We start from the raw sequence: 57,671 nt of genomic DNA on the forward strand, positions 1-57,671 counted from the left end.
AGCCAGCCGCCACCATCTACTACCAAATGAGTAACCCACCGCTCCCATGGGGGCATTCCGGGCCGGGAAGGGCGCTGCCTAAGATCGCTCCATGACCTGGCCGATGGAGGCCGGGAACCGACAGGAGAGCATCCCCATGATCTACGCCGCACCCGGAACCCCAGGCGCCGTCGTCACCCTCAAACCGCGCTACGGCAACTACATCGGCGGCGAGTTCGTCGCGCCGGTGCTGGGCCAGTACTTCAGCAACACCTCGCCGGTGAATGGCGAAATCATCGCCGAATTCCCGCGCTCCACCGCCGAGGACATAGAACTCGCCCTGGATGCCGCCCATGCCGTCGCCGATAGCTGGGGGCGCACATCGGTGCAGGACCGCGCGCTGATCCTGCTGAAGATCGCCGACCGCATCGAACAGAACCTCGAGCAACTCGCCGTCGCCGAAACCTGGGACAACGGCAAGGCCGTGCGCGAGACCCTGAACGCCGACGTGCCGCTGGCCGCCGACCACTTCCGCTACTACGCCGGCTGCATCCGCGCGCAGGAAGGCGGCGCCGCCGAGATCAACGAGAACACCGTTGCCTACCACATCCACGAGCCGCTGGGCGTGGTCGGGCAGATCATCCCGTGGAACTTCCCGCTGCTGATGGCCGCGTGGAAACTCGCGCCGGCCCTGGCCGCCGGTAACTGTGTGGTGATCAAGCCGGCCGAGCAGACTCCGCTGTCGATCATGCTGCTGGCCGAAATCATCGGTGACCTGCTGCCACCGGGCGTGCTGAACATCGTCCAGGGCTTCGGCAAGGAAGCGGGCCAGGCGCTGGCCACCAGCAAGCGCATCGCCAAGATCGCCTTCACCGGCTCCACCCCGGTCGGCTCGCACATCCTCCACTGCGCGGCGGAGAACATCATCCCGTCCACCGTGGAACTGGGTGGCAAGAGCCCGAACATCTTCTTCGAGGACATCATGCAGGCCGAGCCGGCCTTCATCGAGAAGGCCGCCGAGGGCCTGGTGCTGGCCTTCTTCAACCAGGGCGAAGTGTGCACCTGCCCGTCGCGGGCGCTGGTGCAGGAGTCGATCTTCGAGCAGTTCATGGTCGAGGTGATGAAGAAGATCAAGGCGATCAAGCGCGGCAACCCGCTGGATACCGAGACCATGGTCGGCGCGCAGGCTTCGCAGCAGCAGTACGAGAAGATCCTCTCCTACCTCGACATTGCCCAGGGCGAAGGCGCCGAGCTGCTCACCGGCGGCTCCAGCGAGCGCCTGGAAGGTGACCTGGCCAGCGGTTATTACATCCAGCCGACTCTGCTCAAGGGCCACAACGGCATGCGCGTGTTCCAGGAGGAAATCTTCGGGCCGGTGGTGGGCGTCACCACCTTCAAGGACGAAGCCGAAGCCCTGGCGATTGCCAATGACACCGAGTTCGGCCTGGGCGCCGGCGTATGGACCCGCGACATCAACCGCGCCTGGCGCATGGGCCGGGGCATCCAGTCCGGCCGCGTGTGGACCAACTGCTACCACCTGTACCCGGCCCACGCCGCCTTCGGTGGCTACAAGAAGTCCGGCGTCGGCCGCGAGACCCACAAGATGATGCTCGACCACTACCAGCAGACCAAGAACCTGCTGGTGAGCTACGACATCAACCCGCTGGGCTTCTTCTAACCCTCAGCAGCAAACCGGCGAGCCTTCCCCCATCAGGTTCGCCGGACCTTTCCGGTGTACCCCGCCTGGCACTCCACCAGGCATCCCTTGTGTCGACGCGCCCGGTTCGGGCGGCCGTCCGCTTCCGTACCCATTCCACGGGTGACGGCCTTCGTCGAACGCGGCTCCGGCCGCGTTTTCTTTTTTCCGGATGAGTCGTTGTTCGCGAGCAAGCTCGCTCCTACAGGTTGAGTTCGCAGCCCTTCTGTAGGAGCGAGCTTGCTCGCGAACCCGCCCATCCTGCAAAGCATCCGCAGCGTCCCGCCCGCGCAACACCTGCCGCCGATGAGCGCAACACCTGTAGCGCCCGCAACACCCGCATCGCATCCGGAAGGAAACGCCAGAAGCCCCGAACGGCGGGCCCTCCAGCCAGATTCGAGAAGCCTGGCACAGCGGTTGCTCTGAGCCTTGCAAGCCGCGGCGAACGATCCGCGGCACCAACAAGAATCGGAGAACCTCCATGAGATCGATTGGCCTGCACGTGCCTTCCGTTCGCCTGCAACCCGCCTTGCGCCATTCCCTGCTGACCGCCTCGCTGCTGATGGCCGGTCTGTCCCTGAATCTCCACGCTGCTGAAGTCCCGGCCAACGTCGATGGCCAGCGCATCGCCGCCGCCAACAGCGAGCCGGGCAACTGGATGACCACCGGCCGAACCTACGACGAGCAGCGCTTCAGCCCGCTCAAGCAGATCGACCAGAGCAACGTCGGCAATCTGGGCCTGGCCTGGAGCCACAAGCTGGACATCGACCGTGGCGTAGAAGCCACGCCCATCGTGGTCGATGGCGTGATGTACACCACCGGGCCGTTCTCCATCGTCTACGCACTGGACGCCCGCAGTGGCGAGCTGCTGTGGAAGTACGACCCGCAGTCCGACCGCAGTCGCGCCGGCGAAGCCTGCTGCGACGCGGTGAACCGTGGCGTGGCGGTGTGGAAGGGCAAGGTCTACGTCGGCGTGCTCGACGGCCGCCTGGAGGCCATCGACGCCAAGACCGGCAAGCGCGTGTGGAGCGTCGATACCCGCACCGACCCGTCGCGCAGCATCACTATCACCGGCGCGCCGCGCATCGTGAAGGGCAAGGTGATCATCGGCAACGGCGGCGCCGAGTTCGGCGTGCGCGGCTACATCACCGCCTACGATGCCGAGACCGGCAAGCAGGATTGGCGCTTCTTTACCGTGCCCGGCGACCCCAAGGAAATGCCCAAGGGCAAGGGCATGGAAATCGCCGCCAAGACCTGGTTCGGCGACAACTACGCCAAGCAGGGCGGTGGCGGCACTGTGTGGGACTCGATGTCCTACGACCCGGAGTTGAACCTGCTGTACATCGGCGTCGGCAACGGCTCCTCGTGGAACCCGCGCATCCGCAGCGAAGGCAAGGGCGATAACCTGTTCCTCTCGTCCATCGTTGCGATCAACCCTGACAACGGCGAGTACGTCTGGCACTACCAGACCACGCCGGGCGACGCCTGGGACTACACCGCCACCCAGCACATCATGCTGGTGGACCTGGAGATCGACGGCAAGCAGCGCAAGGTGTTGATGCAGGCGCCGAAGAACGGCTTCTTCTACGTCATCGACCGCGCCACCGGCGAGCTGCTCTCGGCGAAGAACTTCATCCCGATCAACTGGGCCACCGGCATCGACATGAAGACCGGTCGGCCGATCCGCAACGAGGAGGTCGCCGAATACTGGAAGGACCCGCAGAAAAAGGCACGTCTGATCCAGCCGGCCTTCTGGGGTGCCCACGACTGGCAACCGATGTCGTACAACCCCAACACCGGCCTGGTCTACATCCCGGCGCACATCATGTCGGCGATGTACCAGGACGTCGACGGCGCGCCGCCGCGTTCCAAGTTCAAGAGCATCTACCAGCTCGATGTGAACACCGGGATGATGCCCGAGGACCCGGAGGGCCTGCGCAAGATCGCCGACACCTGGACCGGCAAGCTGATCGCCTGGGACCCGGTGAAGCAGGAAAAACGCTGGGAAGTGCCCTACAGCACCATCTTCAACGGCGGCACCCTGAGTACCGCCGGCAACCTGGTGTTCGAAGGCACCGCCGACGGCCGCGTGGTGGCCTATGCCGCCGAGACCGGCAAGAAGCTCTGGGAATCCCCGGCCAACACCGGCGTGATGGCCGCGCCCATCACCTATGAGGTGGACGGCGAGCAATACGTGACCTTCATGGCCGGCTGGGGCGGTGCCTTCTCCACCTTCGCCGGCGCTCTGTCGCTGCGCGCCGGGGTGAAGCCCAACGCCCAGGTGCTGACCTACAAGCTCGGCGGCACCGCCAAGCTGCCGGACATCAACTACAAGTGGGCCGACCGCAAGCCCGAGCCGCCGGCACTGACCGGCACCCCCTTGCAGATCGACCAGGGCCGCGAGCTGTTCAACTCCAGTTGCTCGCAGTGCCACGGCATCAACGCCATCAGCGGTGGCGTGGTGCCGGACCTGCGCACCCTCAGCGCGGAAAACCACCAGCGCTTCCTCGGCATCGTCTATGGCGGCCGCATCCCCGACGGCATGCCCTCGTTCCAGGGCCATCTCGACCTGCAACAGGCCGAGGCGGTGCACCAGTACCTGATCAAGCGCGCCTACGACCTCAAGGAACAACTGGCCGGCGCGCAGAAGACCGCCGCCAAGTGACCGCCCACCAGGAGACTGATTCATGACTGACGTAACGACCTACCAGCACTACATCGACAACCGCTTCGTCGCCGGCGAGCCGCTGATCGAGGTGCACAACCCGGCCAATGGTGAACTGCTGGCACGCATCCCCGAGGCCAGCGCCGCCCAGGTGGACAGCGCCATCGACGCCGCCCGCAGGGCGCAGAAGGGCTGGGCGGCCAAGCCTGCCATCGAGCGCGCCGGCTATCTGCGCCGGATCGCCGAGAAGGTGCGCGCCAACGCGCCGCGCCTGGCGAAGATCATCACCGCCGAGCAGGGCAAGGTGCCGGCACTGGCGGAAGTGGAAGTGAACTTCACCGCTGACTACCTCGACTACATGGCCGAGTGGGCGCGCCGCCTGGAGGGCGAAGTGCTGACCAGCGACCGCGCTGGCGAGCACATCTTCCTGCTGCGCAAGCCGCTGGGCGTGGTGGCGGGCATCCTGCCGTGGAACTTCCCGTTCTTCCTCATCGCGCGGAAGATGGCGCCGGCTCTGCTGACCGGCAACACCATCGTCATCAAGCCCAGCGAAGAAACCCCGATCAACTGCTTCGAGTTCGCTCGCCTGGTGGCGGAGACCGACCTGCCCACCGGCGTGTTCAACGTCGTCGGCGGCACCGGTGCCAGCGCCGGCAGTGCGCTGACCAGCCACGCAGGCGTCGACCTGATCAGCTTTACCGGCAGCGTCGCCACCGGCTCGCGGATCATGGCCGCGGCCGCGCCGAACATCACCAAGCTGAACCTGGAGCTGGGTGGCAAGGCGCCGGCCATCGTCCTCGCCGACGCCGACCTGGAACTGGCGGTGAACGCCATCAAGGCCTCGCGGGTGATCAACACCGGGCAGGTGTGCAACTGCGCCGAGCGCGTCTATGTGCAGCGCCAGGTAGCCGACCAGTTCATCGAGAAGATTGCCGCCGCCATGGCCGCCACTCGCTTCGGTGACCCGAATGTGCAGGCCGACCTGGACATGGGCCCGCTGGTCAATCGGATCGGACTGGACAAGGTCGCGCAGATGGTCCGCACGGCAACCGGGCAGGGCGCTCAGGTCATTACAGGCGGCGCAGTGGCCGACCTCGGCAGGGGCTTCCACTACCAGCCCACCGTGCTCGCTGGCTGCACGGGCGACATGGAGATCATGCGCAAGGAAGTCTTCGGCCCGGTGCTGCCGATCCAGGTGGTGGACGACCTCGACGAAGCCATCGCCCTGGCCAATGACAGCGACTACGGCCTGACCTCATCGATCTACACCCGCAACCTCAGCGCCGCGCTCAAGGCCAGCCGCGAGCTGGACTTCGGCGAGACCTACATCAACCGCGAGAACTTCGAGGCGATGCAGGGCTTCCATGCCGGCACGCGCAAGTCCGGCATCGGTGGCGCGGACGGCAAGCATGGGCTGTATGAGTACACGCACACGCATGTGGTTTATGCGCAGGAGTGAGCTGCCGGCCAGGCCGTGCATGGGCTTAGACCCTCTCCCTAACCCTCTCCCTGAAGGGAGAGGGGACTGGACCAGTGTGGAGCGCGACCACGGTTTTTCCCGATCCGAACGTGCCAGGAAAGCACGGTTGGGACGCTTCACTCGAATACTCCCTCTCCCTTCAGGGAGAGGGGACTGGGCCGGTGTGGGGCGGCCACGGTTTTCCTGATCCGAGCGTGCCAGGAAAGCACGATTGGGACGCTTCACTCGAATACTCCCTCTCCCTTCAGGGAGAGGGCTGGGGAGAGGGGGCGAAGGTGTGCACGGAGTTTCCAGCGGATGGGAAAACTGTGCCCGTAAACGTTCCATTGTTTGACTGGGTGGGCCGTCCTTGCCAGGTGCGGTCCGCTCCTTTTTCCCTGCGCCTGCAGATGGCCGTTGCGTAGGAGCGGACTCTGTCCGCGATGGCCCCCAACGCGAGGCGGACCTATCGCGGTCGGAGTCCGCTCCTGGAACACGGGTTAGCTACCTGATCAGCGGACGCAGGGAAAAGGGAAGGAATCAATACAGCGCATTGGGCTGCACGATGCCGTGCTTCTTCATCTTCCGATACAGGGTCGACCGGGCAATGCCGAACTGCTGCGCCACCGCACTGATATTCCACTGCCGCTCGCGTAGTACCGCCAGAAGGTGGCGAGCTTCGTCGTCGTCCAGGCGGGCGGCGAGGGCGGTCGCGGTTACTGCCTGCGGCGCTTCGGCAGTGCAGACGGGAGCCGCCTGATGCAATTCCATCGGCAGGCAGTCCAGATCGATGCGGCCGTCTTCGGCGAGGGCGGCAGCGTAGCGCAGACAGTTCAGCAACTGGCGGATGTTGCCCGGCCAGGGATGGCCGCGCAGCCGCTCGCGCACCGCGCTGTCGAGGTGCAGGTCGCCGCCCAGGCCCGCCAGCAGGCTGTCGATCAGCGCCTCGCGGTCCGTGCGTTCGCGCAGCGCCGGCAGTTGCAGGGTCATGCCGGCGAGGCGGTAGAACAGGTCCTCGCGAAAGCCCTTGGCGCGGATCATCTCGGTCAGGTTCTGGTGGGTGGCCGAGACCACCTGCACGTCCAGCGGCACCGGTGCTTCGGCACCCAGCGGGAGGATTTCTCGCTCGGCCAGCACACGCAGCAGGCGCGTCTGCAGGTGCGCGGGCATGTCGCCGATCTCGTCGAGGAACAAGGTGCCGCCATTGGCCAGTTCCAGCTTGCCCTTCATGCCTTTCTTGCTGGCGCCGGTGAAGCTGCCGCCGCGATAACCGAAGAGTTCGCTCTCGATCAGGCTCTCCGGGATCGCCGCGCAGTTCAGCGCGACGAAGGGCCCGGCATGGCGCGCGCTGGCCTGGTGGATGGCGCGGGCGAAGGCTTCCTTACCGGTGCCGGTCTCGCCGGTGACCAGGATGGAGATGCCCTTGTCGAGCACCTTGCGCAGCTTGCGCACACCGTCCTGCAGGCGCGGGTCGGCGCCGGCGAGGCGAGTGAGATCGGGATGCTCCGGGCTGTGCCGCCCGCTGCGCGGCGGAGCCTGGCGGCGCGGCGGGCTGGCCGGCGTACGCAGGCCCACATCCACCAACGCGTGATCGGCCAATGTGCGCAGACGAATACCGCGCGCGCCGCCCTTGCTCAGCTCAAGCAACTGGTCGACGTCCGCCTCCAGCAACTGCTCGATGCGGCTGCCCAGCAGTTCGCCCCGGCAGGCAGCGAAGGCGGCATGGTTGGCGCCGATCACCCGGCCCTGTTCATCGAGGGCAATGAGCTGTTCGTTGGCCAGGTCCGACACCTCGTCGCGAGCCTTCACGGAGAGGGTCAGGCGGTCGCGGTAGCGTTGGCGGAAGCTGGCGTTCTCGATCAGCCGGGCATACAGGATGACCAGCTGCAAGGTCAGGTACTGCGCGTCCTTGGGCCCGTCGTTGTACAGGCAGGTGGCGTTCAGGCAGCCGCGCAGGCGGTGCTGGGCATCGAAGATCGGCGCCACCGAGCAGCTCAGGCGGAAATTGCTCACCAGGAAGTGCTCCTGGCGGTGAATGGTCAGCGCCTCGCCAGCGGCCAGGGCGGTGCCGATGCCGTTGGTGCCGGCGATGGATTCGTCCCAGCGCGCGCCGACGATCAGCCCGGCCTGGGTGTAGCGGTCGCGCTCGCTGGGCAGGCGCGCATCGAGGGTGATGCCGCGTTCATCGCTGAGCAGCACCGCGAAGCCCGCCGGCAGCACGCGCCGGGCAAGGCCGGTGACGCCCTGGCTGGCAATCGCCAGGTAGTCCTGGTGCAGGCCCTGGTGCTCGCGGATTTCTCCGGCGGTGAGGATGTGTTTTTCCGCCCGCGCCCGCGGGTCGAGACGGTGCTCCATCACGCTGCGGTACCAGGAGCGCGCGATGGCACCCTCGGGCTGGATGTCACGTTCACCGAAGTGATCGGCGATGAAGGCGGCAAGGTCGTTCGGGCAGTTTTCCAGGGATTGCGGGTGCATGGTCACTCCCGGCGGCCGTCAGCTTCGCTGCGGCGCGTTGTTGTTTTTAGAAACCAGTGCGTCGTAGGACCGGTCCTAGGAATGGCTAGTCTAGACCGGTGGGTCACGGGCGACGAGTGCCCGAGCAAGGCCTGTGCCGAAACACGCCGCGCGGGGCGCCAAGCCCCACGCCAGAAGGCTCGCCGCCGGAAGGCGCGGGTGCAACCGGGCAACGGCTGTCGCAGCGATGGGACAGTTGTAGCGGTGGGGCGCGACAGCTGTCGCGGGCCCACTACCAAATCAGGGGGGAATCTCCTTCGAAAGTATCATTCGGAGTGCCTGACCCTGGTGTTTAACTCGACCTGCCGGTCCTGCCGGCGCCTTCCAACAAGAATGAGGACAGACCCATGTGGACCAAGCCTAGCTTCACCGACCTGCGCCTTGGCTTCGAAGTGACCCTGTACTTCGCCAACCGCTGATCCACTGCGCCCCGGTCCGCCGGGGCCCCTGCCCACGGGGCACTATCATGCACATCCGAATTCTCGGGTCGGCCGCCGGTGGCGGCTTTCCCCAGTGGAACTGCAATTGCCGCAACTGCCGTGGTGTACGCGACGGCAGCGTGATCGCGCAGCCACGCACGCAATCCTCCATCGCCCTGTCCGACGACGGCGAAAACTGGATTCTCTGCAACGCCTCACCTGACATCCGTGCCCAGCTGGCGTCCTTCCCGGCGCTGCAGCCGGCGCGGCGCCTGCGCGATTCGGCGATCGCCGCCATCGTCCTGCTGGACAGCCAGATCGATCACACTACCGGCCTGCTCAGCCTGCGCGAGGGGTGCCCGCACGAGGTCTGGTGCACCGAGATGGTCCACCAGGACCTTTCCACCGGCTTTCCGCTGTTCCCCATGCTGTCGCACTGGAACGGTGGGCTGAAGCACAGGCTCATCGAACTGGACGCCGAGCCCTTCATCATCCCGGCCTGCCCGGGTCTTCGGTTCACCGCCATCGCCCTGCGCAGCAGCGCACCGCCGTATTCACCGCACCGCGGCAACCCGCATCCGGGAGACAACATCGGCCTGTTCATCGAGGACCTGGAGAGCGGCGGCAAGCTGTTCTACGCCCCCGGCCTCGGCCAGGTGGATGACGTCTTGCTGGACTGGATGCGCCGCGCCGACTGCCTGCTGGTGGACGGCACGCTCTGGCGTGACGACGAGATGCGCGTCTGCGAGGTGGGCGACAAGCTCGGCAGCGAGATGGGCCACCTGGCCCAGAGTGGCCCCGGCGGCATGATCGAGGTGCTCGACGGCATCGATGGGCCGCGCAAGGTGCTCATCCACATCAACAACACCAATCCCATCCTCGACATCGCCTCGCCCGAACGCGCCGAACTCGACGCGCGCGGCATCGAGGTGGCGTTCGACGGCATGGGCATATTCCTTTAAGAGCTCTCTTTCCAGAAGGAGCCTCGCAATGACCCGCGAAGCCATGAGCCCCGCCGAATTCGAACAGGCACTGCGCGCCAAGGGTGCCTGCTACCACATCTTCCATCCCTATCATGTCGCCATGTACGAAGGCCGCGCGAGCCGCGAGCAGATTCAGGGCTGGGTGGCCAACCGCTTCTACTACCAGCTGAACATTCCGCTGAAAGACGCGGCAATTCTCGCCAACTGCCCGGACCGCGAGGTGCGCCGCGAATGGTTGCAGCGCATCCTCGACCACGATGGAGCTCCGGGCGAGGAGGGCGGCATCGAGGCCTGGCTGCGGTTGGCCGAGTCCGTGGGGCTGGACCGCGAGCAGGTACTGTCCCAGGAGTTGGTCCTGCCCGGCGTGCGGTTCGCCGTGGACGCGTACGTCAACTTTGCCCGCCGCGCCAGCTGGCAGGAAGCGGCCAGCAGTTCGCTGACCGAACTGTTCGCCCCGCAGATTCACCAGTCACGCCTGGACAGCTGGCCGCAGCATTACCCATGGATCGAAGCCAGCGGCTACGACTATTTCCGCAAGCGCCTGTCCCAGGCGCGCCGCGATGTCGAGCACGGCCTGCGCATCACTCTGGAGCACTACCGCACCCGCGAGGCCCAGGAGCGCATGCTGGAAATCCTGCAATTCAAGCTCGATGTGCTCTGGAGCATGCTCGACGCGATGAGCATGGCCTATGAACTGGAGCGCCCGCCGTACCATACGGTGACGGCCGAGCGCGTCTGGCACAGGGGGTTGCTGTGATGAGTCTGCCTTCGCTGGACAGCGTACCGGCGCTGCGCCGGGGGTTCCGTCTGCAGTTCGAACCGGCCCAGGGTTGCCATGTACTGCTCTATCCTGAAGGGATGGTGAAACTCAACGACAGCGCCGGGGCGATCCTCGGCCGCGTCGATGGCCTGCGCGATGTCGCTGGCATCATCGACGGCCTGCGTGCCGATTTCCCCGGTGTGCCGGGCATCGACGAAGACATCCTGGCATTCCTCGAGGTGGCCCATGCTCAATTCTGGATCGAGCTGCGCTGAGGCGCCGGTGGGCCCGCCGCTCTGGTTGCTGGCGGAGCTGACCTACCGTTGTCCGCTGCAGTGCCCGTACTGCTCCAACCCGCTGGATTTCGCCAAGGGCGGCGAGGAGCTTTCCACCTCGCAGTGGATCGAGGTGTTCCGCCAGGCCCGCGAGATGGGCGCCGCACAGTTGGGCTTCTCCGGCGGTGAGCCGCTGGTGCGCCAGGACCTCGCCGAGCTGATCGCCGCCGCGCGGGGGCTGGGCTTCTACACCAACCTGATCACCTCCGGCATCGGCCTCAGCGAGAAGCGCCTGAAGGAGTTTGCCGACGCAGGTCTGGACCACATCCAGATCAGCTTCCAGGCCGCCGACGAGGAGGTGAACAACCTGCTCGCCGGCTCGCGCAAGGCCTTCGCCCAGAAGCTCGTCATGGCCCGCGCGGTGAAGGCCCACGGCTACCCGATGGTGCTGAACTTCGTCACCCACCGGCACAACATCGACAGCATCGATCGCATCATCGAGCTGTGCATCGAGCTGGAGGCGGATTTCGTCGAACTTGCCACCTGCCAGTTCTATGGCTGGGCCGAGCTGAACCGTGCCGGCCTGCTGCCGACCCGCGAGCAGTTGCAGCGCGCCGAACGCATCACCGCCGAGTATCGCGAGCGCCTGGCCGCCGAAGGCAACCCGTGCAAGCTGATCTTCGTCGTGCCCGATTACTACGAGGAACGCCCCAAGGCCTGCATGGGCGGCTGGGGTAGCGTGTTCCTCGACGTCACCCCGGACGGCACTGCACTGCCGTGCCACAGCGCGCGGCAACTGCCGGTGAAGTTCCCCAACGTGCGCGAGCACAGCCTGCAACACATCTGGTACGAGTCCTTCGGCTTCAACCGCTTCCGTGGCGACGCCTGGATGCCCGAGCCGTGCCGCTCGTGCGATGAGAAGGCGCGCGATTTCGGCGGTTGTCGCTGCCAGGCCTTCATGCTCACCGGCGATGCCGAGGCGACCGACCCGGTGTGCGCCAAGTCGGCCCACCACGGGATCATCCTCGACGCCCGCCGCGAAGCGGAAACGGCGGCGGCACCGCTCAGCGCACTGACCCTGCGCAACGAACGGGCCTCGCAACTGATCTGCAAGGCCTGAGCATGCAGTGCAGCGACTGGAGCGCCGAGCGCGCGGTAGCCGCCGCGGGGGATTTTGCCGAGCTGCACGTGGCCCACGGCGGGCTGCTCTGGGCGGCATTCGACCCTGCCAGCGCGCGTTGTCGGTTGTTCCTTCGGCGTGAGGGCCAGAGCGTCGAGCTGACACCGCCCGGCGCGTCGGTACGCAGTCGTGTCTACGAATACGGCGGCGGCTCCTGCTGCACCACCGCCGATGGCGTGGCCTGGGTGGAAGAGGATGACCAGCAGGTGCACTGGTTGCGCCTGGGTGGCGCGCCCCGACCTATCACCCATCGCGATGACTGCCGCTATGGCGACCTGCACTTCGTCCCCGCGTGGAATGCGCTGCTGGCGGTGGAGGAGGAGAACGGCAGCGGCGCGGTGGTCCACCGTATCGTTCGCCTGGACGCCGATGGGCGGCGCCGGGTGATTGCCTCAGGTGCGGATTTCTATGCCTCGCCGGTGGCCGATGGCAGTGGCGAGCGCATCGTCTGGGTGGAGTGGGATCGCCCACATCAACCGTGGACGCGCACGCGCCTGTGCGAGTCCTTTGCCGGAGAAGAACGTTGCCTGGCCGGCCAGGCTTGCCACGAATCCATCCAGCAGCCGCGGTTTGCCGAGGATGGTCGGCTGCATTGGCTGAGCGACCGTGGTGGCTACTGGCAACCGTGTCGCGAAGGTCATGGCGCTGTGCAGGTAGCGGCGGCGGACCACGCCGGCGCACCCTGGCAGTTGGGTGGGCGGACCTTCCTGCCGTTGCCGGGCGGCAAGTTGCTGGCGACTCGCAATGTCGAGGGCTACGGCCTGCTGGTGCTTTACGACGAGCGTGGCAGGGAGCAGCGCCTCGCACCGGAGTACAGCCGCTTCCGCTCGCTGGCCGCGGATGAGCGCCACTTCTATTGCATCGCCGCCGCGCCGGACCGGCTGCCAGCGCTGCTGGCGATTCGCCGGGTGGACGGTTCAGTCCAGGTACTGGGCGGAGGCGAGCGACCATTGCCCGAGACTGAGTTGTCCCGCGGCGAGGCTTTCCGTTACCCGGTGGGCGTGGACGAGTGCGGGCACGGATTCTTCTATCCGCCCCACGCTACCGACCAGGCTGCGCCACTGGTGGTATTCCTGCATGGCGGCCCGACGTCGGCCAGCTATCCGGTGTTCGACGGGCGCATCCAGTTCTGGACTCGTCGTGGCTTTGCCGTCGCCGATATCAACTATCGGGGCAGCAGCGGGTACGGCCGCGCTTACCGCGAGCGCCTGCGCCTGGGCTGGGGCCAGATCGAAGTGGAGGACATCGGCGCAGCCCTGGACTATCTCGCCAGGGCTGGGCGCATCGATCGCCAGCGGGTGTTCGTGCGTGGCGCCAGTGCTGGCGGCTACAGCGCCCTGATGGCCCTGGCACGGCTGCCTGGCTTGCGCGGCGGCGCCAGCCTCTATGGGGTCAGCGACCCGCAGGCGCTTGCACGGGTCACCCACAAGTTCGAGGCGGATTACCTGGACTGGCTGATCGGCGACCCGCAACAGGACGCCGAGCGTTACCGGGAACGCACCCCCGTGCTGCTGGCCGAGCACATCCGCGTGCCGATGATCTTCTTCCAGGGCGAGCTGGATGCCGTGGTGGTGCCGGCGCAGACCGACGCCATGGTCGACAGCCTGCGCCAGCGTGGCGTGCCGGTGGAGGTGCACCGATACGCCGGGGAGCGCCATGGGTTTCGACAGGCCGCCAATCTGGCTCATGCGCTGGAAGCCGAATGGCGCTTTTATCAGGCGCTTCTGGCGGGCTGATGTCTGGGTGAGACCTGGCGAAGCCAGCTGTCAGAACCGTCTGCCAAGGTCGCATTGCAATACCTGACGGATACAGTAGGCTGCCGGAAATATCCCATAACAATAACGACAGAGCCCCCGATGTCCCACGAGCTCAGCCAGCTGCGCAAATTCGTCTCGCCAGAGATCATTTTCGGTGCCGGATGCCGGCACAATGTCGCCAATTACGTGAAAACCTTCGGCGCCCGCAAGGTCCTGGTCGTGTCGGACCCCGGTGTAGTCGCTGCCGGCTGGGTTGCCGATATCGAAGCCAGCCTGGCCGCCCAGGACATTCCCTTCTGCCGCTATACCGATGTGTCGCCCAACCCGCGCGTGGAAGAAGTCATGCGCGGCGCCGATGTCTACCGCAGCGAGGGCTGCAATGTGATAGTCGCAGTCGGCGGCGGTAGCCCGATGGATTGCGCCAAGGGCATCGGCATCGTTGCCGCCCATGGCCGCAACATTCTCGAATTCGAAGGCGTGGACACCCTGCGCGTGCCCAGCCCGCCGTTGATCCTGATTCCCACCACCGCCGGTACTTCGGCGGACGTCTCGCAGTTCGTGATCATCTCCAACCAGGACGAGCGGATGAAGTTCTCCATCGTCAGCAAGGCAGTGGTGCCCGATGTGTCGCTGATCGACCCGGAAACCACCCTGACCATGGACCCGTTCCTCTCCGCCTGCACCGGCATCGACGCCCTGGTGCACGCCATCGAAGCCTTCGTTTCCACCGGCCACGGCCCGCTTACCGACCCTCACGCGCTGGAAGCCATGCGGCTGATCAACGGCAACCTGGTGCAGATGATCGCCAATCCGGCGGACATCGCCCTGCGCGAGAAGATCATGCTGGGCAGCATGCAGGCGGGGCTGGCGTTCTCCAACGCGATCCTCGGCGCGGTGCACGCCATGTCCCACAGCCTGGGCGGTTACCTCGACCTGCCACACGGACTGTGCAATGCGGTGCTGGTCGAGCACGTAGTGGCCTTCAACTACAGCGCCGCGCCGGAACGCTTCAAGGTGATCGCCGAGACCTTCGGCATCGACTGCCGCGGCATGAGCCATGCGCAGATCCGCCAGCGCCTGGTGGAACACCTGATCGCCCTGAAGAACGCCGTGGGCTTCCATGAAAGCCTCGGCTTGCATGGCGTGGGCAGTTCCGACATTCCCTTCCTGTCGCGCCACGCCATGCAGGACCCATGCATCCTCACCAACCCTCGCGAGTCCAGCCAGCGGGATGTCGAGGTGGTGTATGGCGAGGCCCTCTGACGAGCAGCAACAACAGGCCCTCGCCGGGTTGCTCGGGCTGGGCAGCCACTCCGCGCGCAAGAGCCATTACCCCGAGTTGGTGGCCCGGCTGGACGAGCTGGAAGCCGAGCGCAATCGCTACAAATGGCTGTTCGAACACGCCGTCCACGGCATCTTCCAGGCCAGCCTGAGCCAGGGCCTGCGCGCCGCCAACCCGGCGCTGGCGCGGATGCTCGGCTATGACGATCCGCAGCAGGTGCTGTGGAACCTGCAGGACATGGCCAGCCAGCTGTTCGTCGGCGGCGAGGCCGAGATGCGCCGCATTCGAGGGTTGCTGCAGGAAGGCGGCGGTCTGTTCGGCTACGAGACGCGGCTGCGGCGTCGCGATGGCAGCCACGTCATCGTGCTGATGAACCTGCTGATGAAGCCGGGCGAAGATAGCCTGGACAAGGAAGGCCTGGTTGAAGGCTTCGTTGCCGACATCACCGAGCGCGTCCAGGCCCAGCAGCGCCTGCAGAGCCTCAATGAACAACTGGAACAACGCGTCGCCGAGCGCACCCGCGAACTGGAGGGCCTCAACCAGCAGCTGCGCGAGGCGCGCGATGCGGCCGAAGCTGCCAATAACAGCAAGGACAAGTACCTCGCGGCCGCCAGCCACGACCTGCTGCAACCGCTGAACGCGGCGCGGCTGCTGGTTTCCACCCTGCGCGAGCGCAAGTTGCCGGGCACCGAGCAGGTGCTCGTCGAGCGTACACACCAGGCTTTGGAAGGCGCCGAGGACCTGCTCACGGACCTGCTGGAAATTGCCCGCCTGGACCAGAGCGCGATCCGCCCGGACCTGGACGTACACCCGCTCGACGAACTGCTCGGTCCGCTGGTTTCAGAGTTCGACGAAGTGGCCCGCGCGGCCGGGCTGGGCCTGCGCAAGCGGATTCCCGCGCTGGCCGTGCGGACCGATCACCGCCTGCTGTCGCGAATCCTGCGCAACTTCCTCAGCAACGCCTGCCGCTACACCGAGCGCGGCAGCGTGATGCTCGCGGCGCGCCGGCGCGGGGAGAGCGTGCGCCTGGAGGTCTGGGACACCGGGCGGGGGATTCCGGCGGACCAGCTGGAAGCCATTTTCCTCGAATTCAACCAGCTGGATGCCGGCCGCGCAGCGGATCGCCGGGGTGTCGGGCTGGGGCTGGCGATCGTCGATCGCATCGCCGGCATTCTCGGTTGCCGGGTACAGGTCCGTTCTGTGCCGGGGCGCGGTTCGGTGTTCGCCATCGAAGTGCCGCTGGTGCGCGAACTGCCGCAACCCGGGTTGGTCGACAGCGGCCCGCGCCCGGTGACCGGCGACCCGCTGCCGGGTCGGCGCCTGCTGGTGATCGACAACGAGGAGGCGATCCTCGCCAGCATGGCGGCGCTACTCGGGCAATGGGGCTGCGAAGTGCTGGTGGCGACCAGCTATGAGGAAGCGCTGAAGGCGCTGGATGGCAAGGCGCCGGAAGTGATCCTGGCCGACTACCACCTCGACCACGGCCAAACCGGTTGCGAGGCGGTACGGGGGCTGCGGGAGTATTTCCGGCGTGAGTTGCCGGCCGTGATGATCACAGCCGATCGCAGCGACGATTGCCGTCGCGCGCTACAGCGGCTGGGCATGCCGCTGCTGAACAAGCCGGTTAAGCCAGGCAAGTTGCGGGCCGTGTTGAGCCTGCTGCTCAGTCACTGACCCGCCCGATCAGGCGTTCTTGCGGCCGAGCATGCCGTTGACCTTGTCGCGCAAGGCATCAATGGAGAAGGGCTTGGCGATCATCGACATGCGCGTGGCCAGCTCGCTGCCGTCGATCTGGACGATTTCGGCGAAGCCGGTGGCGAACAGGATCGGCAGCTCCGGCCGGGCTTCTCGCGCGGCGGCGGCCAGCTCCTCGCCATTCATGCCCGGCAGGCCGACGTCAGTGAGCAGCAGGTCGATGGCGGTGTCACCCTGCAGGATCGGCAGCGCCTCTTCGGCATCCTCGGCCTGCATCACCTGGTAGCCGATTTCTTCCAGCACTTCCACGGTGAGCATGCGCACCAGGTCGTTGTCTTCGACCACCAGCACGCAGAGCTGCTGGTTGGCGGTTTCGGCAGGCATTGCGGGGATCTCGGGAATATCGACCACTGTGGAGCCTCTCGGGAAATAGAGTGTGACGCAGGTGCCCTGGCCGGGCTCGCTGCGCAGGCGGATGTGCCCGCCGGATTGTTTGATGAAGCCGTAGACCATCGACAGGCCGAGCCCGCTGTTGGCGCCGATGCCCTTGGTGGTGAAGAAGGGATCGAAGACGTGGGACAGCGTCTGCTCGCTCATGCCCACGCCATCATCCTCGACCATCAGGACCAGGTAATCGCCGGCCGGCAGGTCGCTGTCGCCGCCGGCGATTGCCTGCTGGCGCAGGCTGATCCCCAGGTTGCCGCCGCCCAGCATGGCGTCGCGGGCGTTGTCGACCAGGTGGAGCATCGACTTGTGCAGTTGATCGCGATCAGTGACGACGGTTTCGGTGCACTCGGTGGTCAGCGTCAGCCGGACACCACTACCGGCGCGCTGGCTCAGTTCCGCCTGCCAATCCTGCAGCTGCACATCGAGTGCCACGGGATGCAGCGCCAGTGCCTGGCGGCGGGCGAAGGCCAGCAGGTTATGGGTCAGTTCGGCGGCGCGTTCGGTGGCCTGGGTGGCGGCATGCAGGATGTGGTTCAGCTCCGGCTGGGCGTTGGCCGGCGCGCGGCGGGTGATCAGGTCGAGGCTGAAGCGGATGCTCGCCAGCAGGTTGTTGAAGTCGTGGGCGATGCCGCCGGTGAGCTGGCCGACGGCTTCCATGCGCTGGGCATTGGCGAGGGCGGATTGCGCCTGTTCCAGCAGCTCGGCGGCGCGGCGCTGTTCGGTGACATTGCGGCCGCAGCCGTAGATCAGGCCGTTGTCTTCGCTGGCATGCCAGGAAATCCATCGGTAGCTGCCGTCGGCGTGGCGCATGCGGTTCTCGAAGTGCTGCAGGCGCTCGCCGCGGGCAAGGGTGGCGCGGGTGGCGACGCTGGGTGCGAGGTCGTCCGGGTGAACGAGCTCTTCGCTATTGCGGCCTGTGAGCTGGTCCTCGCTCCAGCCCAGGAGGCTGCTCCAGGCGGGGTTCACGCTGCGCAGCTTGCCCTGGTGATCGAGCACGCACAGCAGGTCCTGGCTCATGGCCCAGACGCGGTCGCGTTCCTGGGTGCGCTGGCGCACTTCTTCCTGTACGGCTTCCTTGAGCCGACGTTCCTCGGCGCGGTGGGTGGCGGCGGCCAGTGCATGGCCGAGCAGGGCGGCCAGTTCGTTGAAGAAGGCTGCGTAACTCTCGTCCAGGCGCCGACGGGGGCTGATGCCAAAGACCACGAGGCTGTCGCTGTGTCCATGCAGTGGGGTGGCGTAGGTGCTGTCGAGCACTTCCGGCCAGGGCTCGAAGGCGCGCATGTACTGGCTGCCCAGGGGCGACTGGTGCGCTTGCTGGAGGCCATTGAAGAGGTGCAGAGGGTCGTCGTCCTGGCTCAGTCGTGGCGGAGCGAAGCGGTCGCTGGGGTCGGTGCCGCAGGCGCCGAGCAGGGTGCCGCCCTGGTACAGCAGGCAGAAGGGCACGTCGTGGTTGGCTTCGGCCAGCAGGGCAAGTGCATCGATGCAGATCTGTGCACTGTCATCGGCCTGGCCGAGGCGTTCCGCCAGTCGGGTGAGCAGGCGCTGGCGGCGCTGGCCGATGACGTTGTTGGTGGTTTCCACGGCGGTGTTGAACAGTCCGACGGGTTTGCCGTCCTGGCCGAAGATCGGGCTGACGTTGTAGGTGAAATAGGCTTCCTCGACGTAGCCGTAGCGCACCATGGGCAGCAGGCGGTCTTCCTCGTGGGCGGCCACGCCGGTCTGCAGGATGCCGTTGTACATCGGGTCGAGGATGGACCAGATGTCCGACCAGGCCACGCGCGCCGGTTGGCCCAGGCAGGCGGGATGCTTGTCGCCGGGGATGGCGCTCCAGGCGTCGTTGTACAACAGGACGAATTCGGGCCCCCAGTAGATGCACACGGGCAGGCGCGAGTTGAGGCCGACTTCGAGGATGCCGCGCAGGGTGGCGGGCCACTGCTCCATCGGGCCGAGCGGGGTGGTCGCCCAGTCGTGCTGGCGTATCAGCGGCGCCATGGCGCTACTGCTGTTGAGGAAGTCGCCGGCAAGCGGCGTGGGCGACGTGGGGGTTTCCCCCGGAGAGCTTGGCATCGAGCGGACCCTGCGTCTGATCCTTCGTACAGTGTTGTTCAACAATTCCCTATCAGGCGTTGGAAACGCCCGACGGAGGAAAATTCCACTTTTTTACGCGGTCGGTTGCGAGCTCTGCAGAAAATAGATCGAACGTCCCACAAGAACGCGTGTCAATTCGCCAGTTCATAGATAGCCTACAACGCATCAAGTTATTATTTCTGCTGTTTTAAGAACGTTCTTACAATAACTTCAAATACTTACCTGGCTTCTGCCGCAAGCTTCGCCGAAGCGGCAGGCTCTACCCAGGAAGCGCCGCCAACAGGGAATTCGTCCGTATGAACCAGAAACCCGTCGCCGACGAAAGTGCCTTCCGCCGCATCCTTGCGCGCAACATGGCGCTGCCGCTGGGCATCTGCCTGCTGGGCGCGGTGCTGTTCATCGGGCTGATCCTGTACATGCTCGACGTGCTGGGCTGGGTCGAGCACACCGACCGGGTGATCTCCAGCGCCAACGAGATGCAGCGCCTGAGCGTCGACCAGGAAAGCGGCTTGCGCGGCTTCCTGATCACCGGCGACCCGCGCTTCCTCGAACCGCTGGAGCAAGCGCGGCCACGCATCAACGCCGGGCTCAAGGGCCTGACGGAACTGGTCGCCGACAATCCGCCGCAAGTGGAGCGGGTTGCGCGCCTGACCTCGATGCAGGATGAATGGATGACCTTCGCCCAGGAGATGATCCAGCAGCGCCGCCAGGGCCTGGACACCTCCGACGCAATCAAGGCAGGGCGCGGCAAGAGCATGATGGATGCGATTCGTGGCCAATACGGCTCGCTGATCAACACCGAGCAGCAACTGCGTCATGACCGCAACCAGTTCGCCTCCAGCCTGTCCACCGGCGTGGTCGTGCTCTACCTGCTGTTCAGCATCGTGGTGGGGACGCTGCTGGCGTATTTCGGTCGCCGGCAACTGCTCAGCCTGTCCGAGTCCTATGCCGAATCCCTGCGCCGCCAGGTGCTGCACAACGAGCAGTTGCAGCGCCAGGCCTGGCTGCGCGATGGCCAGAGCCGGCTGGGCGAGCAGTTGATCGGCCAGCAGTCGCTACCGACCCTGGGGCGGAGCCTGATGGATTTTCTCGGCGAGTTCATCGCCTCGCCGGTGGCCGCACTCTATGTGCGCGACGACCATGGCGGACTGCGACTGACCGGCACCTTCGGTTTCGCCGCCGACACGCTGGGCGAGAACTACTTCGCCCCGGATGAAAGCCTGATCGCTCAGGCCGCTCGCCAGCGCAAGCTGCGCATGGTCGATGGCCTGCCGCCGGACTATCTGAAGGTCAACTCGGCGCTGGGCAATGGCCTGCCGGTGAGCGTGGCGCTGCTGCCTTTGCTTCACGATGGTGGTGTCGTCGGCGTGCTGGAACTGGGCTTCCTGCGTCAACTGGACGAGCGCGACCAGGCCTTCCTGCAGAACGTCGCCGAGCCCCTCGGCAGCGCCATCGCCTCCGCCCAGCACCGCCAGCGCCTGCAGGACCTGCTGGCGGAAACCCAGCAGCTCAACGAGGAACTGCAGGTACAGCAGGAAGAGCTGAAGACCGCCAACGAGGAGCTGGAGGAACAGTCGCGGGTTCTCAAGGAATCCCAGGCGCACCTCGAGGCGCAACAGGCGGAACTGGAACAGACCAACGAGCGCCTGGCCGAGCAGACCCAGGAGCTGGCCGCCCAGCGTGACGATCTGGATGCCAAGAACACCGAGCTGAACCAGGCGCGCCTGGACCTGCAGGGCCGCGCCGACGAGCTGCAGCGTGCCAGTCGCTACAAGTCCGAGTTCCTCGCCAACATGTCCCACGAGCTGCGCACGCCACTCAACAGCTCGCTGATCCTCGCGCGCCTGCTGGCCGACAACGAGCAGGGCAATCTCGATGACGAGCAGGTGAAGTTCGCCGAGTCGATCTATGGCGCCGGCAATGACCTGCTCAACCTGATCAACGACATCCTCGATATCTCCAAGGTCGAGGCCGGCAAGCTGGAAGTGCGTCCGGAGAACGCCAGCGTGCGGCGCCTGGTGGAAGCGGTGGAAGGGCTGTTCCGCCCGCAGGCCGATGACAAGGGCCTGCGCTTCGTCGCCGAAGTGGCCGAGGACGCTCCGGCGCTACTGTTCAGCGACCGTCAGCGGGTCGAGCAGATTCTCAAGAACCTGCTCTCCAATGCCTTCAAGTTCACCGACGCCGGTGAAGTGTCCCTGCGCGTCAGCGCTGCACCCGAGGGTTTGCGCTTCGACGTACGCGACAGCGGCATCGGCATTGCCGAAGATCAGTTGCAACGCATCTTCGAGGCCTTCCAGCAGGCCGATGGCGCCACCACCCGCCGCTACGGCGGCACTGGCCTGGGCCTGTCGATCTCCCGCGACCTGGCGCACCTGCTGGGCGGCAGCATCATCGTCAGCAGCGAGCCGGGCAAGGGCAGTGTGTTCAGCCTGCTGTTGCCGCTGAGTTATGAGGCGCCGATCGAGGCTCAAGCGGCCAGTGCGCCCGCGCCGATTGTCGCGCTGGCTCCGGTTCCGGCTGCGCCGCCGGTGGTGCGTGCGCCGGTCGCTGCGGCCTTCGCCGACGATCGCGAGCAGCTCAATGTCGGCCAGCGTTGCGTGCTGGTGGTGGAAGACGAGCCGAAGTTCGCCCGTATCCTCTACGACCTGGCGCGCGAGCTGGGCTACCGCTGCCTGGTCGCCATGGGCGCCGAGGAAGGTCTGCGCCTGGCCGATGAGCATGGCCCCGATGCCATCCTGCTGGACATGCACCTGCCCGATGAGTCCGGCCTGGCCGTGCTGCAACGCCTGAAGGCCAACCCGCGTACCCGCCATGTGCCGGTACACGTGGTCTCCGTGGAGGACCGCAGCGAAGCGGCCCTGCACCTGGGTGCCATCGGTTACGCCCTGAAGCCCACCACCCGCGAGCAACTGCGCGAGGTGTTCGGCAAGCTGGAGGCCAAGCTGACCCAGGAGGTCAAGCGCATCCTGCTGGTGGAAGACGACCCTCTGCAGCGCGATAGCGTCTCGCGGCTCATCGGCGACGACGACATCGAAATCACCGCGGTGGAGCAGGGCGAGCAGGCCCTGGAACTGCTGCGCCGGAATATCTACGACTGCATGATCATCGACCTCAAGCTGCCGGACATGCAGGGCAATGAATTGCTGCGGCGCATGGGCGAGGAAGATATCTGCTCCTTCCCGCCGGTGATCGTCTACACCGGTCGCAATCTGACCCGCGACGAGGAAGCCGAGCTGCTCAAGTACTCGCGCTCGATCATCATCAAGGGCGCGCGCTCGCCTGAGCGCCTGCTGGACGAGGTAACGCTGTTCCTGCACAAGGTCGAGTCGCAGCTTTCCAGCGAGCGCCAGCGCATGTTGCGCACCTCGCGCAACCGCGATCGCGCCTTCGAGGAGCGGCGCATCCTGCTGGTGGACGATGATGTGCGCAACATCTTCGCCCTCACCAGCGCTCTGGAGCACAAGGGAGCCCGGGTGGAAGTGGCGCGCAACGGCCGCGAAGCCATCGAGAAGCTTGCCGAGGTCGGCGACATCGACCTGGTGCTGATGGACGTGATGATGCCGGAGATGGACGGCTATGAAGCCACGCGCCTGATCCGCCAGGACGCGCGCTGGAAGAAGCTGCCGATCCTCGCTGTGACCGCCAAGGCAATGAAGGACGACCACGAACTGTGCCTGCGCGCCGGCGCCAACGACTACCTGGCCAAGCCCATTGACCTCGACCGCCTGTTCTCCCTGATCCGTGTATGGCTACCCAAGCTGGAGCGCATCTGACATGCCTGATCGCAGCCAGGATATCGAGCTGCGCCTCCTGATCGAGGCGATCTACCTGAAGTACAGCTACGACTTCCGGGACTATTCCGGCACCTCGCTCAAGCGCCGTGTGCTGCATGCCACCCAACTGTTCGAGTGCCGCAGCATCTCGGCGCTGCAGGAACGCATCCTGCACGATCCGCATGCCTTTCATGAGCTGCTTCAGTACCTCACTATCTCGGTGAGCGAGATGTTCCGCGACCCCAGCTACTTCCTCGCATTGCGCCAGGAGGTGGTGCCGGTGCTGCGCACCTATCCATCCCTGCGCCTGTGGGTGGCTGGCTGCAGTACCGGCGAGGAAGTCCATTCGCTGGCCATCCTGCTGCATGAAGAGGGGCTGCTGGAGCGCACGCTGATCTACGCCACCGACATCAATCCGCGCTCGCTGGAGCAGGCGCGGCGCGGCATCTACGCGGTGGACGACCTGGCCCAGGCCAGCGAGAACTATCGCGCGGCCGGCGGCAAGGGCTCGCTCTCGGACTACTACACCGCCGCCTACGATGGCGCGCTGTTCGACAAGATGCTGCGCGCCAACGTGACCTTCGCCGACCACAGCCTGGCCACCGACAGCGTGTTCTCCGAGACGCACCTGGTCTCCTGCCGCAACGTGCTGATCTACTTCAATCGCCAACTGCAGAATCGCGCCATCGGCCTGTTCCACGAGTCGCTGTGCCACCGCGGCTTCCTGGGTCTGGGCAGCAAGGAAAGCCTGGACTTCACCGATTTTGCCGGGGAATTCGAAGTGGTGAACCGCCGCGAACGGGTGTTCCGCAAGCGATGAGCGCGCAACGCGATGTTCAGCGAGATATCCAGGCCGTGGTCATCGGTGCTTCCGCGGGCGGCGTGGATGCGCTGTTCCAGCTGTTCGACGGATTGCCGGCGGGCTTCGCACTGCCCATGGTGGCGGTGCTGCACCTGCCGGAGAGTCACGAAAGCCAGTTGGTGGACCTGTTCGCCCGGCGCCTGGCGATTCCCGTGGCGGAAGCCCGTGACAAGGCGCCGGTGGAGGCGGGCACGCTGTACTTCGCCACCGCCGGTTATCACCTGTCGATCGAGCGGGACCGTACCTTTGCCCTGAGCCGCGAGGCGCCACGGAACTTCTCCCGGCCCTCCATCGACATCCTCTTCGACTCGGCGGCGGACGCCTACCGTAGCGAATTGGCCGGCATCCTGCTGACCGGCGCCAACCAGGACGGTGCCGAAGGCCTGGCGCACATTCATCGAGAAGGCGGGCTGAGCCTCGTCCAGGACCCGGCCGAAGCCGCCGTGGCCACCATGCCGGAGGCGGCGATCGCATTGCACGCCCCGGACTACATTCTTCCTTTGCGCGAGATCCACGCGCTCCTGAGCCGAATGGGCACCCAACATGCTGCGTAACCAGGGAAGCAAATTGCTGATCGTCGACGACCTGCCGGAGAACCTGCTGGCGCTGGAGGCGTTGATCAAGGGCGAGGGGCGCGAGGTATTCAAGGCGTCGTCGGCGGACGAAGCGCTATCGCTGCTGCTGGAGCACGAGTTCGCCCTCGCGCTGCTGGACGTGCAGATGCCGGGCATGGACGGTTTTGCCCTGGCCGAGCTGATGCGCGGGACCGAGCGCACCAAGAACATCCCCATCGTCTTCGTCACCGCCGCCGGGCGCGAGCTGAACTATGCCTTCAAGGGCTACGAGAGCGGCGCGGTGGACTTCCTCTACAAGCCGCTGGACAACCACGCGGTGCGCAGCAAGGTGAACGTCTTCGTCGACCTCTTCCGTCAGCGCAAGGTGCTGGAGCAGGCGCGCGCCGAACAGGACGCGCTGCTCGCCGAACTGCGCGAGACCCAGGTGGAGCTGCAGCGCGCGGTGAAGATGCGCGACGACTTCATGTCCATCGTCTCCCACGAGCTGCGCACGCCGCTCAACGGCCTGATGCTGGATACCCAGTTGCGCCGGTTGCACCTGGCCAAGGGCAAGCTCGAGCACTTCGCTGCGGACCGCCTGGGCGTGCTGTTCGAGCGCGACGAGCGCCAGATCGCCGGGTTGACCCGGCTGATCGAGGACATGCTCGACGTCTCGCGCATCCGTACCGGCAAGCTGTCGATCCGCCCGGAGCCGGCCAACTTCGCCGACATCGCCCGTCGGGTGCTGGGTAATTTCGCCGTGCAGGCCCAGGCCGCCGGCTGCGAACTGAGCCTGAGTGCGCCGGACGTGGTGGAGGGCGTGTGGGATGCCTACCGCCTGGAACAGGTGATCAGCAACCTGGTCAGCAACGCCCTGCGCTATGGCCCCGGCCAGCCGGTGGAAGTGAGCGTCGCGGTGCATGAAGGCCAGGCGCAACTCTGCGTGCGTGACCATGGCGACGGCATCAGTGCCGAGGAGCAGCAGCGCATCTTCCAGCAGTTCGAGCGTGGCGCCGGCGCGGCCCGCGTCGCCGGCCTGGGGTTGGGGTTGTACATCTCCGAGCAGATCGTCCAGGCCCACGGCGGACGCATCGCGGTGCGCAGCGAGCCGGGGCAGGGCGCGGAGTTCTGCGTTTACCTGCCGCTGGATTGAGCCCCGGCTTTTCCTGGGTGGTTGACGCACCACCTACCCTCCAGTGCCGAAGCGTCTGCTCTTTGTAGTAACGAGCTTGCTCGCGAACCGGTGAGCCCGCTGTGCGCTGCCGGCGCGTTGGAATGTTCGCGAGCAAGCTCGCTCCTACATGCCTGCCCACGCCTCTGGGGCGGGTTGCACCTTTTCCAGCCCTGGCACGAACACTGCTTTCTTCCTGCCGTCCGGCCGCCCCTGGCGGGTTATAACCGGGCGAGCCTGTCGCCGTGCTCCGTTTGGTAGCGCCGAGTGTGGGAATTGTCACCGGTTGCACCGGATTCGCGCGTACGACCAAAGGCTTGTTTTTATTGGGTTGCACCTGGTTGCACCTTGCGATTCGGCGGTATAACCTTGCGCCGTTTTCAGGCACACCTTCTAACAACAGGAAGCCCCATGGCCACCACCACCCTTGGCGTGAAGCTCGACGACGCCACCCGCGAGCGCCTCAAGCTGGCTGCCCAGCAACTCGACCGTACCCCGCACTGGCTGATCAAGCAGGCCATCTTCTCCTACCTGGAGCAGGTGGAAGGCGGTCTGACCCCGGCCGAGCAATCCGGCCTGGCTGCGGCGGCAGGCGAGGAGTCGCTGGACGCGCTGAACGAACAAGGGTTGCAGGTCTTCCTCGATTTCGCCGAAAGCATCCTGCCGCAGTCCGTGCTGCGTGCGGCCATCACCGCCGCCTACCGCCGCCCGGAAACCGAAGCGCTGCCGATGCTGCTGGACCTGGCCCGCCTGCCGAAAGAGCAGGCCGGCGCCGCCAGCAAGATGGCGCTGGGCATTGCCGAAAAGCTGCGTAACCAGAAGAACGCCGGTGGCCGCCAGGGCCTGGTGCAGGGCCTGCTGCAGGAGTTCTCCCTGTCGTCCCAGGAAGGCGTGGCGCTGATGTGCCTGGCCGAGGCGCTGCTGCGCATCCCCGACAAGGCCACCCGTGACGCGCTGATCCGCGACAAGATCAGCAACGGCAACTGGAGCCAGCACCTGGGCCAGAGCCCGTCGATGTTCGTCAACGCGGCCTCCTGGGGCCTGCTGATCACCGGCAAGCTGGTGGCGACCCATACTGAAGCCGGCATGTCCTCGTCGCTCAACCGCATCATTGGCAAGTCCGGCGAGCCGCTGATCCGCAAGGGCGTGGACATGGCCATGCGCCTGATGGGCGAGCAGTTTGTCACCGGTGAAACCATCGCCGAGGCCCTGGCCAATGCGGCGAACATGGAATCCCGTGGCTTCCGCTACTCCTACGACATGCTCGGTGAAGCCGCGCTGACCGACGAGGACGCCAAGCGCTACCTGGCCTCCTACGAGCAGGCGATCCATGCCATCGGCAAGGCTTCCCACGGCCGTGGCATCTACGAAGGCCCGGGCATCTCCATCAAGCTCTCCGCCCTGCACCCGCGCTACAGCCGTGCGCAGTACGACCGCGTGATGGACGAGCTGTACCCGACCGTGCTCGGCCTGGTGAAGATGGCTCGCGACTACGACATCGGCATCAACATCGACGCCGAGGAAGCCGACCGCCTGGAACTCTCCCTCGACCTGCTCGAGCGCCTGTGCTTCGAACCGAGCCTTGCAGGCTGGAACGGTATCGGCTTCGTCATCCAGGCCTATCAGAAGCGCTGCCCGTACGTGATCGACTACGTGATCGACCTGGCCAAGCGCAGCCGCCACCGCCTGATGATCCGCCTGGTGAAGGGCGCCTACTGGGACAGCGAGATCAAGCTCGCCCAGGTCAACGGCCTGGAAGGCTACCCGGTCTACACCCGCAAGCCGTACACCGACGTGTCCTACCTGGCCTGCGCGCGCAAGCTGCTGGCCGTGCCGGAATCCATCTACCCGCAGTTCGCCACCCACAACGCCCACTCGCTGTCGGCCATCTACCAGCTGGCCGGGCAGAACTACTACCCGGGCCAGTACGAGTTCCAGTGCCTGCACGGCATGGGCGAGCCGCTGTACGAGCAGGTGGTGGGCAAGGTCGCCGACGGCAAGTTCAATCGTCCGTGCCGCATCTACGCCCCGGTGGGCAGCCATGAAACCCTGCTGGCGTACCTGGTGCGCCGTCTGCTGGAAAATGGCGCCAACACCTCCTTCGTCAACCGTATCGCCGACCACAGCATCTCCCTCCAGGACCTGGTGCTGGACCCGGTGCTGCAGGTCGAGCAGATGGCTGCTCAGGAAGGCACGCTGGGCCTGCCGCACCCGCGCATCCCGCTGCCGCGTGACCTCTATGGCGAATCCCGGCTGAACTCCGCCGGCATCGACCTGGCCAACGAACACCGTCTGGGTTCGCTGTCCTCGGCGCTGCTGTCGAGCACCAACACCGCCTACGTCGCCGAGCCGATGCTGGGCCTGGCCGATGCTGCTCCGGGCGAGCCGCAGCCGGTGCGCAACCCGGCTGACCACCGCGACGTGGTGGGCCATGTGCGCGAGGCCAGCGAAGCCGACGTGAACAACGCCATCCTCGGCGCGCTGTCCAGCGCGCAGATCTGGCAGTCGACCCAGCCGGCCGAGCGCGGCGCCATCCTGCAGCGTGCCGCCGACCTGATGGAAGCCGAAATCCAGTCGCTGATGGGCGTGCTGGTGCGCGAGTCGGGCAAGACCTTTGCCAACGCCATCGCCGAAGTGCGCGAGGCGGTGGACTTCCTGCGCTACTACGGCGCCCAGGCCAGCACCCACTTCGCCAATGACAGCCATCGCCCGCTGGGCCCGGTGGTGTGCATCAGCCCGTGGAACTTCCCGCTGGCGATCTTCAGCGGCCAGGTAGCCGCCGCACTGGCCGCCGGCAATACCGTGCTGGCCAAGCCCGCCGAGCAGACCCCGCTGATCGCCGCGCAAGCCGTGCGCATCCTGCTCGAAGCCGGCGTACCGGCCGGTGCCGTGCAACTGCTGCCGGGCCGTGGTGAAACCGTCGGGGCCCGCCTCGTTGGCGATGAGCGCGTGCGTGGTGTGATGTTCACCGGCTCCACCGAAGTCGCCGGCATCCTCCAGCGCAACATCGCCGGTCGCCTTGACGCCCAGGGTCGCACCATCCCGCTGATCGCCGAAACCGGCGGCCTCAACGCGATGATCGTCGACTCCTCGGCGCTGGCCGAGCAGGTGGTCGTCGACGTGGTCAACTCCGCCTTCGACAGCGCCGGCCAGCGTTGCTCCGCGCTGCGCGTACTGTGCGTGCAGGAAGATGCGGCCGACCGCGTGGTGCAGATGCTCAAGGGCGCCATGGCCGAGTACCGCGTCGGCGCGCCGGAGCGCCTGCATACCGACATCGGTCCGGTGATCGACGAGGAAGCCAAGGGTAACATCGACAAGCACATCCAGGTGATGCGCGACAAAGGCCGCAAGGTGTTCCAGAGCGCCCGCGTGGATGCCGAGGAAATCAAGCGCGGCACCTTCGTCGTGCCGACCCTGATCGAGCTGGACAGCTTCAGCGAGCTCAAGCGCGAAATCTTCGGCCCGGTGCTGCACGTGGTGCGCTACCAGCGTGCGGACCTGGACCAGTTGCTCGCGCAGATCAACGAGTCCGGCTACGGCCTGACCCTGGGTGTGCACACTCGCATCGACGAGACCATCGCTCAAGTCGTCGGCACCGCCCATGTCGGCAACCTCTATGTCAACCGCAACGTGGTCGGCGCCGTGGTCGGCGTGCAGCCCTTCGGTGGTGAAGGCCTGTCCGGCACCGGCCCGAAGGCTGGCGGCCCGCTGTACCTGTACCGCCTGCTGTCGACCCGCCCGCAGGATGCCGTGGCCAAACAGCTCAAGGGCGATGGCGCCCAGGCGCTGCCGCGTCCGAAGGACGCCCAGCAGGCCGTCGAGGCCCTGGCCAAATGGGCAGGGCAGAAGGACGCCACCCTGGCGACCCTGCTCAGCGGCTATGGCGAACTGGCGCAGAGTTTCACCCAGCAGGTCCTCACCGGCCCGACCGGCGAGCGCAACACCTACACCCTGCTGCCGCGCGAGCATGTGCTGTGCCTGGCCGAAGACCGCGCCGACCTGCTGGCCCAGCTGGCCGCTGTGCTCAGCGTCGGCAGCCGCCCGCTGGTGGCCGAGTCCAACGCCGCCGTGGTCAAGGAACTGCCCAAGGAAGTCGCCCAGCGCATCGAGCTGGTGCCTGACTGGACCGCGACCGACAAGGTGTTCGACGCCATCCTGCACCATGGCGACTCCGACCAGCTGCGTGCGGTCTGTGAGCAGGCCAGCCAGCGCAAGGGCGCCATTGTCGGCGTCACCGGGCTGAACCGCGGGGAAACCGACATCCCGCTGGAACGCCTGCTGATCGAACGTGCCCTGAGCGTCAACACTGCCGCTGCCGGCGGCAACGCCAGCCTGATGACCATCGGTTGACGTCGATGCCGCAAGCGCCTCACCGGGCGCTTGCGGCAAGCTTTCGGCCGCTCCTGCGGCCATCCGGCCTGCCAGCCTTCGGGTGGGGCTATCCGCTCCCGGCAGGCCGTTCCCCTCGCGCTTGCTGCGCAATCCGTTTCGGGCTTCGTGCCCGGCACAACGGCGGAGCTACCCGCTCCGCCGATTCCCTTCCTCTCAGCTCACATCGGCGCCGCCGTGCGGGTGAGTTGCTCCAGCAGTTCCAGGTCGGTGCTCATGCCCGAGGTCTCGCGGATGCGCGCGAGGATTTCCTTCTTCAGGGCGATGAATTCAGGGGCCATCTTCATGTCCTGATTGCGTTCGGCCGGCAGCGGCACGTCATAAACACTGTCGATGCGACCGGGACGGGGTGCCATCAGCACTACGCGGCCGCCCAGGTAGATCGCTTCCTCGACGTCGTGGGTGACGAACAGAATGGTGCTGTTCTCCAGGCGGTGTACATGGCGGATCAGGTCGTGCATCACCTCGCGGGTCTGCGCGTCGAGCGCGCCGAAGGGCTCGTCCATCAGCAGGATCTGCGGCTTGGGCATCAGCGCGCGGGCGATTGCCACGCGCTGCTGCATGCCACCGGAGAGCTGGCTGGGATAGGCCTGGGCGAAGGCCGACAGGCCCATCAGGTTGAGCAGCGCATCGGCGCGGCCGCTGGCGACTTCCACGTCGGCGTCGCCACGCACGGTGTCGGACACCACCTTGAGCCGGCGGCAGAACTTGATGTTGTCCATCACCTTCAGCCAGGGGTAGAGGCTGTAGTGCTGGAACACCATGGCGCGGTCGATGCCGGGGCCGTCCACCGCCCGGCCATCGACGAGGATTTCCCCGCTGCTGTGGCGCTCCAGCCCGCCGATGCTGCGCAGCAGGGTGGACTTGCCGCAGCCCGAAGCGCCGACGAAGGTGACGAACTCGTTGGCGCGGATATCCAGGTTGACGTCCTGCAGCGCCTGCACCTGACGGCCCTGGCTGCTGAAAACCTTGTCGACGTGGCGAATGGCGATCTTGTTCTGGCTCATCAGGCTTACCTCTTCATCCAGGGGAAGGCCACCCGGCCGAGCCAGCGGAACGCCTGGTCGGTGAGCAGGCCGATGACGCCGATCAGCAGGATGCCGGCGAAGATCTTGTCGGTCTGCATGTAGCGCTGGGCGCGCAGGATGGCGTAGCCCAGGCCGGAGTTGGCGGCCACCAGTTCGGCCACCACCAGGTAGGTCCAGGCCCAGCCGCAGGTGATGCGCAGGGTATCCAGCAGTGCCGGGCGGGCCGAGGGCAACACCACCAGTTTGATGATCTCCGTGCGGTTGGCACCCATGGTCTGCGCTGCCTCGATCTGCGCCATGGGCACGCGGCGCACGTCCTCGGCGACCATCAGCACCATCTGGAAGAAGGTGCCGATGAAGATGATCAGCACCTTGGAGCCTTCGTCGATGCCGACCCAGAGCATCACCAGCGGGATGAACGCCACCGCCGGCATGTAGCGGATGAAGTCGGTGAGGGGTTCGAGGAACGCCTGTACCGGGCGGTAGGTGCCGATGTACAGGCCCAGGGGCAGGGCAATCACCGCCGACGCGAGGAAGCCGGTCATGACCCGGTAGACACTGATGGCGATGTCCCCCAGCAGGCCCTCGTCGCTCCACCAGTGGCCGATCCGCTTGAGCACGGCGTCCGGGCCGGGGAAGAACATCGGGTTGGCCAGCCCGGCGGCGCTGTAGGCCCACCAGAGCAGCAACGGCAGCAGCAGACCGGCGGCAGCCAGGGTCCAGATGACGCTGCGTGGCAGCTCGCCACGGATCACCCACCAGCGCCGGCGGGCGGGCTGCACGACGGGGTGGGGCAGGGGCTGGTGGGCGGTCATGGCGTCACCTCCACATCGGGGAACAAGGGCTGCGTGCAGGGTTGCCAGCCACCGGCGGGCGGCGTGGCGCCGAGACTGTTCAACCAGGTGGCATTGCTCAGCAGTTCGGGGTGGTCCGGATCGGCTGTGGCGGGCAGCAGGTCGGCGCCGATGCGGGCGGGCAGGGTGGACAGCTCGATCTTCCAGGGTGTTTCACCGCCGTGGTGGTGCCCGAACGACAGCTCGAAATCCAGCAACTCCGGGTGGCCGCTCTCCAATAGAGCGGTCAGCGAGTCGGCCATCGGCAATGCCTGGCGACGCCCGGCGGCGAAGAGGAAACAGTCGCCGGCCAGCAGCAGGCAACCCTGGCGCCCATCGGCGGCGCTCAGCCACGTGCCACGATTGCGTCCGATGGATTCCGGCAGGCGCTCCCAGACTTCGTGGTAGCTGCCATCCAGGCCGTCTTCCAGCGCCTTCTCGCTGTTCACGAAGTGCATGCGGCCGATGTCCTCGCCGCCATTGGGCGGCTGGAAGTCGATCGCGCGATGCCACTGGCAGGTATCACCGGTGATTTCGGTGATGCCGGCGAATCCGGCCTGGGTAGCCAGTGCGTCGGGCGCTTCTGGCGCCGGGAACGGTATGCGCAGATCGGCGAACAGGCGCTCGGTCTGTAGCCAGTAGACGCGGGTTTGGGTGTCGTGGGTGCCGCCGGTGGTGGTCAGCAGGGTGCGTTGCCAGACGCCAAGGTAAACAGGCGGCACAGCGGGAATGTTCTTCAGGCGGGACATGCGGATTCCTCCCATTCGGCGAGCACGGCCCCGCTGCCTTGCACACGACCGAACAGGCCGCCTTCCACCTCGACCATCGCCAGGGCAGCGGCGTGCAGTTCGGCGCTGGGCGAGCCGCAAGCATCGCTCACCAGGGTACAGGCATAGCCCAGCTCCACCGCGGCGCGCAGGGTGGAGGAAACGCACACCTCGGTGGTCACCCCGCACAGCACCAAGTGGCCGATGCCGCGGCTGCGCAGCAGCAGGTCCAGGTCGGTATAGGCGAAAGCGCTGTAGCCGGGCTTGTCCACCACCGGTTCGCCGGCCAGGGGCCGCAGTTCATCGATCAGGTCGTGACCGTACTCGCCGCGCACCAGCAGGCGGCCCAACGGGCCTTGGTGGCCGATCGGCGCACCGGCGAATTCGGCACGGTGGCGCTTGCTGGCGTGCAGGTCGCTGAGGTCGGCGCGATGGCCTTCGCGGGTATGCACCACCAGCAGGCCTAGGGCGCGGGCGCTGTCCAGCAGCCGGGAAATGGCCGGGATCGGCGCGCGCAGGCGGTCGATATCCAGGCCGGCCTGGTCGGCGTAGCCGCCGGGGGCGCAGAAGTCGCGCTGCATGTCGATGACGATCAGGGCGCTACTCACAGGCGGAACTCCTTGCGCACGGCCTGGGCGATGCCGCCGACGATGTCGCGGGCCATGCGCAGGCCCTTGTCGGCGCTGGAGCCGCGCGCCGAGGACAGCACGCCTGAGGGCGGCACCCACTCGGTGCGGCTGGGGTACATGTCGTAGGGTGGGAAGTCGGCCGGGCCATCGTCGGGGATCAGGTCCAGGCGCACCAGGTTGGGCAGGTAGTGCAGCATCAGCGAGGTCTCGATCACCGCCGCGTGCTCCAGGGCGAAGCCGGGGAAACCATCGGGGAACACGTCGTTCAGCGTGGTTTCGCTGCAGAAGTCCCAGTGCTCCAGGCGCATCACTTCCAGCGGGCTGGCAGCGCCCCGTTCGTGCAGGGAGAGCTCGCGCAGGGCGAGCTGAATGCCCTCGGTGACGAACCACTGGTTCTCGTAGTGCCCGTCCACCAGCACCAGGCGGGTGACGCCGTGGCGCGCGAACTCGCGCACGGCGTCGCGCACCAGGGCGATCAGGGTCTCTCCGTCGAGGCTGGTGGTGCCGCAGAAATGTTGCCCGCCACCGCACTTGGGCTGCGACTTGTAGCCATAGGACAGGGCGGGCGCGACCAGCCCGTCGACCTGCCGGGCCACGTCTTCGCACAGCGCACTGGCCAGCAGCGCGTCGGTGCCCAGCGGCAGGTGCGGGCCATGCTGTTCGGTGGCACCGCAGGGCAGGAAGACCACAGGGGATTGCTCGCGCACCCGGCGCGCGTACTCGACCCAGCTGAGCTGGTCCATCCGGACAGTCATGATTCGGCCTCGCAGAGAGTGGGGGAAAGGTCAGGAGAAGGGCGCGCAGCGATCAGTGCCGCCGCCAGTACCAGGGAGCCGCCGAGCCATTCGCGCAGGCCCAGCTCACGGTCGCCGAACCAGGCGGCGGTGAGCACGGCGACCAGCAGTTCGATCACCACCAGCACCGCGGCGCGGCTCGCTTCGACATGGCTGAAGCCGTATTGCGCGGCGCCCATGGCGGCCAGCCAGAACAGACCGAAGCCCGCCAGTTGCAGCCATTGATGAGTCTCTATGGTGGGCAGCGGCGTGCCTTGCAGCAGGCAGAACAGCCCGCCCAGCGCAGCGCTGCCGATAAAGCCGACCACCGCCTTGCTGGCCAGCGGCACCTGCTCGGCGGCTCGGGTGGCCAGGTTGTTGAGGGCGAAGGCGAAGCCGGCGGAGAGCGCCAGCCAGTCACTGGCGGTCAGCGGGCGGAAGGTCTCCTGGCTGATGCCCAGGGTCAGGGCGATGCCGAGCATGGCCAGCGCCAGGGCGCCGAGCCGTGAAGGTGTCAGGCGCTCGCCGAATAGCAGTCGGCCGCCCAGCAGGCCCCAGACAGGCGCCAGATAGAACAGCAACATGGCGCGCACCACATCACCCTCGGACAACGCCGCCACCAGCCCGGCGGTGGCCCAGCCACCGAACGCGCCGATGGCGAGCAGGGCACCGCGTTGCGGCCACCATTGCCGGCGCTGGCTCAGCACCAGCGGCACGGCCAGCGCGCAGAGCAGGCCGTAGGTGCAGAGCACCAGCGGCATGCCGGATAGGCCCTGGCCGGCAAAGTGCGCCAAGGGCATCCAGCCCAGGCCCCAGATGGCGGCGCCCAGCAGCAGGACGATCTCCGCGCGCATCAGGCGCCCATCCAGGCGCCGCCATTGGCGCCGAGTATCTGTCCGTGGAAGAAGCTCGCGCCGGGCGAGACGAGGAACAGCACCGCCGCGGCGATCTCCTCGGGTTGACCGAGGCGGCCGGCGGGGATCGCGGTTTCGCGGGCGATCATCGCCTCGCTCATGTGCTCCACCGAAACCATCGGCGTCTCTACCGGGCCCGGCGCCACGCCGTTGATGCGGATGTGCGGGGCGAATTCCCGCGCCAGCGCCTTGGTCAGGCCGATCACTCCGGCCTTGGCGGTGCAGTACGCGGCATAGCGTTCACGGCCGAGCTGCCCCAGCTCCGAGGCGATATTGACGATGCTGCCGCTGCCCCGTGCCTGCATGTGCGTCAGGGCATGCCGGCAGCAGCGGTAGACCGCGTGCAGGTCGACGCCAAGCAGTGTCGCCCAGTCGTCTTCGCTGGTGTCGAGGAAGGGTTTTTCCAGGATGATTCCGGCGTTGTTCACCAAAATGTCCAGCTCACCTTCGGCGAGCACGCGGGTAAACATCTCGGCAACCTGTTCCGGTGCCGCGACGTCGGCCTGCACGGCATAGGCGCGGCCTCCGCTGGAGGCGATACGTGCTACCAGTGCGGTGGCAGCCTCCGCTTGGTCGAGATGGTTGATCCACACCTGCGCTCCGGCTTCCGCCAATGCCAGTGCGATAGCCCGGCCGATGCCCTGGGTGGCGCCGGTGACCAGCGCGGACTGTCCTGCAAGCGGTTTCATCAGTGCATGACCTCGCCGTGGCTGACCGACAGCGCCTGGCCCGTGATGGCTGCGGCCAGCGGGCTGCCGAGAAACAGAAAGGTGCCGGCGAGATCGGCCGGCGTCAGGAGTTCGGGCACTGCCTGGGCAGCAAGAATCTGCGCCAGCTCCTCGGTTTCACTGCGGCCATTGGCGGCGGCCATCACGTGCAGCGAGCGCATCGCCGCGTCGGTGGCGATCCAGCCGGGGCACACGGCGTTGACGCGGATGCGCCTGGGCCCCAGTTCCCAGGCCAGCGAGCGGGTCAGACCGATCACCGCGTGTTTGCTGGCGACGTAGGCGGAGAAGCCCGGCACGCCCTTCAGACCCCAGATAGAGGCCTGGTTGATCACGCTGCTGCCGGCGTGCAGTTGCGGCAACAGGGCGCGGGTAAGGCGCAGCATCGAGGCGACATTGTTGTCCAGTAGCGCCTGCCAGCGCTGGTCGAGCTCGGCGTTGCCGCCCTCCAGCGGCGTGGCGTACTCCACGCCGGCATTGTTGATCAGCACATCGAGCGCAGCGCCCTGGCGGCTGTCGGCGAAGACGGCAATGGCGTCACTGTCGCCCAGGTCGAGAGTGGCGCAGCACACGTCGCAGAGAGCCGCCAGTTCGGCCGCCACGCCTTGTAGTGCCTCGGCGTTGCGGTCGAGCAGCTCAAGCGTTGCACCCTGTTCGGCGAATGCCCGCGCCAGGCCCTTGCCGATGCCGCTGGCGGCACCGGTGATGAGGACGCGTTTGCCCCGGTAGTCGATCATGCTCAGACCGCCGTCAGGAAGGAGACGCCGACCGCGCCGTAGAAACCATCGGCTCGGTCTTTTCCGGCAGGCGCGACCTCACCGTAGTGGTCGTCCACCACGCGGCGCAGGCGGTGCCGGTGGAAGCCCTTGAACAGCAGGTGCATCGGCAGCACCTGGGCGTAGCCGTCGCCATACAGCTCGTGGTGCAGCTTGCGCAGGCGATACCAGGGCGCGACGGGCTTCTCGTGGTGGGCATTGTGGTAGGCAAAGTTGAGCAGCAGCAGGTCGAGCACCGGCCAGCGCACCGAGACCACGTTGCTGTAGGTGTTCATTTGCTCGTAGGTGCGGTCGCGGGCCTTGTCGTCGGGAATCTTGCCGCCGTCCTCCAGCACCGCGAAGGCGTCGTAGGTGTGCTGGTAGGCGTCGGTAAAGCGCAGCACGATGATCATCAGCGTCCAGGCGACGAAGTACAGCAGCAGCGCCTTGAACGACACTGCCGCCACCAGGCCGAACAGCGCGCCGCGCACCAGCAGGGTCAGCGCCACGCGGCGGCGGTTGGCGCGGTGGCGCGGGTTGTCGGTGATGAAGGGCAGGAGGATCACGTAGTAATGCATGATCAGTTCCACCGCCGGCACGTAGGCCCATTCCGCGGCCAGTACCAGGCTGCGCGCCCAGCGCGGGCAGCGGGAGAGGAAAGCCTTGGTGTCGAAGGTGATCACATCGGCGCGGTCGACGTGGTGGCGCATGTGCTTGCGACGCAGGTCCTGGAAGCCGGCGTAGCAGCTGCCGCACAGCCAACTGCAGGCCTCGCCGGCCCAGGTGTTGTGCGCCGGCTTGGCGAAGATGGTGCCGTGGGCGAATTCGTGGATCAGGTAGGCCGCGACGATCATCGCGTGGCCCAGCAGCAGGGTGCCGATGGCGTTGAGCGCCCAGTGATCGGCGAACAGCAGGGCGAAGCCGATGGCATAGCCACCGAAGGCATAGGCCAGTGCCAGGCTGTTGGGCAGCCGGCCATCGGCGTAGCGGTACAGAGACGCGGACATGGATACCTCCGTGAGCGCTCCCGCCGTCCCGGCGAGAGCGTCGGGTGGGTGCCTTACTGGGCGAGGGCCTGGACGAACTGGGCGTCGAAGGTCTGGGCGAAGTCGGGGATCGCCGGAATCTGGCTGTTCTCCTTGAGCAACTGGGCGATGACCGCGCCGCTGCCGAAGAAGGAGCTGGTGGCGTCGGACTTCTCGAAGTTCCTGCTCATTTCCGCCAGCGGGATGTTGTAGACCCCGGCCATCTGCTCCTTGGCCTCGGCGGCGCTGACGCCCAGCACCTTGCCGATGATGTCGGCGGATTCATCCGGGTGTGCCTTCATGTAGGCCAGGCCGTCGGCGTAGCCCTGGATCATCGCGGTGATCGCCTTCTGGCGTTTGCCGATGACCTCCTGGTTGAACACCAGCACATCGGTGATCAGGCCTGGCGCGTCCTTCGACGAATACACCACGTGGAACTTGTCGCCGGGCATGCCGAGAATCTGCGAGACGTTGGGTTCGTAGGTCACGCCCACCGGCAGGCTGCCCGAGGCCATGGCGCCGGGGATGCCTTCGGGAGTCATGTTCACCGGGCTGACATCCTTGTCGCTCAGGCCGTGGCTCTTGAGCGCATAGGCGAGCAGGAAGTCCGATGGCGACAGCGGGTTGAAGCCGATCTTCTTGCCCTTGAAGTCGGCGACCGACTTGATCGACTTGTCGGCGACAATCGCGTCGCCGCCGTTGGAGAAGTCGATGGGCATCACCACGCGGTACGGCTGGCCCTTGGCGACGCCGCCGACCACCTGGTCGTAGGTGAGCATGCCGCCATCCAGTGCACCGCCGGTCATGGCAGTGGGGATGAGCGCGGGGTCGTTGAAGAACTGCAGCTCCACCTTCAGCCCGTGGGGCTTGTAGAGGTCGAGTTTGTCGGCGACGTAGAAGGGCGCGTAGCCGGCCCAGACGACGGTGCCGATCTTGAGCTTCTCGGCGGCTTGCAGAGTCAGCGGCACGACCCCGGCGGCAGCAACCAGACAGGCACCGAGCAGGGTCTTGCGCAGGGAACGCAGGGAAAGCGGCATGGTCATGGCATTTCTCCTAACGGTTGGAAATCGGCACGGGATGACATCACGTCTCCCGGGCTTTTCTCCCGCCGTGTAGCCCTGTCCCTAGGGCCGGAAAACTCTCGGACCAGACGTCCTCGTGAAAGGACCGGAACCCTAGTTCGCCTGTGGTGCAACTCCAGTGTGTGCCTTGCTGCGTTCGCCCACCCGGTGGCTACCTTGCCGTGGGTGATGCATCCCGTTGCAGGGAATAGAGCAATTGAAATGCCAGTTTTCCTGAAGCGGAAAAACCACTGGGAATTTCAACCGCTTAGCTGAAATCGCCGGTTCAGAGCGAGTGCCAGTCCTGAGCGCGCTGGCACCAAGTCGATGCGCCTTGCCTTCTATTGAGGCATCAGGCGGTGCGCACGGCGGTGCGGCGCAGCGAGGCGGCAGCGGTGGCCACGAACAGCCCGGCCGCAAGCGCCAGCGCAACCGGCACGCCCTGCGGGCCGAGGTCCATCAGGCTGCCGCTGAGCAGCGGCCCGAGCAGGCTGCCGACACCCCAGAGCATGCCGGCGGCAGCATTGGCGGTGACCAGGTCGCGGCCGCGGAAGCGCTGACCGATCAGCACCAGCGCCAAGGTGTAGACCCCGCCGGCCACTGCGCCCAGCAGCATCAGCGCCGGCCACAACAGCGACGGCTGGGAAATCAGCCAGGGCAGGGCGAGGCCGATCAGCATGGCGCCCACGCCACACAGCAGGTGCAGGCTGGAGCGGTCGAGTCGGTCGGAGAGCCAGCCCAGCGGCATCTGGAAAATCATGTCGCCCAGCAGGATCACCGTCGCCATGAACGCGGCAATGCCCACTGCATAGCCATGGCTGGAGGCGTAGACCGGGAAGAGCGAGAGCACCACGCTGTCGAAGAAGGAGAAGAACAGCACGCCCATGCACAGCGCCGGGGCAACCTTCAGGAAGCCGGCCAGGGAGAAGCTGCGCGGCTCCTCGACGTGTTCGTGGATGCCTTCCTCGGGCATCGCCAGGGCCACGGTGGCCAGCGCGATCAGGTGCCCGGCGCTGACCAGCAGCACCACCCACGGCGTCTGCGCGCCGAGCAGCGCCACTAGGGTTGGGCCGAGCAACTGGAAGGCAGTGAAGCTGGTGGCATAGAGGGCAACGATGGTTCCGCGATTCTTCTCGCCGCACAGCTCGTTGACCCAGGCTTCGCCGAGGATGATCGCAATGCCCATGCCGACACCCAGCGCCAGGCGCGCGGTGGCCAGCAGCCAGAGCGAATGGCTGCTGAACTCGATGGCGAGGGTACTGGCGGTACACAGCACGAAGCACAGCAGGTACAGGCGGCGCCGGCTCATCAACTGGCAGGCGCGATCCACCAGGGTGGCGGCGAGGATCATGCCGGCGGCGGGAACGGCGGAAAGAATGCCGATCTGCAGCGCGCTGGCGCCGTTATCCAGCAGGCGCAGCGCCACCAGCGGCAACGTGGCGCCCAGGCTCAGGCCGACGATGGACACGGCGAACAGCAGCACCGCCAGTAGTGGTTTATTGAGGATGGTCGGGGTATTCATGGAAACCTTCTCTTGCCCCGGCGCTCAAGCGGCAGGGCCTGCAAATGCAAATGAGCCCGCCGGGATTCACCGGTGGGCGGATTCGAAATGCGGAGCGACCGACGCGAAGGCGCGCGGCGTCCGGCTCAGCAGCCGGTGGGAGGAGAGAAGGTGAAGGCGAAGAGAACGCTGCGACGAAGGCTCAGCACGGCATCGACCTTGCGCACACGCGGAGGCTCTCGCAGCAGGGCGAGGGACGAGTCGGCGAAGCGGCAAAACAGGGTCATGGTGCAGGTGCAGCGTAGGACGTAGGAAAACGCGCACTCTAGAGAGTGCGCGCCAGACCGTCAATCTCGGCCCGCTGCGCGGTTATCGGCGGCGCTGGTGTCAATCGGGTTCGCGAGCAAGCTCGCTCCTACGAAGAGCACGCGCTTCGTGTAGGAGCGAGCTTGCTCGCGAACCACCAACGACACCGAATTTACCGACCGTAAACCGGGCTGCCCGCCGACACTTCCTGCGGCCGGCTCAGTACATCGCGGCCCGGCAGGAACCGCCCGAATACCCGCTCCTTGCCCAGCGCCTCGGGGAAGCCGCCTTCGCGGCGATAGGCCACGCGGCCGTTGATCAGGGTGGCATCCACCGCATCGTCGTTGCGCTTCACCAGGCGCGTCAGGCCAATCACTTCCATCGGCGCCTCGCAGACCTCATCCAACTCGTCGGTCAGCCCGGCCGGGTTGACCACCACCAGGTCGGCGCGGTCGCCGACGCGGATATAGCCGGCGTCGATCCCGGCGAAGTCGGCGAGTTCGCCAGTCAGGCGGTGTACCGCGCGGCCTGTGTCCATGAAGCTTTCGCCGGCCAGTTGGGCATCGCGCACGTACTTGAGCATGCGCAGCGGGAAGTTGTACTGCGCGTGGGATGCCAGGTGCGCGCCGGAGTCGGCGAAGCCCGGCTGGGTCCAGGGGCTGGCCAGCAGTTTGCCCATGATCTGCGGGCGGTGGTTGCCGTAGCAGGTGGTCCATTTGAGCTCGTTGCGGTACTGGCCGGCCAGCTCGAAGAAGGCGTCCACCGGGTCCAGCCCACGCTCGCGGCCGATGTCCTCGAAGTTGCGGCCCACCAGGGATGCGTCCGGGCATTCACGCACCCAGCAGTCGGACAGGTTGCGGTGCCACAGGCCAAGGCTGAGGGTGGCCTTGATGTCTTTCTTGAAGCGCTCGCGGAAGGCCGGGTCCTGGATGCGCGTGTAGAGCTCATCCGGGTCCTTGATGTCGCGCAGCACTTCGCCGGCGCCGAACTCCTCGAAGCCGTTCATGTTCAAGCCTTCGATACGCACGACGAAGGGCGCGGGCAGGGTCTGCCAGCGGTAGCGGCCGCGCAGCAGGCGGTTGGCGACCCAGCCGGAGGCGCGGGTGATGCGGTGCATGAAGGGCTGGGATTTCAGGTCCAGCGCGGTGAGCATCGAGCACTTCAGCGGTCGGCGGAACCAGCCGTGGGCCTGGTAGAGGAAGGCGAATACGTTGATCTTGGTGACCGCGTTGGGCGCGCCCTGCATCAGCGCGTTGCGCCGACGCAGCACGGCGAACAGGCGGGAGAATTCCTTCCAGCTGGCGAAGGTGGAGGGCAGCGGGCTGGACCAGGCGCGGTCGCCGTCCATCTTGTCCAGGCGCGTGGTCATTACCGAGAGGCCGAAGCAGCCGGCGTCCAGCGCCTGTTCCAGTAGCTCCTCCATGCGTTGCAATTCGGTTTCGGTGGGCTTGGCGCCACTGATGGCGCGCTCCAGGCCCATCACCGTCACGCGCAGCTCGGAATGGCCGAGGAAGGAGCAGAGGTTCGGTCCCAGCGGTTGCTGGTCGTAGAAGGCGCGATAGCCCTTGGCGTCCTTCCAGGTGCGCTTGTCGCGCAGGATCGGCAGGACCTGCTCGCGGGGCACGGCTTCGACGCGGGTGAACAGGTCAGAGCAGTCCTCGGCCTCGCCCAGCACCATGCTGATCGAGCAGGAACCCACCGACACAGTGGTCACGCCATGCCGCACCGATTCTTTCAACGCCGGCGCGGCAATCGCTTCGGCGTCGTAGTGCGAGTGAATTTCCAGGAAGCCCGGCGTCACCCAGCGACCGCTGGCGTCGATGATTTCCGGGCAGCCGCTCTCGTCCAGAGGGCTGACGCTCAGGGTGTCGATGCGACCGTCCTTGATGCCGACGTGGCGCAGGCTGCCGGGGGCATCGCTGCCGTCGAAGTACAGGCCGTTCTTGATGATGATGTCGTAGCTCACAGGAGGCTCCAGGGCGACAGCAGCAGGACGCCGCTGACCAGCAGCAGGCAGTGGATGGCGAGGCGGAAATGGCGTTCCTCGAAACGGTGGTGCAGGCGCTCGCCCAACCACACGCCGAGCAGCAGCAGGGGCGCGTAGGCGAGCACCTGGGGCAGTGCCGGGCGCAGGCGGCCGTCGAGCAGGAAGGCGAGGGTCAGCAGGCCGTTGAGGGTGAACCAGACGCAGACCAGCGTGGCGCGCAGGCGGGTCTTGTCCAGCGGGCGCGTGGCGAGCGCATAGACCAACAATGGCCCGCCAGAGGCGAACAGGCCGTGGCAGACGCCCGCAGCGCCGGTGGCCAGGCGAACCACCCAGTTCGGCGTACGGCCGCGCTCCGGTGCACTGGCACGCAGGCGCCACAGTTCGCGGCCGGCGAACCAGAGGATCAGCACGCCGAGGCCGCGCTTGAGCGGCTGCGGGTCCAGGTGCGGTAGCAGCAGGTAGCCGATCAGCATGCCGATGAGCATTCCCGGTAGCACGGTGCGCAGCAGCAGACGGGTGTCGATCAGCCGGCGATGGCGCCAGCACAGGTAGCCGGTCATGCCGATGTTTAGCGGCACGAGGATCGGCAGCAATGTCTCGATGGGCATCAGCAGCGCGCCGAGGGACAGGGCGATCACCACGCTGCCAAAGCCGGTGATGGCTTCCAGGGTGTAGGCCAGCAGGATGAAGCCACCCAGGGCGATGGCGGGTGCGTTCATGGTGCCGCCACAACGGCTGCGCGAGGTTCGCGGCGCGCCCAGAGTTGCGCCAGGACCAGCCCGGAGAACAGTTGCCAGCAGCCCCAGAACGCCGCGATCAGCAGCATGCCGCCGGCCTGTGGGAAGAAGGTGAGGATCAGCGCCATGCCCAGTGCGGAGTTGTGAATACCGCTTTCCAGGGTCACCGCGCGCACGTCGGCGTCCGGCAGCTTCCACAGTCGCGCGCAGGTGTAGCCCAGCAGCAGCGCCGTGCCATTGAGCAGCAGGACCAGCCAGAAGAACAGGTGGAAGTAGGCCATGAACTGCTGGAAGTTCTTGGCGAAGGCCATGCCAACGAAACCCAGCATCACCAGCAGCGACAGCTGCCGCATGGGCTTCTCCAGGCGCCGCGCCAGTTGTGGCCTGTGCTTGCCCAGGGCCATGCCCAGCAGCATCGGCAGGATCAGCACCAGCACCACCACGCCGACCAGTTCCAGCGGGTCGATGTGGATCTGCGTGAGACGGTCGCGGGTCGCGGGGTTCAGGCCGGCATAGAGGGCGAAGTTCAGTGGCGTGAAGATGCCCGCGCTCAGCCCCGACACGGCGGTGACGCTGGCCGACACCGCGACGTTGCCGCGCGCCATCCAGGTCATGATGTTGGAAAAGGTGCCGCTGGGGCAGGTCGCCACCAGGATCATCCCCAGCGCCAGTTCCGGATCGATGGGCAGGGCGATGGTCAGCAGGCAGGTGGCGGCGGGCAGCAGCAGGAACTGCACCAGCATGCCGATCACCGGCGCCTTGGGCTGGCGCAGGATGCGGGTGAAGTCGTCGCGGCGCAGTTCCAGCGATACGCCGAACATCATCAGGGCGATGATGGCGTTGAGCGCGATCATCGAACTGCCGGAGAACTCGAGATGGACCTCAGGCATCGCCGTTCTCCCGCCGGATCACGGGGAATGGCGAACGGACTGCAGCCGGCGGCACGGGCGCGGCTCCGGTGGGATTAGGCATGCAAGGCGACTCTTGTTTGAATTTATCGTTGTAATTGGCAAGCATAGGGGAGCCTTGCCGCCCGGTAACGGCTCAATCGGGACCTTCACCGGTTAATTCGGGACCATGCCGCACACCATTACCGTCCATTACGCCCAGGGTATCCTGCAGGCTGCCCAGCGCCTGGGGCTGCCGGTGCCTGCCGATCTGCAGGCAGCCAGCCTGGTGCCGCGCATTCCCCTGCAACGCCAGGACGCCTTCTGGGAAGCCATCTGCGCCGCGTCAGGCGACCCGCTGCTGGGCCTGCGCCTGGGCAGTGCGCTGCAGGTCGGCCATCTGGATATGGTCGGCGCGTTGTTGATGAGCTGCGAACACTATGGCGAGGCGCTGGACGCCTTGCTCGAGTACTACCCGATCATCGCCGAGGGCAGTGAGTTCCAGCGCCAGCAGAGCGCAACGCAGGTGCGCCTGGTCTATCGGCCAAGCTATGCCGTGCGGCGCGAGGAACGTGTGGAGGCAGCGCTGGCCAGCCTCGTTCACCTGACCCGCTGGATCACCGGTGATCGCGTCAAACCGCAGGAACTGACACTCAGTCATCGGCCACGGGGCGAGCGCGCGCGCTATGTCGAGGTGCTGCAGTGCCCGGTGACCTTCGAGAGTGCCGAGAACGCCTTGAGCTTCTCCGTGGTCGATCTCGAGGTGCCGCTGATCCAGGCCAACGCCCTGATGCGCGAGCATTTGCGTGCGCTGGCCGACGCTCAACTCGAACGGCTCGGCGCGCAAAGCCTGGCCGCTCGCGTACAGCAGCTGTTGCGGCAGAACCCGCGATGGGGCAAGGAAAAGGTGGCCGAGCAACTGGAACTCAGCGGGCGCCACCTCAACCGCAAATTGGCCGACGAGGGCACCAGCTTCAAGCTGCTGCGCGAGCAGGTTCTGCATGGCATGGCCGAGCAACTGCTGCGTGAGTCCTCACGCCTGGGTGAGGTGGCCGAGCGCCTGGGGTTCTCGGACGAGAGCGCCTTCGCCAAGGCTTTCCGCCGCTGGAGCGGGATGACACCGGGGCAGTTCCGCCAGGGCCAGACTGGCCTTTAGGAGCGAGCTTGCTCGCGAACGCGTCCGCTGCGAAGTCATTCGCGAGTAAGCTCGCTCCTACGGAAAGCCGACTCCAGTGATCAGGACGCCCCCGGCAGCTTCGCGCCTTTGGGCCACAGCAGCCAGAGCTGGCCATCCTGTTTCATGTGGCCGGCCAGTTCGCCCGCTGCGTCACCGGTGCCCCAGAACAGGTCCGCGCGCACTTCCCCGACGATGGCGCCGCCGGTGTCCTGGGCGGCTACCGGGCGTACCACCGGCGCGCCGTCCGGGCGGGTGGTGGAGAGCCACATCAGGCTGCCCAGCGGGATCACCTTGCGGTCGATGGCCACGCTGTAGCCGGGCGTCAGCGGCACGTTCAGCGAGCCGCGCGGGCCCTCGTTGCTGTCCGGGCGCTGGCTGAAGAACACGTAGCTGGGGTTGCTCGCCAGCAGCTCGTCGACGCGCTGCGGGTGGGCGCGGGCCCAGTCGCGGATGCGCGCCATGCTGACTTCTTCCTTGCTCAGCTCACCCTGTTCCACCAGCCAGCGGCCCACCGGCTTGTACGGCCGGCCGTTCTGGTCGGCGTAGCCCAGGCGCAGCTGGCGACCGGAGGCAAGCTGCACGCGGCCGGAACCCTGGATCTGCAGGAATTGCAGGTCCATCTGATCGGGCAGCCAGGCGAGCACGGGCGCATTGACCCCATCGCGGCGGATGCCGGCGGCATCGGCGTAGGGCACCAGGGTATTGCCCTCGAGCTTGCCGCGCAGGCGCTTGCCCTTGAGTTCCGGGTAGACGCTGTCCAGCGCCACGGTCACCAGGTCCTTGGGCACGCCATAGACCGGCACGGTGTGCGTGGCGTCGCGCTGCTGGCTGCCGCGGTAGACGGGCTCGTAGTAACCGGTGATCAAGCCATTCTTGCTGCCTTCGCCAGAGCGCAGCTGGAAGGGCTGCAGGTGGTCCTGCAGGAACTGACGGACCGCCGGGGCCGAAGCCGGCACGCTCGCCGCGGCGGCGCAGGGTTCGGCCCAGATGTCATCCTTCTTCAGGCGCACTGTGCAGGCCGAACGCCAGGCGCTGAAGCCTTGCAGCACGTCGCTGTCGGCGGTCTGCGGCAGGTCCGACCAGTCGGCCTTGGAATAGGTGGGCGTCTGCGCCTCTTCGGGCTTCTTGCCGAACAGGCCGCAGCCGGAAAGCAGGGTGGTGAAACACAGGGTGGCGAGGAGAGGGCGGGTCCAGTGGCGGGACAAATCGGTCACGGGCGAGTCCTGGCAGGCAAACGAAAGCCCGCTAGCTTGGGCAGACGCGGGGCGTGCGTCAAACGCATCGGTCGGATTTACATGCCTTGCAACGAATCCTGAGGCGGACCGGTAGAATGTCGGCATGAATCGACTGACGGGTGGTTAGAGCGTGGAGGCAAGGCAGGGTTTCGTCCTGACGCGACATTGGCGGGATACGCCCGAAGGCACCGAGGTGGGTTTCTGGCTGGCCACCGATGACGGGCCGCGGCATGTGCTATTGCCGCCGCAGACCTCTGTGGCCTTCGTGCCGGCCGAACAGCGCGCCCGTGCCGAGAAGCTGCTGGCCGGCGAGCGCGGCGCCGAACTGCGCCCGCTGGGCCTGCGCGACTTCCAGAATCGCCCAGTGCTGGGCCTCTACTGCCAGCAGCATCGCCAATTGATGAACGTGGAGAAGCGCCTGCGCGAGGCTGGCGTCGAGGTCTTCGAAGCGGATATTCGCCCGCCCGAGCGCTACCTGATGGAGCGCTTCATCACTGCACCAGTAGTCTTCAGCGGTGATACGGATGCTGTCGGCAACGTGCTGAATGCCCAGCTGCGCCCGGCGCCGGACTATCGGCCGAAGCTCAAGCTGGTGTCGCTGGACATCGAAACCAACATCCGTGGCGACCTCTATTCCATCGCCCTGGAGGGCTGCGGGCAGCGCCAGGTCTACATGCTCGGCCCGGCCAATGGTGTCGATGGCGAGCGGGATTTCGACCTTGAGTACTGCGACAGCCGGGCGCAGATTCTCGAACGCCTCAATCAGTGGCTGGCCGAGCACGACCCCGACGCCATCATCGGCTGGAACCTGGTGCAGTTCGACCTGCGCGTGCTGCAGGAACACTCCAAGCGCCTGGAAATCCCGTTACGCCTTGGGCGTGGCGGCGACGAGATGGGGTGGCGGCAGCACGCATCGTCCAATCACTACTTTGCGGCTGCAGCGGGGCGGCTGATCATCGACGGCATCGAAGCGCTGCGTTCGGCGTTCTGGAGCTTCCCGTCGTTCAGCCTGGAAAGCGTCTCCCAGCAACTGCTGGGCGAGGGCAAGTCCATCGACAACCCCTACGACCGCATGGCCGAGATCGACCGTCGCTTCGCCGAGGACAAGCCAGCACTGGCGAAATACAACCTCAAGGACTGCGAGCTGGTCACGCGCATCTTCGACAAGACCCGCATCCTCGACTTCCTGCTGGAGCGCGCCAGCGTCACCGGGCTGCCGGCCGATCGCAGCGGCGGCTCGGTGGCGGCCTTCACGCACCTGTACCTGCCGCCGATGCACCGGCTGGGCTATGTCGCCCCTAACCTCGGCGGCAAGGCACCGGAAGCCAGCCCCGGCGGCTTCGTCATGGATTCGCGGCCAGGGCTCTACGAGTCGGTGCTGGTGCTGGATTACAAGAGCCTGTACCCGTCGATCATCCGCACCTTCCTGATCGACCCGGTGGGTCTGGTCGAGGGGTTGAACGACCCGTCCGACGAAGCGTCGATTCCAGGCTTCCGCGGAGGGCGCTTCTCGCGCACCCAGCACTGCCTGCCGGCGATCGTCGAACGCGTCTGGCAGGGCCGCGACGCCGCCAAGCGCGACGGCAACGCGCCACTGTCCCAGGCGTTGAAGATCATCATGAACGCCTTTTATGGCGTGCTGGGCTCCAGCGGCTGCCGCTTCTTCGATCCGCGCCTGGCCTCGTCCATCACCATGCGCGGCCACGAGATCATGCGGCGCACTCGCGAACTGATAGAAGCGCAGGGCCACCGGGTGATCTACGGCGACACCGACTCCACCTTTGTCTGGCTCGGTCGTGCCCACGACGAGGATGCAGCCGCCGAAATCGGCCGTTCATTGGTGAGCCACGTCAACCAGTGGTGGGTCGAGCACCTGCGCGGTGAATACGGCCTGGAAAGCGCGCTGGAAATTCAGTTCGAGCGGCACTTCCGGCGTTTCCTGATGCCGACCATCCGAGGGGCGGAAGAGGGCAGCAAGAAGCGCTACGCGGGCCTTGTGCGGCGCGCCGACGGCAGTGACGAAATGGTCTTCAAGGGCCTGGAAACCGTGCGCACCGACTGGTCGCCGCTGGCCCAGCAATTCCAGCAGGAGCTGTATCTGCGCATCTTCCAGCGCCAGCCGTATCGCGATTACGTCCGCGACTACGTGAACCGCACGCTGGCCGGCGAGCAGGATGACCTGCTGATCTTCCGCAAGCGCTTGCGCCGCCAGCTCGGCGACTACGAGCGCAACGTGCCGCCCCATGTGCGCGCCGCTCGGATCGCCGACGACTACAACGAGCGCCAGGGACGCCCGCGCCAGTACCAGCGCGGTGGCTGGATCAGCTACGTGATCACGGTCAACGGCCCGGAACCGCTGGAAACGCTCGCTTCGCCGATCGACTACGACCACTACGTCAGCCGCCAGCTTCAGCCGATTGCCGACGCCATCCTGCCTTTCGTGGAGGATGACTTCAGCGCGCTGGTCGACCGGCAGATGGGGCTGTTCTGAATGAAAAAAGCCGGCGTCAGCCGGCTTTTTTCATTCACTACGCATCAGTCGCCGCGGTATTCGCAGCCGCTGGTGCAGGTCTCATGTACGCGCACCTTGGACAGCTCCGGCAGCAGCGGCTTGAGCTGTTGCCAGATCCAGCGGCAGAGGTTCTCGCTGGTGGGGTTTTCCAGGCCGGGGATGTCGTTCAGGTAGTTGTGATCGAGCTGGTCGTAGATTGGCTTGAAGATCTGCTTGATCTCGGCGAAATCGCGAATCCAGCCGGTATGCGGGTCGACCTCGCCCTCGATGTAGATGGCGGCCCGGAAGGAGTGGCCATGCAGACGACCGCACTGGTGCCCGGCGGGAACGTGGGGCAGGCGGTGGGCGGATTCGAAGGTGAATTCCTTGAACAATTCCAAAGTAGCGTGCTCTGTGACGATTGCCGGTCCTGGAGCGGGCCGGCCGGAAAATGGGCGCCTAGTCTATCACTATCGTCCCCGGCGGGCCGGCCGATCCGGCCAGCGGCTCACTTGATCGCCAGGCGCTTCGCCAGGCGGTTGAGGTTGGCTCGGTCCAGGCCCATCTCTCTCGCCACGGCCGCCCAGTTGCCCTGGTGGCGTTCCAGACTCTGGCTGATCAGGCGGCGCTGGAAGGCGTCCGTTGCCGGGCGCAGTTCGCCACTCAGCGCGGTGTCTTCGTTGTTCTCGACCTCGCTGGCGCCCGCATCGGACGTGCCGTTATGCAGGGCGTTCAGGGTGAGATCCTCGACGCCCAGGCTGAGGATGCGTGAGCGCTGCGAGTGATTCGCCAGAGCCTTGAGCGAGGCCCGGCCGATCAGGTGTTCCAGCTCGCGTACATTCCCAGGCCAGGCGTAGCCGATCAGTGCAGCCTGGGCTTCGCGGGTCAGGCGCAGGCTGCGCAGGCCCAGGCGTGGGCGGTTCTGCTCGAGGAAATAGCCCGCCAGCAGCAACACGTCGTTGCCTCGCTCGCGCAGGGGCGGAACGCGCAGGGGATAGACGCTCAGGCGATGGTAGAGGTCGGCACGGAAGCGGCCAGCGCGGACTTCCTCGGCGAGGTCGCGGTTGGTGGCGGCGATCAGGCGCACGTCGACGTGGTGTTCGCGGTCCGAGCCCAGGCGCTGCAACTGGCCGCTCTGCAGTACGCGCAGCAGCTTGGCCTGGATCGCCAGTGGCAGCTCGCCCACTTCGTCGAGGAACAGGGTTCCGCCATCGGCCAGCTCGAACTTGCCACGGCGTTCGCCCACGGCGCCGGAGAAGGCGCCGCGCACGTGACCGAAGAGTTCGCTTTCCACTAGCGTTTCCGGCAACGCCGCGCAGTTCAGGCTGATCAGCGGCTGGGTGCGGCGCGGCGAGTTGGCATGAATCGATTGGGCGACCAGTTCCTTGCCGACGCCGGTCTCGCCAGTAATCAGCACGCTCAGGTCGCTGCCAGCCACCACCTGGATTTCACCCATCAGCGCCTGGTGCGCCTTGCTCTGGCCTATCAATTCCCTGGGTTGGTCGCCGGAGGCGCGCTGGTAGGCGTCGGCGCGCTGCTGCTCTTGCTCGGCACGCAGGGCCAGGTCGGTCATGCGCTGGCTCGCCTTCACCGTGGCGGCGGCGAGGCTGGCGAAGGCTTCGAGGTTGTCTAGGTCGCCGGTGGAGAATCGTTCCGGGTCCAGCGCATCCAGGGTCAGCAGGCCCCAGGGCTGTTCGTCCACCAGCAGCGGGCAGCCCAGGCAGTCATGGACTTCCAGATGACCGTGTAAACCCTCCACTAACCCGTCATACGGGTCCGGCAGGCCGCAGTCGGCGGCGAAATGCGTCGGGCCGGGATGTTCGATGAGCGCGCGCAAACGCGGATGCTCGCTGATCTTGAAGCGGCGGCCGAGGGTGTCTGGGCTCAGGCCATCGACAGCCAGTGGCACCAGCTGGTCGCCCTCCAGGCGCAGCAGGGCGGTAGCGTCGCACGGCAGCAGGCCGCGCAGGGCTTCGAGCAGGCGGCGGTAGCGTTCGCTTTCCGGCAGCTCGCGAGACAGGTCGGCGACCAGCGGAAGGAGGGTGGCCAATAGTGGGTTGCGAGTCATATTGACCTCGATGGAGTCGTTTTGACCAGAGTGATTAAGGGTCATTATGACTCATGTTCTCTCAAAGGGCCCGTAAATACTGGACTCCCGGTTTGGCACGCTTTCTGAAGTATCTCCCGTAGCAAGCACAGGCAGCCCCACTCACTGTCTGGCAAACCCGAGGAGATCCACATGCTGTCCAACGAACACCGTACCCTGGTCAAGGCCACTGTCCCGCTGCTGGAGACCGGCGGAGAGACCCTGACCCAGCACTTCTACAAGATGATGCTCAGCGAGTACCCGGAAGTTCGTCCGCTGTTCAACCAGGCGCACCAGGCATCCGGCGACCAGCCCCGCGCACTGGCCAATGGCGTGCTGATGTATGCGCGCCATATCGATGAGCTGGAGCAGCTCGGCCCGTTGGTGGCGAAGATCGTCAACAAGCACGTCGCCCTGCAGATCCAGCCGGAACACTACCCGATCGTTGGCAGTTGCCTGCTGCGTGCGATCCGCGAAGTCCTCGGCGAGGAGATTGCCACCCAGGCAGTCATCGATGCCTGGGCCGCCGCCTACGGCCAACTGGCCGATATCCTGATCGGCGCCGAGGAGTCGGTGTACCAGCAGAATGCCGAGCAGCGCGGCGGCTGGCGTGGCGCGCGGCGCTTCCGCATTGCGCGCAAGGACGTCGAGAGTGAGGAAATCACTTCCTTCTACTTACAGCCGCTGGATGGCGAGCCGCTGTTGGACTTCCAGCCTGGCCAGTACATCGGTCTGTCGCTGGAAATCGGCGGTGAGGAAGCGCGCCGCACCTATTCGCTGTCAGACGCGCCAAACGGCCGTGAGTACCGCATCAGCGTGAAGCGCGAACCCGAAGGCAAGGTTTCCAACTACCTGCACGATCGCCTGAACGTGGGCGATGAGCTGGACCTGTTCCCGCCGGCGGGCGATTTCGTCCTGCGCGCCGGCGACAAGCCGCTGGTGCTGATTACTGCCGGCGTCGGCATCACCCCGGCGCTGGCGATGCTCAAGCCGGCACTGGAGTCCGGTCGCGAGGTGCACTTCATCCATTGCGCCCGCCACGGCGGTGTGCACGCGTTCCGCGAGTGGGTCGAGGCGCAGTCCAAAGCGCATCCGCAGCTCAAGCACTACTTCTGCTACAGCGAGCCGCGCGCGCAGGACGAGTCCCACGTCGAAGGCTTCCTCAGCCGCGAGCTGCTGGCCGACTGGCTGCCGCAGGACCGCGACCTGGAAGCCTACTTCCTGGGTCCCAAGCCGTTCATGGCCCAGGTGAAGCGTCACTTGCGCGAGATCGGTGTGCCCGAGCAACAGTCCTACTACGAGTTCTTTGGCCCGGCCAGCGCGCTGGAGGCCTGAACCTGAGCGCCGGCCCGGTGGCGGGTCGGCGCAACCCGAGGAGGTGTGTGATGGAAAGTCTTTTCGCTTGCCCGCAACGCAATCTGTCGATGTCCTGGTCGCTGTTGACCGGCGGTCTCGTGTTACTGCTGCTGGGAATCGTGGGAGCCTATTTCGTCGATGGCCAGTTGAACCTGCAAAGCGTTGTCGCAGCGCATGCCTTCACCATCCTCGGCCCGACACTATTGAAGCTGGGCTATGTGCTGCGGCTGGTAGCCCAACATCAGATGCGCAAGGAAGGCTGGGAGGCTTGCTGTGTTGCTGGTTGATCGAAAGGCTCTGCTGACGATTCCGCCCCTGTGGCGGCTGGGCTTCCGCCCGTTCTTCCTCGGCGGCGCGGTGTTCGCGCTAATCGCCATCGCAGCCTGGGCGGCCGTGCTGCTCGGTGTGCTGCCGGCCTGGCAACCGCTTGGTGGCTGGTTGGCCTGGCACCGCCATGAAATGCTCTTCGGCTTTGCCGCGGCGATCATCGCCGGCTTCCTGCTGACTGCGGTGCAGACCTGGACCGGGCGCCCCGGCGTCAGCGGCAAGCCGTTGATGGTGTTGTCGCTGGTCTGGCTGGCGGCGCGGGTTGGCTGGCTCGTCGGCGCGCCGCTATGGCTGGTTACCGCGCTGGAGCTGGCGTTCATGCCAGCGCTGGCTTTCTTCATTGGCCGCAGCCTGTGGCAGGTTCGCCAGAAGCGTAACTACCCGATCATTGCGGTACTGAGCCTGCTCACTCTCGCCGATGCGTTGGTGATGGCAGGCGTGTGGACCGGCAACGATGGCTGGCAGCGCGGTGGTGCACTGGGTGCGCTGTGGCTGGTGGCGGCGTTGATGGGCCTGATCGGTGGTCGTGTGATTCCCTTCTTCACCCAGCGTGGGCTGGGCCGCACCGCCCAGGTGCCGGCCTGGAACTGGCTGGACAATTCGTTGCTCGGCGGCACCATGCTGGTGGCGGTGCTGAGCGCTGCCGGTTTTGGCCTGAACCCGCACCCGCTGATGGGCATGCTGTTCGCCGCGCTGGCGGCGGGGCACCTGATCCGCCTGTGGCGCTGGTACGACAAGGACTACTGGGGTGTGCCGCTGCTCTGGTCGCTCCACCTGGCCTACCTGTGGATGCTGCTGGCCCCGGCGGGCATGGCGCTGTGGAACTTCGCGCCGACCTTCAACGTCAGCCTGGCGATCCACATGCTTACCGTGGGCGGCGTCGGCGGCCTGATTCTGGCGATGATCGCTCGAGTAAGCCTTGGCCATACCGGCCGGCCGCTGCAACCGCCGAAAGTGATGTCCTGGGCTTTCGCGCTGCTCAACCTGGGTGTTGTCGCGCGGGTGTTGCTGGTGATCTGGTGGCCGCTGGAAGGCTTGAGCATCGCGGCGGCGTGCTGGGTGGTGGCGTTCCTGCTGTTCGCCTGGCACTACGGCCCGATGTTCTGGAAGCCGCGCCTGGATGGGCAGCCGGGGTAGGGCTGCCGCTGTTGGCTGCGACGGGTAGACCAACGCCCAGGGTTGGCAACGGAGCCGCCGATCAAGATCGCGGACGCAGTCCGCTCCTACGCGCGCCGGTAACTGCGGAACGCTCTGGTAGGAGCGAGCTTGCTCGCGAACTGCCGGTGGCGGGATATGCCTAGAGCGGCTGCAGGCGCTCGCCCAGCTTGCCGCTGTCCGCCAGCTCAAGGAACTCGTCGCCCATCCGCCGGCTTTCGTCCATTGCCTTGCGCCAGTAGCGCTCGCGGCCGGCGTCGTCGCCGACGTAGCGGTGGAAGTCCTTGCGGTCCGGCAACTTGTTGTGCGGCAGGCGCGCCAGGTAGTCCTTGGACGGGGCGAGCAACAGCACATCCTGCAGGCGACCGGCGTCGCCACGGCGCCAGGGCAGGCCCTTGTCGAACCAGCCGGGGATGACCTTGTCGGTGAAGTGCGGGTAGAGCACTACACCTTCGGGCTGGTAGGGCAGGTCCAGGTGATAGTCCAGCAGTCCACCGTCGCGATAGGTGCCGGGGCCGGCGCCGGGAATGTCGCGCACGCCTTCCATGACCATGGGTATGGAGCCGGAAGCGAGCAGGGCATGGCGCAGGTTGGCCAGGTCCAGGTGCAGGTAGCGCGAGGGGAAGTCCGACAGCGCCTCCAGCGGTGGCGCGCGGCGGGCGTCGTGGATGATCAGCCGTTCGAAGTGCCGGTGCAGGTGGCGGCGGCCGACCAGGTTGTCGCGGATCACTGCGCCCAGCCCGAGGCCGAGGCTGGTCTTGCCGTCCTGCGCAAGGCGGCCATGGCTCTTCACCACCACCACGTTGAGGCGGTACCAGGGGTTGTCCAGCACGCTGGCGTCGTGGCCATCGAGCAGGTCGTCGAGCATCTTCGCGCAGCTTTTCGATACGTCGCTGATGCCCGCATTACGGGCGAAGCGTTGCTGGGTGTAGAGCTCGCCCAGGCGGCGAATGCCTTCGGCCGGGTCGGGCAGGCAGGCGCTGGCGAAGCGCCAGGAGCCGATGGAAGCACCGATCAGCGAGCGTTCGCGCGGTGCGCGCGGCAGCCACTCACCGAACAGGGCGAGGTCCAGGCCCTGGATGCCGAGCGCCTTCGGGCCGCCAGCGGCACCGGGAAGGATTCCTACATCGGCAGGGACCAACCCCCGTTCGCGAATGCGCTGGAGCGCGCGGCTTCCGGCCTTGAGGGTGAGGGCGGATGTCTTGATCAGGATGGCGGTCATGCGGATCTCGCTGTGGCAGGCCGCGATTATAGAGCCTGTATGCCAGGAACAAGGATACTTCACCGGGTGAATGATCTTTGCTGATTCAGCTTCAATTAAGTCCTTCACCTTAATCTGACAGCAGTGAAATTCTGACGAGGTAAGCTCATGAAATGGCTGCTGATCCTGACAACGCTCTCCGCGCTGCTGCTGGGCGCCGGCGTCGCTACAGCCCACGACATCGGCCCGGACGAAGCGCTGCGTCTGCGCGATGCGGGCACCATCCGCAACTTCGAGGAGCTCAACCGCACCGCGCTGGCCAAGCATGCCGGTGGTTCGGTGTACGATAGCGAGCTCGAGCTGGAACATGGCCGCTATCTGTACAAGGTCGACATCAAGGACGCCCAGGGCGTGAAGTGGGATGTCGAGCTGGATGCGGTCACCGGCGAAGTCCTCACCGATCACCAGGATGACTGATGAAGACCGTTCTGCCGCGCGTGGCGCTGCTCGGCCTGGCGCTCGCCGCCATTGCCGGCGTCGCGCAGGCCCATGACCTCAGCCAGGACGAAGCCCTGCGCCTGAGCAAGGAAGGGGTAATCCGCCCCTTCGAGGAAATCCTCCCCGCTGCGCTGAGCCGCTACCCCGGCTCGCGACTGCTCGAAGCCGAGCTGGAAAAGGAGCACGGCAACTACATTTATGAAGTGGAGTTGCTGACCGTTGACGGTGTGGTGCGCGAACTGGAACTGGATGCCCGCGATGGCCGCATCCTCAAGGATAAGGAAGACGACTGATGCGCCTGCTGCTGGTGGAAGACCATGTACCCCTGGCCGATGAACTGTTGGCGACCCTCACCCGGCAGGGCTACGCGGTGGACTGGCTGGCCGACGGTCGTGATGCCGCCGTGCAGGGCGCCAGCGAGCCTTACGACCTGGTGATCCTAGACCTCGGCCTGCCGGGCCGCCCAGGGCTGGACGTGTTGCAGGAGTGGCGCGGCATGGGGCTTTCGATTCCGGTACTGATTCTCACCGCGCGCGGCTCCTGGGCTGAACGCATAGATGGACTCAAAGCCGGTGCCGACGATTACCTGACCAAGCCGTTCCATCCCGAGGAGCTGTTGCTGCGCATCCAGGCGCTGCTGCGCCGCGCCCGCGGGCTGGCCAACCAGAGCCAGCTGGAAGTGGCCGGCCTGAGCCTGGACGAATCGCGCCAGTGCGTGCAGCAGGGCGGCAAGGAAGTTGACCTGACCTCCGCCGAGTTCCGCCTGCTGCGTTACTTCATGCTGCACCCCGGCCAGTTGCTGTCGAAGTCGCACCTGGCCGAGCACCTGTATGACGGCGAGACCGAGCGTGACTCCAATGTCATCGAAGTGCACATCAACCACCTGCGCCGCAAGCTGGGCCGCGAGATCATCGAGACCCGTCGTGGCCAAGGTTATCGCTTCACCGGCAATGGTATTGCCCGTTGATGTCGATCCAGCGCCGACTCGGACTCGGGCTCGGCGTAGTGCTGGTGGTGGTTGGCCTGGTGCTGGCCCAGGCGGGGCTCTGGCTGTTCGACCAGGGCTTGCGTCGCTACCTGGTGAATGGGCTGCAGGACGAGGCGGAAAGCCTGCTGGTGGGAATCACCCGAGGTCCGGCTGGGTTGCAGTTGGACGGCCAGCGCGTCGATGCGGCCTATGAGCGGCTGTTCTCCGGGCGCTACTTCGTCATCCGCTTCGACGACCAGACCTGGCGTTCGCGCTCGCTGTGGGACAACGAACTGAAGCTGCCCTCGCACAAGGGCCTGGCCAAGTCGCTGGAGAAAGGCCCGGAAGGCCAGCGCCTGCTGGTCTATCGCGGCGATTACAAGCGCTACGGCAAGAGGCTCAGCATTGTCGTTGCGCAGGATTACACGCCCGTTCTCAAGAGTTTCAATCGCCTGCGCAACATCGGCCTGGGCGCCGGCGCGCTTGCCTTGTTGCTGGTCCTGGTGTTCCAGGGCTTCACCGTGCGCCGCGCCTTGCGTCCGCTGGAGCGCGTGCGCCAGCAGATCGCCCAGCTACAGGAAGGTCAGCGCAGCCAGCTGGACAGCCAGGCGCCGCGCGAGCTCGAGCCGCTGGTGGAGCAGATCAACCATTTGCTCCAGCACACCGAGGACACCCTGCGCCGTTCGCGCAATGCGCTGGGCAACCTCGGCCACGCGCTGAAGACGCCGCTGGCTGTACTGATCAGCCTCGCAGACCGCGAGGAGCTGCGCGACCACCCCGAGTTGCGCCGGGTCCTGCAGGAACAGTTGGAGCAGATCGAGCAGCGCCTGGCCCGCGAGCTGGGGCGTGCGCGGCTGGTGGGCGAGGCGCTGCCCGGCGCGCACTTCGATTGCGACGCCGAACTGCCTAGCCTGTGCGACATGCTCAAGCTCATCCATGGCGAGCACCTCGCCGTCCACTGGCAGGCGCCACCTGCCACGCGCTTGCCGTATGACCGGGAAGACCTGCTGGAGATGCTCGGCAACCTGCTGGACAACGCCTGCAAATGGGCCGACGCCCAGGTGCGGTTGACCGTGGAGAAGGGCGCGGATACTTACCGGCTTTGCGTGGACGACGATGGCCCCGGTATCGCCGAGGATCAACGTGACAGCGTTCTGGAGCGCGGCACGCGCTTGGATGAGCAGGTCGCCGGGCACGGCTTGGGCCTGGGCATCGCACGGGATATCGCGGCGGCCTGCGGTGGCAGTCTGAAGCTGGACGGCAGTGAGCTGGGCGGGTTGCGCGTGGTGGTGGAGCTGCCGC

46 protein-coding genes and 1 riboswitch (1 of these 47 only partly in view) are annotated in these 57,671 nt (G+C 66.3%); of the genes, 25 read left to right on the forward strand and 21 right to left on the reverse strand.

Annotated features, from left to right (window positions below; all coding sequences use genetic code 11):
• The first annotated feature begins 136 nt into the window (after positions 1-136).
• The 3 genes from ACNFH5_RS28110 (at position 137) to aldA (ending at position 5,799) form a co-directional block, all read left to right on the forward strand.
• A complete protein-coding gene (locus tag ACNFH5_RS28110; RefSeq protein WP_416751808.1) occupies positions 137-1,657 on the forward strand; it encodes an aldehyde dehydrogenase family protein in 1,521 nt (506 codons plus the stop codon).
• Between the two features lie 499 nt (positions 1,658-2,156).
• Positions 2,157-4,340 (forward strand): PQQ-dependent dehydrogenase, methanol/ethanol family, encoded by a 2,184-nt coding sequence (locus ACNFH5_RS28115; RefSeq protein ID WP_416751810.1) that lies wholly within the window; start codon positions 2,157-2,159, stop codon positions 4,338-4,340.
• Between the two features lie 22 nt (positions 4,341-4,362).
• Positions 4,363-5,799, forward strand: a complete 1,437-nt coding sequence (gene aldA, locus ACNFH5_RS28120) for an aldehyde dehydrogenase (protein WP_416751812.1) — start codon at positions 4,363-4,365, stop codon at positions 5,797-5,799.
• Between the two features lie 540 nt (positions 5,800-6,339).
• Here aldA and ACNFH5_RS28125 read toward each other — a convergent pair.
• Positions 6,340-8,274, reverse strand: coding sequence for a sigma-54-dependent Fis family transcriptional regulator (locus ACNFH5_RS28125; protein ID WP_416751814.1), 1,935 nt, complete (start codon positions 8,272-8,274; stop codon positions 6,340-6,342).
• A 386-nt stretch (positions 8,275-8,660) separates the two neighbouring features.
• On the opposite strand from ACNFH5_RS28125, the gene pqqA reads away from it, so the two are divergent.
• The 8 genes from pqqA to ACNFH5_RS28165 all read left to right on the forward strand — a co-directional run bounded on the left by pqqA (position 8,661) and on the right by ACNFH5_RS28165 (position 16,643).
• Complete coding sequence (gene pqqA, locus ACNFH5_RS28130) at positions 8,661-8,732, forward strand: pyrroloquinoline quinone precursor peptide PqqA (protein WP_003106462.1); 72 nt, start codon at positions 8,661-8,663, stop codon at positions 8,730-8,732.
• 47 nt (positions 8,733-8,779) lie between these two features.
• A complete protein-coding gene (gene pqqB, locus ACNFH5_RS28135) occupies positions 8,780-9,694 on the forward strand; it encodes a pyrroloquinoline quinone biosynthesis protein PqqB (protein WP_416751816.1) in 915 nt (304 codons plus the stop codon).
• Positions 9,695-9,722: 28 nt separating this feature from the next.
• Positions 9,723-10,472 (forward strand): pyrroloquinoline-quinone synthase PqqC, encoded by a 750-nt coding sequence (gene pqqC, locus ACNFH5_RS28140; protein ID WP_416751818.1) that lies wholly within the window; start codon positions 9,723-9,725, stop codon positions 10,470-10,472.
• A complete protein-coding gene (pqqD, locus tag ACNFH5_RS28145) occupies positions 10,472-10,750 on the forward strand; it encodes a pyrroloquinoline quinone biosynthesis peptide chaperone PqqD (protein WP_416751820.1) in 279 nt (92 codons plus the stop codon). The genes pqqC and pqqD overlap by 1 nt, the downstream gene beginning before the upstream one ends.
• Positions 10,722-11,870, forward strand: a complete 1,149-nt coding sequence (pqqE, locus tag ACNFH5_RS28150; RefSeq protein ID WP_416751822.1) for a pyrroloquinoline quinone biosynthesis protein PqqE — start codon at positions 10,722-10,724, stop codon at positions 11,868-11,870. Before pqqD ends, pqqE begins: the two co-directional genes overlap by 29 nt.
• 2 nt (positions 11,871-11,872) lie before the next feature.
• Positions 11,873-13,666, forward strand: a complete 1,794-nt coding sequence (locus ACNFH5_RS28155) for an alpha/beta hydrolase family protein (RefSeq protein WP_416751824.1) — start codon at positions 11,873-11,875, stop codon at positions 13,664-13,666.
• 120 nt (positions 13,667-13,786) lie between these two features.
• The gene (ercA, locus tag ACNFH5_RS28160) at positions 13,787-14,950 is read left to right on the forward strand and encodes an alcohol dehydrogenase-like regulatory protein ErcA (protein ID WP_416751826.1); all 1,164 of its coding nucleotides are present in this window, start codon (positions 13,787-13,789) and stop codon (positions 14,948-14,950) included.
• On the forward strand, positions 14,934-16,643 hold the full coding sequence (locus tag ACNFH5_RS28165; protein ID WP_416751828.1) for a NahK/ErcS family hybrid sensor histidine kinase/response regulator: 1,710 nt from the start codon (positions 14,934-14,936) through the stop codon (positions 16,641-16,643). Before ercA ends, ACNFH5_RS28165 begins: the two co-directional genes overlap by 17 nt.
• A gap of 9 nt (positions 16,644-16,652) precedes the next feature.
• Here the strand turns inward: ACNFH5_RS28165 and ACNFH5_RS28170 are convergent, their stop codons facing one another.
• Positions 16,653-19,178, reverse strand: coding sequence for an ATP-binding protein (locus tag ACNFH5_RS28170; protein ID WP_416751830.1), 2,526 nt, complete (start codon positions 19,176-19,178; stop codon positions 16,653-16,655).
• Positions 19,179-19,495: 317 nt separating this feature from the next.
• Between ACNFH5_RS28170 and ACNFH5_RS28175 the strand changes: the two genes are divergently transcribed.
• From ACNFH5_RS28175 to putA, 5 genes are all read left to right on the forward strand, one after another.
• Positions 19,496-22,972: a response regulator gene (locus ACNFH5_RS28175; RefSeq protein WP_416751832.1), complete on the forward strand. Its 3,477-nt coding sequence runs from the start codon at positions 19,496-19,498 to the stop codon at positions 22,970-22,972.
• A gap of 1 nt (position 22,973) precedes the next feature.
• Complete coding sequence (locus ACNFH5_RS28180) at positions 22,974-23,792, forward strand: CheR family methyltransferase (RefSeq protein ID WP_416751834.1); 819 nt, start codon at positions 22,974-22,976, stop codon at positions 23,790-23,792.
• Complete coding sequence (locus ACNFH5_RS28185; protein WP_416751836.1) at positions 23,789-24,388, forward strand: chemotaxis protein CheB; 600 nt, start codon at positions 23,789-23,791, stop codon at positions 24,386-24,388. Before ACNFH5_RS28180 ends, ACNFH5_RS28185 begins: the two co-directional genes overlap by 4 nt.
• Positions 24,378-25,541: an ATP-binding protein gene (locus tag ACNFH5_RS28190; protein WP_416751838.1), complete on the forward strand. Its 1,164-nt coding sequence runs from the start codon at positions 24,378-24,380 to the stop codon at positions 25,539-25,541. Before ACNFH5_RS28185 ends, ACNFH5_RS28190 begins: the two co-directional genes overlap by 11 nt.
• A gap of 429 nt (positions 25,542-25,970) precedes the next feature.
• Positions 25,971-29,909, forward strand: coding sequence for a trifunctional transcriptional regulator/proline dehydrogenase/L-glutamate gamma-semialdehyde dehydrogenase (putA, locus tag ACNFH5_RS28195; protein WP_416751841.1), 3,939 nt, complete (start codon positions 25,971-25,973; stop codon positions 29,907-29,909).
• A 200-nt stretch (positions 29,910-30,109) separates the two neighbouring features.
• Here putA and ACNFH5_RS28200 read toward each other — a convergent pair whose 3' ends face one another.
• From ACNFH5_RS28200 to ACNFH5_RS28270, 15 genes are all read right to left on the reverse strand, one after another.
• The gene (locus tag ACNFH5_RS28200) at positions 30,110-30,955 is read right to left on the reverse strand and encodes an ABC transporter ATP-binding protein (protein ID WP_416751843.1); all 846 of its coding nucleotides are present in this window, start codon (positions 30,953-30,955) and stop codon (positions 30,110-30,112) included.
• Between the two features lie 5 nt (positions 30,956-30,960).
• Positions 30,961-31,791: an ABC transporter permease gene (locus ACNFH5_RS28205; RefSeq protein ID WP_416751845.1), complete on the reverse strand. Its 831-nt coding sequence runs from the start codon at positions 31,789-31,791 to the stop codon at positions 30,961-30,963.
• Entirely contained in the window at positions 31,788-32,558 is a 771-nt protein-coding gene (locus ACNFH5_RS28210) for a hypothetical protein (RefSeq protein WP_416751847.1), read from the reverse strand. Before ACNFH5_RS28210 ends, ACNFH5_RS28205 begins: the two co-directional genes overlap by 4 nt.
• Positions 32,546-33,184 (reverse strand): cysteine hydrolase family protein, encoded by a 639-nt coding sequence (locus tag ACNFH5_RS28215; protein WP_416751849.1) that lies wholly within the window; start codon positions 33,182-33,184, stop codon positions 32,546-32,548. The genes ACNFH5_RS28210 and ACNFH5_RS28215 overlap by 13 nt, the downstream gene beginning before the upstream one ends.
• On the reverse strand, positions 33,181-33,960 hold the full coding sequence (locus tag ACNFH5_RS28220; protein ID WP_416751851.1) for a creatininase: 780 nt from the start codon (positions 33,958-33,960) through the stop codon (positions 33,181-33,183). The genes ACNFH5_RS28215 and ACNFH5_RS28220 overlap by 4 nt, the downstream gene beginning before the upstream one ends.
• A complete protein-coding gene (locus ACNFH5_RS28225) occupies positions 33,957-34,832 on the reverse strand; it encodes a DMT family transporter (protein ID WP_416751853.1) in 876 nt (291 codons plus the stop codon). The genes ACNFH5_RS28220 and ACNFH5_RS28225 overlap by 4 nt, the downstream gene beginning before the upstream one ends.
• Entirely contained in the window at positions 34,832-35,581 is a 750-nt protein-coding gene (locus tag ACNFH5_RS28230) for an SDR family NAD(P)-dependent oxidoreductase (protein ID WP_416751855.1), read from the reverse strand. The genes ACNFH5_RS28225 and ACNFH5_RS28230 overlap by 1 nt, the downstream gene beginning before the upstream one ends.
• Positions 35,581-36,354 (reverse strand): SDR family NAD(P)-dependent oxidoreductase, encoded by a 774-nt coding sequence (locus ACNFH5_RS28235; protein ID WP_416751857.1) that lies wholly within the window; start codon positions 36,352-36,354, stop codon positions 35,581-35,583. Before ACNFH5_RS28235 ends, ACNFH5_RS28230 begins: the two co-directional genes overlap by 1 nt.
• 2 nt (positions 36,355-36,356) lie before the next feature.
• Positions 36,357-37,379, reverse strand: coding sequence for a fatty acid desaturase family protein (locus ACNFH5_RS28240; RefSeq protein ID WP_416751859.1), 1,023 nt, complete (start codon positions 37,377-37,379; stop codon positions 36,357-36,359).
• Between the two features lie 53 nt (positions 37,380-37,432).
• Positions 37,433-38,440, reverse strand: a complete 1,008-nt coding sequence (locus ACNFH5_RS28245; protein WP_416751861.1) for an ABC transporter substrate-binding protein — start codon at positions 38,438-38,440, stop codon at positions 37,433-37,435.
• Positions 38,441-38,484: 44 nt separating this feature from the next.
• Positions 38,485-38,587: riboswitch (guanidine-I (ykkC/yxkD leader) on the reverse strand.
• 223 nt (positions 38,588-38,810) lie between these two features.
• Complete coding sequence (locus ACNFH5_RS28250) at positions 38,811-39,980, reverse strand: MFS transporter (protein ID WP_416751863.1); 1,170 nt, start codon at positions 39,978-39,980, stop codon at positions 38,811-38,813.
• A 125-nt stretch (positions 39,981-40,105) separates the two neighbouring features.
• Entirely contained in the window at positions 40,106-40,246 is a 141-nt protein-coding gene (locus tag ACNFH5_RS28255) for a hypothetical protein (protein WP_416751865.1), read from the reverse strand.
• Between the two features lie 191 nt (positions 40,247-40,437).
• Positions 40,438-42,231 carry an N-acyl-D-amino-acid deacylase family protein gene (locus ACNFH5_RS28260; protein ID WP_416751867.1) on the reverse strand — a complete coding sequence of 598 codons (1,794 nt, stop codon included), beginning with the start codon at positions 42,229-42,231 and terminating at the stop codon, positions 40,438-40,440.
• Positions 42,228-42,971: a sulfite exporter TauE/SafE family protein gene (locus tag ACNFH5_RS28265; RefSeq protein ID WP_416751869.1), complete on the reverse strand. Its 744-nt coding sequence runs from the start codon at positions 42,969-42,971 to the stop codon at positions 42,228-42,230. Before ACNFH5_RS28265 ends, ACNFH5_RS28260 begins: the two co-directional genes overlap by 4 nt.
• Positions 42,968-43,879 (reverse strand): bile acid:sodium symporter family protein, encoded by a 912-nt coding sequence (locus ACNFH5_RS28270; RefSeq protein ID WP_416751871.1) that lies wholly within the window; start codon positions 43,877-43,879, stop codon positions 42,968-42,970. Before ACNFH5_RS28270 ends, ACNFH5_RS28265 begins: the two co-directional genes overlap by 4 nt.
• 187 nt (positions 43,880-44,066) lie before the next feature.
• On the opposite strand from ACNFH5_RS28270, the gene ACNFH5_RS28275 reads away from it, so the two are divergent.
• Positions 44,067-45,032, forward strand: a complete 966-nt coding sequence (locus tag ACNFH5_RS28275) for an AraC family transcriptional regulator (protein ID WP_416751873.1) — start codon at positions 44,067-44,069, stop codon at positions 45,030-45,032.
• 80 nt (positions 45,033-45,112) lie between these two features.
• Here the strand turns inward: ACNFH5_RS28275 and ACNFH5_RS28280 are convergent, their stop codons facing one another.
• The gene (locus ACNFH5_RS28280) at positions 45,113-46,267 is read right to left on the reverse strand and encodes a murein transglycosylase A (protein ID WP_416751875.1); all 1,155 of its coding nucleotides are present in this window, start codon (positions 46,265-46,267) and stop codon (positions 45,113-45,115) included.
• Between the two features lie 151 nt (positions 46,268-46,418).
• Between ACNFH5_RS28280 and ACNFH5_RS28285 the strand changes: the two genes are divergently transcribed.
• Positions 46,419-48,779 (forward strand): DNA polymerase II, encoded by a 2,361-nt coding sequence (locus tag ACNFH5_RS28285; protein ID WP_416751877.1) that lies wholly within the window; start codon positions 46,419-46,421, stop codon positions 48,777-48,779.
• A 44-nt stretch (positions 48,780-48,823) separates the two neighbouring features.
• Here the strand turns inward: ACNFH5_RS28285 and queD are convergent, their stop codons facing one another.
• Positions 48,824-49,180: a 6-carboxytetrahydropterin synthase QueD gene (queD, locus tag ACNFH5_RS28290; protein ID WP_017516521.1), complete on the reverse strand. Its 357-nt coding sequence runs from the start codon at positions 49,178-49,180 to the stop codon at positions 48,824-48,826.
• Positions 49,181-49,287: 107 nt separating this feature from the next.
• Complete coding sequence (gene norR, locus ACNFH5_RS28295) at positions 49,288-50,847, reverse strand: nitric oxide reductase transcriptional regulator NorR (RefSeq protein WP_416751880.1); 1,560 nt, start codon at positions 50,845-50,847, stop codon at positions 49,288-49,290.
• Positions 50,848-51,018: 171 nt separating this feature from the next.
• Here norR and hmpA point away from each other — a divergent pair, with 171 nt between their 5' ends.
• The 3 genes from hmpA to ACNFH5_RS28310 are packed head-to-tail and all read left to right on the forward strand — an operon-like array spanning position 51,019 to position 53,685.
• Positions 51,019-52,200 (forward strand): NO-inducible flavohemoprotein, encoded by a 1,182-nt coding sequence (gene hmpA, locus ACNFH5_RS28300; protein ID WP_416751882.1) that lies wholly within the window; start codon positions 51,019-51,021, stop codon positions 52,198-52,200.
• A 50-nt stretch (positions 52,201-52,250) separates the two neighbouring features.
• Positions 52,251-52,508, forward strand: a complete 258-nt coding sequence (locus tag ACNFH5_RS28305; protein WP_416751884.1) for a transmembrane sensor/regulator PpyR — start codon at positions 52,251-52,253, stop codon at positions 52,506-52,508.
• A complete protein-coding gene (locus ACNFH5_RS28310) occupies positions 52,495-53,685 on the forward strand; it encodes an NnrS family protein (RefSeq protein ID WP_416751886.1) in 1,191 nt (396 codons plus the stop codon). The genes ACNFH5_RS28305 and ACNFH5_RS28310 overlap by 14 nt, the downstream gene beginning before the upstream one ends.
• A 160-nt stretch (positions 53,686-53,845) precedes the next feature.
• Here the strand turns inward: ACNFH5_RS28310 and ACNFH5_RS28315 are convergent, their stop codons facing one another.
• Complete coding sequence (locus ACNFH5_RS28315; RefSeq protein ID WP_416751888.1) at positions 53,846-54,925, reverse strand: patatin-like phospholipase family protein; 1,080 nt, start codon at positions 54,923-54,925, stop codon at positions 53,846-53,848.
• A gap of 147 nt (positions 54,926-55,072) precedes the next feature.
• Here ACNFH5_RS28315 and ACNFH5_RS28320 point away from each other — a divergent pair, with 147 nt between their 5' ends.
• The 4 genes in view from ACNFH5_RS28320 to ACNFH5_RS28335 are tightly spaced (each overlapping or abutting the next) and all read left to right on the forward strand, a layout consistent with a single transcriptional unit that may run on beyond the window.
• Positions 55,073-55,381: a PepSY domain-containing protein gene (locus ACNFH5_RS28320; RefSeq protein WP_416751889.1), complete on the forward strand. Its 309-nt coding sequence runs from the start codon at positions 55,073-55,075 to the stop codon at positions 55,379-55,381.
• The gene (locus ACNFH5_RS28325) at positions 55,381-55,695 is read left to right on the forward strand and encodes a PepSY domain-containing protein (protein WP_416751891.1); all 315 of its coding nucleotides are present in this window, start codon (positions 55,381-55,383) and stop codon (positions 55,693-55,695) included. Before ACNFH5_RS28320 ends, ACNFH5_RS28325 begins: the two co-directional genes overlap by 1 nt.
• Complete coding sequence (locus ACNFH5_RS28330; RefSeq protein WP_416751893.1) at positions 55,695-56,369, forward strand: response regulator transcription factor; 675 nt, start codon at positions 55,695-55,697, stop codon at positions 56,367-56,369. Before ACNFH5_RS28325 ends, ACNFH5_RS28330 begins: the two co-directional genes overlap by 1 nt.
• Positions 56,366-57,671, forward strand: the 5' portion of a protein-coding gene (locus ACNFH5_RS28335) for a sensor histidine kinase (protein ID WP_416751895.1). 14 nt of this gene lie beyond the right edge of the window; only the first 1,306 of its 1,320 coding nucleotides appear in the window; its start codon is at positions 56,366-56,368; its stop codon lies beyond the right edge, outside the window. The genes ACNFH5_RS28330 and ACNFH5_RS28335 overlap by 4 nt, the downstream gene beginning before the upstream one ends.

This window comes from Pseudomonas sp. NY15435 (assembly GCF_048068295.1).
In the GTDB taxonomy this organism is placed as follows: Bacteria; Pseudomonadota; Gammaproteobacteria; order Pseudomonadales; family Pseudomonadaceae; genus Pseudomonas.

Coding starts and splice junctions, on each gene's coding strand:
- ACNFH5_RS28110 (WP_416751808.1), top strand. CDS start 137: ATGATCTACGCCGCACCCGGAACCCCAGGCGCCGTCGTCACCCTCAAA.
- ACNFH5_RS28115 (WP_416751810.1), top strand. CDS start 2,157: ATGAGATCGATTGGCCTGCACGTGCCTTCCGTTCGCCTGCAACCCGCC.
- aldA (WP_416751812.1), top strand. CDS start 4,363: ATGACTGACGTAACGACCTACCAGCACTACATCGACAACCGCTTCGTC.
- ACNFH5_RS28125 (WP_416751814.1), bottom strand. CDS start 8,274: ATGCACCCGCAATCCCTGGAAAACTGCCCGAACGACCTTGCCGCCTTC.
- pqqB (WP_416751816.1), top strand. CDS start 8,780: ATGCACATCCGAATTCTCGGGTCGGCCGCCGGTGGCGGCTTTCCCCAG.
- pqqC (WP_416751818.1), top strand. CDS start 9,723: ATGACCCGCGAAGCCATGAGCCCCGCCGAATTCGAACAGGCACTGCGC.
- pqqD (WP_416751820.1), top strand. CDS start 10,472: ATGAGTCTGCCTTCGCTGGACAGCGTACCGGCGCTGCGCCGGGGGTTC.
- pqqE (WP_416751822.1), top strand. CDS start 10,722: ATGCTCAATTCTGGATCGAGCTGCGCTGAGGCGCCGGTGGGCCCGCCG.
- ACNFH5_RS28155 (WP_416751824.1), top strand. CDS start 11,873: ATGCAGTGCAGCGACTGGAGCGCCGAGCGCGCGGTAGCCGCCGCGGGG.
- ercA (WP_416751826.1), top strand. CDS start 13,787: ATGTCCCACGAGCTCAGCCAGCTGCGCAAATTCGTCTCGCCAGAGATC.
- ACNFH5_RS28165 (WP_416751828.1), top strand. CDS start 14,934: ATGGCGAGGCCCTCTGACGAGCAGCAACAACAGGCCCTCGCCGGGTTG.
- ACNFH5_RS28170 (WP_416751830.1), bottom strand. CDS start 19,178: ATGCCAAGCTCTCCGGGGGAAACCCCCACGTCGCCCACGCCGCTTGCC.
- ACNFH5_RS28175 (WP_416751832.1), top strand. CDS start 19,496: ATGAACCAGAAACCCGTCGCCGACGAAAGTGCCTTCCGCCGCATCCTT.
- ACNFH5_RS28180 (WP_416751834.1), top strand. CDS start 22,974: ATGCCTGATCGCAGCCAGGATATCGAGCTGCGCCTCCTGATCGAGGCG.
- ACNFH5_RS28185 (WP_416751836.1), top strand. CDS start 23,789: ATGAGCGCGCAACGCGATGTTCAGCGAGATATCCAGGCCGTGGTCATC.
- ACNFH5_RS28190 (WP_416751838.1), top strand. CDS start 24,378: ATGCTGCGTAACCAGGGAAGCAAATTGCTGATCGTCGACGACCTGCCG.
- putA (WP_416751841.1), top strand. CDS start 25,971: ATGGCCACCACCACCCTTGGCGTGAAGCTCGACGACGCCACCCGCGAG.
- ACNFH5_RS28200 (WP_416751843.1), bottom strand. CDS start 30,955: ATGAGCCAGAACAAGATCGCCATTCGCCACGTCGACAAGGTTTTCAGC.
- ACNFH5_RS28205 (WP_416751845.1), bottom strand. CDS start 31,791: ATGACCGCCCACCAGCCCCTGCCCCACCCCGTCGTGCAGCCCGCCCGC.
- ACNFH5_RS28210 (WP_416751847.1), bottom strand. CDS start 32,558: ATGTCCCGCCTGAAGAACATTCCCGCTGTGCCGCCTGTTTACCTTGGC.
- ACNFH5_RS28220 (WP_416751851.1), bottom strand. CDS start 33,960: ATGACTGTCCGGATGGACCAGCTCAGCTGGGTCGAGTACGCGCGCCGG.
- ACNFH5_RS28225 (WP_416751853.1), bottom strand. CDS start 34,832: ATGCGCGCGGAGATCGTCCTGCTGCTGGGCGCCGCCATCTGGGGCCTG.
- ACNFH5_RS28230 (WP_416751855.1), bottom strand. CDS start 35,581: ATGAAACCGCTTGCAGGACAGTCCGCGCTGGTCACCGGCGCCACCCAG.
- ACNFH5_RS28235 (WP_416751857.1), bottom strand. CDS start 36,354: ATGATCGACTACCGGGGCAAACGCGTCCTCATCACCGGTGCCGCCAGC.
- ACNFH5_RS28240 (WP_416751859.1), bottom strand. CDS start 37,379: ATGTCCGCGTCTCTGTACCGCTACGCCGATGGCCGGCTGCCCAACAGC.
- ACNFH5_RS28245 (WP_416751861.1), bottom strand. CDS start 38,440: ATGACCATGCCGCTTTCCCTGCGTTCCCTGCGCAAGACCCTGCTCGGT.
- ACNFH5_RS28250 (WP_416751863.1), bottom strand. CDS start 39,980: ATGAATACCCCGACCATCCTCAATAAACCACTACTGGCGGTGCTGCTG.
- ACNFH5_RS28255 (WP_416751865.1), bottom strand. CDS start 40,246: ATGACCCTGTTTTGCCGCTTCGCCGACTCGTCCCTCGCCCTGCTGCGA.
- ACNFH5_RS28265 (WP_416751869.1), bottom strand. CDS start 42,971: ATGAACGCACCCGCCATCGCCCTGGGTGGCTTCATCCTGCTGGCCTAC.
- ACNFH5_RS28270 (WP_416751871.1), bottom strand. CDS start 43,879: ATGCCTGAGGTCCATCTCGAGTTCTCCGGCAGTTCGATGATCGCGCTC.
- ACNFH5_RS28275 (WP_416751873.1), top strand. CDS start 44,067: ATGCCGCACACCATTACCGTCCATTACGCCCAGGGTATCCTGCAGGCT.
- norR (WP_416751880.1), bottom strand. CDS start 50,847: ATGACTCGCAACCCACTATTGGCCACCCTCCTTCCGCTGGTCGCCGAC.
- hmpA (WP_416751882.1), top strand. CDS start 51,019: ATGCTGTCCAACGAACACCGTACCCTGGTCAAGGCCACTGTCCCGCTG.
- ACNFH5_RS28305 (WP_416751884.1), top strand. CDS start 52,251: ATGGAAAGTCTTTTCGCTTGCCCGCAACGCAATCTGTCGATGTCCTGG.
- ACNFH5_RS28315 (WP_416751888.1), bottom strand. CDS start 54,925: ATGACCGCCATCCTGATCAAGACATCCGCCCTCACCCTCAAGGCCGGA.
- ACNFH5_RS28320 (WP_416751889.1), top strand. CDS start 55,073: ATGAAATGGCTGCTGATCCTGACAACGCTCTCCGCGCTGCTGCTGGGC.
- ACNFH5_RS28325 (WP_416751891.1), top strand. CDS start 55,381: ATGAAGACCGTTCTGCCGCGCGTGGCGCTGCTCGGCCTGGCGCTCGCC.
- ACNFH5_RS28330 (WP_416751893.1), top strand. CDS start 55,695: ATGCGCCTGCTGCTGGTGGAAGACCATGTACCCCTGGCCGATGAACTG.